Raw genomic sequence first — 43,416 nt, 5'->3', positions numbered from 1 at the left:
TGGATCATGATGAGTAAAAACGACAGGTTTATGACAAAGCTTTGCAAATGGCAGCGCGATATCTTCCTCGTTGGTGTAGATGTGTACAATATCGAGTTCATCACGGTTTGCCATGTCATATGCAAGTGCAATAATCTCCGACTGTACTTGCCTTGCTAGGCTGATAAAGGTAAACGGATGCTTTTTTAGAAGCTCTATGTAAGTATCACCGCGCCCACTGAGCTCCTGCTCAAATGGCCTAAGGTCAGCGGTCACGTTTCGAACATGAGTATCAGCCTTGCCAGGAGTGAATAACGTCACTTCAATGTCATATTCTGACAAGGTATTTGCAAGATTAAGAGCTAGTTTTCCAGGAGAAAATATCACCTCTGGCAATATGTCACGGTGAATAAAAATATGTGGGACAACAAGTCCTACTCTAATTTTTTGTTTCGTTGTCATCGAGAAAGCTTAAATCAAGCTCGCCGTTGTTTACTTCAGGCTCATCATAATAGCCGTCTGCTTGTGTATCGGTCATAGTGTTCTCCCTTTATATAGGTATTGTAACAGATGCAGCAAGTTGTGCAAAAATAGTTGTATTTTATACGAAAAAGAGTATATTACTATGTGACCCTATACTGCATTACTAACTACCCCTGGGGGATGTTATGCATGAAGTGTGTGATGCGAGCACAAACAGGAAGTTCTGTGAACTATTCACGGCTCTTCGTGGAGGAGATCAGGACCGCGCCGTTTTGCTCTGTCGTGAAATGCTCAACACGGTAAGTCGGACGGTTCTTCGGAACAGGCTCTTCAATATGGGCATCGAGTGCACAGCACTAAATGTCTTCTTCGAAGAAGTCAACATCAGTACTGGGCAACTGGTACAGGTGGCTTCCTGATCGCCTTCATGGTAGCAGGTGGTGTGGCATGTCGTCACCCACCTGCTACCATGGCAATCTCGTAGGGTCATATCCAAGCATATAAAAATACCATCCTTATCCTAGGATGGTATTTTGTTATTTAAATGAGGAGAGATGAGTTGGTCGTGTGATCGGATTAATGACGGATCCACCCTGCGCACGATTAATAATAGCGCTACTTCCCCAGTCACTCTCTGTTTGCGGATTAATGCCATACATCTGGCCATCTGCGCTATCGGGTATAACAATTGGCTCTAAACCTCGGCTTATCGCTTCTGACTCGGTTTCTTTATGCTCACCGTAAATAACAAGACCATCAAGAACTCCTTGATCCTTTAAATGCTCTGCAAGATGAAGAGATGATTCGAACGGCGTATCCGTGTGGTTAGAATCACCTTCAACTGTTGCGATATCAATAACTGGTCGATGAGTTCCTGTCTGTGTTTGAAACGTGTAGCCGAGTATTCGTTCCGCACGTGCAATCCATGGATAAATTGGACGAGGAACGCCACCTTTTGTGGGATTATTACTTTTCTTCCATGCAATCTTACTATCAGCATCGACTGTCGTGACAATAGTAATTGTCTCATCTGCAATCACTCTACGAACGTTATCTATAGAAATTGCTTGATTTTTAGCAAGAAGAAATGCGGCGCCAGCTAGAGCGCGGACGTGACGCAAGTAACCTTCATGGGAAGGATGAGGGACATCAAATGCGCCGTCCACAAGAACGACGTAGCCGTCAAGTGCTTTCATGGCCATGATTTGCTTAACTAGCCCAGCAGGGTCGCCATGCTCTGGATATTGTAGTCTATCTTCGTCATGAAGAGTTGGGCCACCATAAATATCACCTACCCACGACTTGTCTGTCAATTCTGTACCGATAACTGTCACGTAATATGTCCCTCTCTAAACTATTTGTATATCATAACATGAGGTTTGCGTAAATAAAATATGCTATTCTTTCGTTTATTGTCAAGTTTGATAAAGTGAGTATGATGATGGGGCACTGATTTTGTGATACTATTTGGAGTCCTTGTGTACAGTGAGTAGCCTGAGTCCTCATACCTTGATATATATTTCATATATTCAGATAGTTCAGGTTTATTAAACTCTGAGAGTGCATGGACATGTCGTTTCGGAACAAGCATGAGATGTTCAAGTACTTCACAGCCCTCCCATAGGTCATAGCCGAATATATTTTTTACAACCCAAAAATAGGACGTTTCCTCAATAAATTGTTCATGATCACGACTAAATAGACAAAATTCACAAACAGTCTTATCAGACATAATTTTATGTTTTGCATATTTTTTTTCTGATTTTCGAGTGCGCGTGACTGGACCAGATAACACTATATATACCTCAACTTATATTCTACGTTACCTTTAGTATATCACTTCAATAAAATGGGCCTGCTCGTAAGGAGCAGGCCCATCAAGTTTTATCAACGTATTAATTAACGACGTTTTCAACTTTCATACCAGGACCTTGTGTCGTCGAGATAGATGTTGTTTTAACGTAGCTACCTTTTAGACTGCTTGGTTTTTGTGACTGTAGACTATCAAAGAATGCTTTAGCATTCTCGGTTAGTTTTGCTGCACCAAATGACACTTTACCAATTGAAAGGTGAACAATTGATTGTTTATCGACACGGTACTCAACTTTACCAGCTTTTGCCTCTGTTACAGCCTTAGCGACATCTGTCGCGACTGTACCAGATTTAGGGTTAGGCATAAGTCCTCGAGGGCCAAGAAGACGAGCAAATTTACCAAGTTTTGGCATATACTGTGGTGTTGCAACAAGAATGTCAAAGTTAAGCTCTTCTTTTTCCATCTGTTTGATGAATGTTTCATCACCAACAACATCTGCACCAGCTTTTTTAGCAGCTTCATGTTCTGATTCTGGAGCAAAAACAGCAACACGAACTTTTTTACCCGAACCATTTGGCAAACTAACCGTTGCACGAATGTTTTGGTCAGCTTGGCGTGGGTCTACACCAAGACGCACATGAACCTCAACGCTTGCATCAAATTTTGATGGATTTGTTTTAGTTGCAAGTTCAAGTGCCTCGGCAAGACTGTATACTTTCGCTGCATCAACTTGCTTTGCAAGTTCTCGGTAGCTTTTTCCACGACGTTCAGCATGAGGTCGAGTGACAGGCTTAGGGCCTTTTTTGCTATTTTGTTCAGCTTCTTCAGACTGAGGGGTTGTGTCACCGGCTTCTTTACGGGCTTCTTTTTCAAGTTTTTCTTCAGTTTCCTTGATTGCTTTCTCACTGCGCTTACCTGCTTTAGCAAGAGGTTTATCAGCTTTTGGAGCATCTTCAGTCTCTCCGACTTCAGGAGTCGAACCTGCAATCGCAGCCTCGATTTCAGCAATAGTATTTTTATCTGTTACTTCAAGCTTCAGTTTTTTTGCTTCAGCTAGTAATTCGGCTTTTTTAGCCATAGGTGTAAACCCTTTCTGTGGTGATAACGGCCCAAGATAAACTTGATGGCCTCCCAGCATTGATTAATTGTTCTTCTAATATAGCATTTTTACAGTGAAAGTGCAATGAGCACCCTGCTAGTTGACCTATTGTACTATGATGGTATTATTGCTTGAAGGATTTCTACTCGTAGCTTTACATATCAAGAAAGAGGTGAGCCCGGTGAACACGATCACTGAGGTTGCAGTGCGTGTGAAGGCATCGAAATCTGCGATGGCAGTTCTGATGCTTGCGGTCGTATTGCCCGTGGTGGGATTGTCTGCTATCGGGACAGCAGTTCTGATCGTGGCGCTGATGATCGGTGTCTTGATTGAGGTAGTCCAGGCCAGGAAGAAGGCCAAGAGCTTCAAGGCTAGGCTGTATCTGAAGCTACTGTTATTTCAGATGATTATCGGACTCTTGTCCATGTATTACATTCGGAGAATTCCAGACGGTTTTCAGATCCTAGTGGTCGTGGCGGCGTCTGTATTTATCAATGACTGGTTGGCGCAGGCGACCGGTCAGGCACTGAAAAATCGAGGAGTCACCACCCACCAGTTGGTTCCAAAGATTTCTCCAGCCAAGACAGTGGAGGGCTTGATCGGCGGTCTGCTTTTCGGCTGGGCTGGTGGGTATATTGCGCTCATTTCCCTGTCGGGGACTATGACCATCTCTCACCCTCTGCTGTGGCTCGTTGTATTGTTTGGTCCACCACTTGCAGTCATTGGTGATCTTGCAGAGAGTGCAACAAAGCGCTCTTTGCAGATCAAAGATGTTGGAACAGTTCTTGGTAAGCACGGCGGCCTGATGGATCGAATCGATGCCGTCACAGCTGCCATGATCGGTACGCTTTTGATCCTTTATCTGGGTAAGGTGTACGTGTAGGAATCCTCCGGAGTGCGCAGAGTATGCGCACTCCGGCCTACAAAATTTATTAATAAAATACCGCGATTGGTTCGCGGTATTTTATGTGTATATTTATTGTTCCCAGCTAAATTCAGGATGACCGAAGTGACCATACTGGGCCGTTTTTTCGTAGATCGGCCGCTTAAGATTGAGTGATTTAATGATTCCTTGAGGTGATAAATCATATCCTTCAACTTTTTCCTGAGCACCATCAATTGTGACACTAGCTTCAAGCGGTTGAGCATATCCAATCGCATATGCTAAATGGACAAAAACTTCCTTAGCGTTACGATGTTTAAGATAATCAACTGCGATTTTTCGAGCCATATATGCCGCTGAACGATCAACTTTACTTGGGTCTTTACCACTAAAACAGCCACCGCCAATTGGAATGCTAGGACCGTAATTATCAACAACTAATTTTCGCCCGGTAAGGCCAGCGTCTGCATCAAATCCACCCTGAACCCAATCACCGGCTGGATTAATATGAAAATCAATGTCCTTATCGAAACTTGCTAATTCTTCTTGGCGAAGCCAGTGCTTTACTCTTGCAAGTAGTTCTTCTTTAGGCGCATGCTGAAAGCTAGCAACGACAGATATAATTTTATTGTCTTTTAAGGTAACCTGAGTTTTACCATCATACGGCCATTTTTCGAACAAGTATTGGTTCAGTTTACGCGAGAGAACTACTTCAAGGGGCAAAAGTTCTGGTGTTTCATCTGTTGCATAACCCACCATTATGCCTTGGTCACCTGCTCCTCCTGTGTCGACTCCATTTGCAATCTCGAAGCTTTGCTTTGCTATATGTATCTCTAACGAAATGTCTCCAGCGATACGTTTAACAATTGGCTTGATATCAACATCTTTGCGAGATGTTAGCTCGCCCGTGATAAAAACTCTACCGTGTCCACCAACAGTTTCGACAGCAACACGTGCATCTGGATCAACCTCAAGATACGCATCAAGTACTGCATCTGATATTTGATCACACAATTTATCGGGGTGTTTTGGGCTGACACTTTCAGCAGTTTTATAGTTAGTTTTTGACATAAAATGACTCCTTATGCATATCTGCTTTCGCAACCAGGGCGATAGAATCATAAAGATATCATACATCTGCCCTACTAGGTACGTAGGCTAGAAGTAGCACCCTCTTTATTTGTAGTCTATACTAAAGATCATACTAATAACGGGTTGCCGGCAGGTCACGGAGCTAGTTCTCTCGCTGCACTCTTGATATGCGATTTGTTAATGTAATACCATTCTATCATACAAGATAAAAACACGCCGTATCGGCGTGTTTTTATCTTGTATTTGAAGTTCTAGTATTTAGCCTTCTACTTCTACGCCCATAGATCGGGCTGTACCTGCAATAACCTTGACACGAGCATCCATGTCATTTGCGTTCAGTTGATCTTTTTTTGCTTCAGCGATAGTTTCAAGTTGCGCACGGGTAATTTTTCCAACTTTTTCAGAGTGTGGTTTACCTGAGCCTTTTTTGATACCAACTGCTTCACGGATCATATCATCAACAGGCTGTCCAAGTGACTTCCATGTAAATGTTCGGTCTTCAAACACCTGAAGGTGAACGATAACATCCTTACCCATATCAGCTTTAGTTCCTTCGTTGAAAGGATTAATAAAGTCCATCATGTTAAGACCCCATTGACCAAGAGTTGAACCAACAGGAGGGCCTGCTGTCGCGCGTCCAGCTGGGATGCGTAGTTTTAGATTACCAATAATCTTTTTAGCCATAATAAATTCCTTTTAAACTAGTATTTGCACGTTAAGTGAAGCTTATGTGCGTAACTGTGTAATTATACTATCTCCATCCATATTTTACAAGGGTGGAGATAGCTGAGATTAAACTTTTGTTACTTGTAATGCGTCAAGCTCGACTGGTGTATCGCGACCAAACATACTGACCATAACTTTAACTTTACCTTTTTGAGTATCAATTTCACTAATTGATCCATCAAATCCTTTGAAAGGACCATCGGTAATGTTGACTACTTCGCCAACTGTAAAATCGATGTGGTGCTTTGGGTCATCGACACCCATACGTTTTTTGATTTTGCTAATTTCACTGTCAAACACTGGTGTTGGCTCAGTGCCACTACCAACAAAACCGGTGACACCTGGCGTATTGCGTACAATGTACCATGTTTCATCAGTTAGTTTCATTTCAACAAGTGCGTAGCCTTGGAAAATTTTTGCTTCAATAACTTTACGTTTACCATTTTTAATTTGAATCTGTTTTTCTTTTGGTACCATGACATCGAAGATTTTGTCAGCCATATCGACTGCATTAATTCGCTGACGAATACTGTCAGCTACTTTTTCTTCATATCCACTGTAAGTGTGAATTGCGTACCATTGTCGAGTTGAGTCGTATCGATTTTGTGCCATGAGCTACTTTCCTAAAATTACGTCGAATAAATATTTAAAACCAGCGTCCAGAAGTAAGATGAGAACAACAAAGAAAAGTGAGAATGCAAGTACTGCACCCGTTAGCCCCCATGTTGCTCGTCTCGTTGGCCAACGAACTTGACCAAGCTCGTACCATGCGCCCTTGAAATACCGCCCTGTTGCGATAAAAGGAGTACCGATACGCCCTAGGGGGTTTCCGCCTGCTTGTTTTTTTACTACTGTAGTAGCTACCTGTTTTTTGGCTGGACTTTTTACTACGGCCGCATCGACCGCTTTAATTCGAGTAACAGTAGTCTTACTAGCTGTTTTACTCGTGTTTTTAGCTGATGATGTTTGCTTCTTTGTTGCCAAAGTGGTCTCTCCCAAATTAAATAGCCTGCTACTGCAGACTGTCAATACTTATAGTAGCGCGCTAGCCTGCTCCCGTCAAGCATGCTACCATAGAATTAAAGTGATAATCCTAACGGTAATATTGGTTATAACGAGCCTCGTCCCAGTTTGGGGATCCTTGCGATTACGTTACATAGCAAATAAGTACCGATTACGCTCCACACAAAGTAACATTAAGGAATTACCGAGCGTCAGTGTCTGTATCCCTGCTCGTAATGAAATACACGCTCTTGCGGAGTGCCTCGAAGGTGTACTTGCAAGCGATTATTCGAAATTAGAAGTACTCGTACTCGATGATAATTCTGCTGACGACACTTCGCTCATCATTCGTTCATTTGCGCATGCAGGTGTTCGTTTTATTGCTGGTGAGCCGCTGCCCGCTGGATGGCTAGGCAAAAATTTCTCCCTTCAAACGCTCAGTGTCCAGGCGAGCGGTACATTCATTCTATATATGGATGTTGATACAAAATTAGCAACCACATCTATCTCACGTATGGTTGACGCTGCGCTTGCCAGTAACGCAGCCATGATATCAGTTATACCCGATCGCTACGACACAAAGAGAGCGGGAGTGTATGTCGGAAGTTTACGATATTTTTGGGAACTGCTGCTATCAACTCGAAAATCATTTCCTGCGTCAAGTTCCGCCTGGATGGTTAAACGCGATGTTCTGCTTGATACGATTGGAGGATTCGAAAAGATCAGGACATCTGTTCGCCCCGAAGTCAGCATAGCAACTGATGTAGCAAATAACTCAATATACATTCCTATAGTCCACTCTGCCTATATGGGTATTGGGTATGAAAAAAAATGGTCATCACAGATCGAAACTAGTCGGCGCATTCTTTATCAATTAGTGGGCGGTACTCGAGTTAAAGGCGTCCTAGCTATACTAGGACTCTTGCTATTAAATCTTCCAACAATAACCATGCTCAGTGTGATTATTGCGCCGTGGCAGTTTATTCATACATTAGCTGCTGTATCGCTCTTACTATGCATTTGTATGTATGGTACGTACCTACACTATACTTGGCAAGATCGATGGTGGCTTGGAATGATCATGTGGCCGTACGTTATCGCTCAGGAGCTCGTATTATTTGTTATGAGTATGATTGGTTATTTAACACATACAATCACCTGGAAGGGCCGACGTATTGAAGATGTTTCGGATAAGTCTATAGGTTCGACTACTTCTTAAGCGGTAAGGTGAAACGAAATGTTGAGCCGTGGTTTAGTCTACTCGTTAAATCAATTTCACAACCTAGTTTTTTTGCAAGCTTCATTGCCACATAAAGACCGAGGCCCGTGCCGCCTGTCTCGCGTGTACGATAATCTTCTGATCGATAAAATTTATTAAATACTTTTGCTTGGTCACTTTTACTAATACCAATCCCTGTATCTTTGACTGCAAATTTAATTGAGTCAGCATGCTTCGTAACAATAAGGGTTACACTGCCCTCTTTTGTATATTTTATTGCATTTGTAATGAAGTTTTGAAGCAGCTCTTGAATGTATAACTTACTTGCCGTTATTGTGCCAAGGCTTGGCGATGCATCGAGATTGAAGTGGAGATTTTTTGCTTTTGCTTGGGGCGAATATTCATTGTAAAGATCATCAACCAAAATACGCACATTAATGTCTTCAGCAACATCAGCAACGCCACGCTCAGCTCTAGATAATGTTGACAGGTCGTTTACCATTTTAGCGAGAAAAACAACTTGGTCATGTGCCATTGCGAGACTTTCTTTAAGTTTTGATTGTGGTATATCCGGCCTTTCCATCATTAATTGGACATTACTCACCGTGCCTTCTACTACGGTGATCGGTGTACGAAGTTCGTGGCTAATGACACTAATGAATTCATCACGCTCTTCTTCAAGACTTTTTGATTTTGTAATGTCACGTAAAATGATAATGTATCCATCTTCATTCTCTTCACCGTGCGAACGAGTATATGTACCCCGGATTGGCGAGTATGTCACCTCCAAGCGAACGGTTTCGTCATCAAATGTTAGTGTCGTATCATCACGTACAACGACACCTTGTGATTTTTTAAGATCATCTGCAATATTAACTTCAACACCAGTAATATCTTTTAATGGTAGTATTTCGCTAATATGTCTCCCGTTGAGGCTACTGTTGGTGTCAAGTAAATTTAGACTCGCTGCATTGTATACCTGTATGATGCCATGTTCATCTGTGCTAAGTACCGCGTCTGCAAGATTATTAATAAGGGTTAATATTCGATCACGCTCGAGTGCTTCAAGCGCTTTTGAACGATCAAGTGCTCCACTTTGGGTTTCTTGAATACGGCTTATACCAATAGCCGCAATACCAACAAGAAGTACTGTCATCATTGCGGTTATGTTTGATGTTAGTAAGCCGCCCTCTTCTACGTGCATTGCACTATCGAAGATAACAACGATCACAAGACTCATAATGCTAAAACGTAGACCATTGTCTCCAAAATAAGCGTAAGTTGCAAAAAATAGTAATGCCCATGTTGCCACGAAAGGTATGGCAAAGCCAGATATAAACAGCAAATAACTTGCTGCAAGGGCATGATACAGTGCTAAGCGTAGGGCTGATGCTTCTAGCGACTTACTAGGTATCAGTAGTTGGTAGATCGAAATAATGATCCACGGAACCATGACAATATAAAATACAGTGTCACTAACATATGCTTCACTTACGACAATACCGTTTTGAATGAGAAAACCATACAGCAACAAGCCAAAAGGCACAATAAATCCGACAAATCGAATAATCATTGCTGTTTTTTTATCTACCTTAGTCCCACCTATAGCCATCGTTACAGTTAGTATACAGGCAAGCGCTAGCTTTTTAAATAGACGGCGTCTCTTTTTTCAAATCTCTTCGGTGTATTCTATATGCGGGATCGCCGCTTGATACTAATTCCCAAAATTCTTCAGAATGATTCATGTGGACCGTATGTGAAAGTTCATGAACAAGCACGTAGTCAATAAGCTCGAACGGGAGCTTCATGAGCGCTATATTCAAGCTTATTGTTCCATTGCTGCTGCAGCTACCCCATCGCCCGCTTGCATGCGAAAACCGGACTGAATCGTAGCTAAAGTTACCGTTTTTTGCCAAGTAACTTAGGCGTTTTGGAAGATAACTTTTAGCTTCAAGGCGCAGTGCACTGATGATTACCGGGCGAAGTACTGAAGCTACTTCGTTATCATTTAGAGTGTTTTCAGTAGGCAGTGTTAAGACAATTTGCTGACCATGGCGCTTCACGGACAAGCTCGTCGCATCATTTCTGACTATGAGACTATGACTTTTACCAATCTGCATCCCAGCCTCGTAGTGCGTTTCCCCGTGATGTTCAAGAAGCATTTGCTGAAGCTCTTTGCGGGAATTTTTTATGAGTCTCTTAACGACAAACAACGGAGCGTATAGCGGTAGAGACGCACGAAGTGTACCGTTTGGTGCAACACGTATACGTACGTGAGAAGCCTTAGCGCTTCGACGAACGGTGATGTTACCAAATTCCGCATCTTCTATAATTGGCACAAGTTATCCTAGCGAATTGTTATGTTACGACGAGCTGGTGTAGTTTGCTTAATAACCTCGCGTGAAGGTACAGTCTGTATCTTGGCATTTTCTGCACGTGGGCCAGATAGCTTCTTAAGGACAACCTTTGCCTGTGTTGCATAGGTGTGTCTTCCGCTGACAACAACAGTATTTTCTGTCGATGTCGGCGGCATGAAGCGCTTTAGATGACGCTCATATTGATCTTTATTCATGACGCGACTCGTCGCTTGTTTACTCGGCTTGACGACCCTGTCAATAGCGGTCACTTGATCCGTCTGAACCCAGATAATAAGTGTTTCATAGTTATTTTTACGGGCTTTTGTGGCGAGTAGCGCGCGATCGGAAGTGGTGTCACTGTCGATATCAAGAATAATAGTACGGCCAGTTTTTAATAGCTCGTTTAACTGAAGATCTGTGAGTTTCTTAAGAAGATGGTCTGATTCAGAGCTATGTAGCCCGAAATCTGCAAGATGTCGACCAAGTTGATTATCACTGATAAGTGGTGCCTGAAATGTATCGGCAAACTTTTCGGCAAAAAAACTCTTACCGGAACCAGCAATGCCCACCATGATTAACATGTGAGGCTTAGACAACTGTAATAACTTCATACTGTGAGTATAGCAAATATGTAGCCAAGCTGACTAGTTTAGGATATAACTTATTCCGAGTCGCACCCGATTTCAAGCAGTGTCTCAATCAACTCCTCTCTCGAGAGATCTTTTGTATCAATTGAGTTGTGCTGTGCAATTATATATCCTTGTATTATATGCTTTAATTTTTCAGCATCTTTTCGCCATAAGTAATTAACTTCAAAATGGTCTGTCGAGTTCATGACACGGCTTGATATAGTCAGTGAGCCAAAAAGTGGACCTGTGCTAATACCAACATTTAAAACGTCTTCGATACGTATACCGATGACACTAGCCGACCAGAAAAATGTTCGTTTAGTAATTGTTATTTTTGTCCTATCAACCACAATTGTATCTGGGAACATGTTCACTGGTAGCATGACGGTACTTGAGCTTGCAAGAATTTCATGTGATATTTTTACAAGTTTTTTCAGATTCGATAAACGATCATAAAATGCACTTGCCTTTTTGGTGATAGCTGGAGATATCAGCTTAGTAGGGCGACGAAAGCTTACGTCACGGCTAAGGACATCTCGGACACTTGCGAATCCTTTAAGGGCTGTTCGTCCAAGATGTTTATTTGTATGAAATATAAGACTGTAATGATGCTGGGGGTCGGGCACATTTCTCACCCAATTATTGCGTTCAATGAAATGCTCTTCATTCATACAATCACCTCCAGTTAGTATCTTAATTATACGCCCTATAAATTTAAACCGCTAGTGTTTTATTTATGAATAATACGCTATATATGACGTTCCAACTAGTAAATATTCAAAATATTTACTTTATTGTGATTAAATTAGGCTTATATCATCTGCTATGAATGTATATAAAAGAACAATGCCTTGCCGAAGATACTTCGGAAAGGCCTGCTCGTACATCATCTACATCCGTGCGGCTGTACAGGGTGTGCATCCCACTGAGGGCAGAATGCAGTCTTCTGGATGTTGGCATGAATGCCTACCATTTGAAGACGTATCGTCTACCTTCTGATTGCTTTTCAGCGACCCGATGTCCCTGGATTTGTGGTGAAGCTCTTGCGCGAGTCTGTCAGGATTGAATGCTGTCAGTCTTCGTGAAGGCATTTTACTTCCTCTCAGATTGTACAAACAGTATATATAATATAACAATATAAACAGCTACTATTCAATAATAGTTAAGTTTTACTATTTTTGATAATGTATATGCGAGTATGGATATTCAGATTAGCCGACAGTTAATATTCTGCTACTTGGACGCCATGAGTCTATCTGATACAATATGGTTTGTTATAGGGGCGTAGTACAACGGTTAGTATATGGGTCTCCAAAACCTAGGATCGTGGTTCGATTCCACGCGCCCCTGCCAAGACAAATCACCGAGTCATCGGTGATTTTTCGTTTGGTTCGAACCATTATTTAAAGCGGAGGTTAAGTGTTTCGGGAACGGCACATTATTAATCCCTTAGCTAACATCACCGGTAAGAAAATCATCGTGAACGGGGACTATCAGAACGAATACCATTGATATTAAAGCTTGATTCTGCCGAGTAGGCTTTCCTCAACCTGTTTGATGCCCAATGGTGATATAGTGACTGTTTTCGCCGATTTGTTGTATTCCCATAGGCGTGCTTTATGGCCCACAACTAATACGTCCCTACGAAAGATTGCGGAGTTAGAATGTTCTGACCAATCAACAAGCTGCTTCTCAGTCAGGCTTGATGCCTCGGAGTAAAGTAGTAACAGTACCTTCTCTTTCATAGTGAGTTTGGTCTGCAATATTCTCTTTATGTCACCCACCTTCCAAACGACGGGTAATTCACGCTCAATCAACGCCTCAACAATATCACTGGCAACAACGGTATCTACATTATGGAATATTCTCACAAGCTCCGCCATAATCCACTTTGCGGAGTAGAAGACTAGTGTTGCGTCCATCTGATTCGGATCAACTTCACCACCTACGTGACCAACGCCACGATTATTGCGAATTTCATAAAGCGTGATCAGAAGGCGAGGAATTTGTATGCGTACCGATCGAGAAAAGGACGTGGATTCCTGTTCTAACAGGCGACATGCAGTTAGCATATCAGCTGGCTTTGTAGCGCGCGCCGGGAATAAACCATCAATATAACCTCTCAATATGCTGTAGACGACCTCAGCCATCTTTCCACCATCAAGTTCAGACGGACTCCACCTACCTTCACGAAAATTGGTCACTATTTCATTAAAGCTGGTTAACAGCTCCTGCTTTAGTCCTGCCGGTAGTTGCCCTAATGCGATTGATGGCTTCACAGAAGACCTACTTGCTTTCTTCAGGTAAAGGAGAGCTAATTCGATCATCAATCAGCTTAATGCCTGCACTGGTTAGCTTGTACGTCTTACGAGCCTGGCGTGTTTTGCCACTTTTCACGATCTGGCGAACAAGAGCAGGTTTTCGTGCCTGGAGACGTTCGAAAACATGAGATATACCCGTGAGACCATTTCCGGTGTCCTTCAGTATTGAATTCACACCCTGTGCTTGCCATGAAGCCTCTGATTTAACTACCTGGAACCAATATGCGCCCGTTAATGCCTTCTCGGCTTGATCTGACGGATCGACATGGTCGTATAGATCAACGAATTCAGAGAAAGTAGTCTCTCGATTTTTATCAGTAATTCCATTACCGGAAGCGTGCGCTACGGGGCGGCTAGCGCCACTATACTTATCAGCTACCCAGTTGACGACTCGCGATTTCGTTTGCTCGTCTAACTTCTCGAGAATTGTCGAGACAGCACTCATGGCTTCAAGTTCAGGATTTAAACCACTCATTCTGCCAACTCCTTAAAGTCATTTTCAGCGAGCGTTTCACCAGTAGAAGTGAGCACCCATGACTTCTTTCCACCCTTCTTTTCTCTGTGCTCCATGAATAAGCCTTTTTTAATATTCTTATTTACCATATCACCGATATTTGTTGGGACTTTTTCCTTCGCTGAACGGAACGCCGATTCGATGTCATCAACGTTGAAAGGGCCAACCTGGCTAACTGTTTCGACAAAATAACCAAGAGCCGCCGTCTTCTCGACCGCAGTCCCTAGCTTAAGGCCAATTAAAAATTCTTTTGCGGATTGAGGCTTGGCCGATTTAAGGTTAGTACCGGTCCTAGTAGAGTCGGCGCGAGCACTCTCGAGCGCAGCCACACGACTCTCCAAGCTAGTGAGGCGGGTTTCAATATCTGTAGACATATTACTTCTTCCCATTCGATGCGCGATTCATAGCATCAGTTACACTGTAGTTTGGCATGTAGTATCGACCTTGTGCGTCTTTTTTGATCTTACGGCTGTCAGTCAACCTCTTAAGAGAGGACTTCACGCTTCCCATTGGCATAACATCAAGTGAGATTATCTGACCCGGTGGCATACCATCAGGCTCGTCGAAGAGCAGAGACTTGGCCTTCGCTGCAAGAAGAATGACTTCAATCTTAGCGTCGTTTGATATAATTGATTCAAACCCAACAAGGAAGTGCATGTCCTTGGTAAGTTTTTCAAAGCGTACATATGGACTCAAAAAAGTCGCTAATCGATTCCTGTCGAGACTCTGTACGTCTTCCCCTAAAAGTTGATTTAATGGATCTTCTGTGGTTTCCATAGATATTTTCCCTCGCTTTCTTTCTACATCTATGGTCTCAAAATAATCAACCTATTGCAATAGGTTTTTTTGATTTTATTTCATTCACCCCTATTAATATTATTTGTGACGATTTCCGGTGAGAAGTCGAGCGCGGACGTCGGTAGGTTCACGGCGGGAACGCTACCCAAGATATCTTGTGTAAATGGTACTTTTAAGGTGTTAGCTGGAAAACTAGATATTTACTGGTACTCCAGGGCAAGAACTTATGTTACGTATGATGAAACTTTCATTCCATAGTTCTATGCCATTACACCTTAATATGTTAATTTCCGAGAAGTTTCTGCGATACACAGTATGGTTTATAGTTTTCATTTGTACGTACGATGTACGAAAGAGTAAGTTATTTAACAATATAATTTTGTCTTGAATACTTCTGACGGACGTGGTTAGTGCTTTCCGAGATACGTAATGGCATTCCACAGGTAAAACTTTATTCCACGCATATAAACTAATCGTCCTTCACTAGACTTACCGTGCTCATTCGAGTATTGTTGTCTGTGATGGACCTTAAATACGCTCTCTACGCACGCAAATCCACCGAGTCGGACGAACGACAGGTGGCGACAAATTGAGGAGAAATAAAACGATCATCATTGCTGCAGTTCTTGTTATTAGAAATACTTACTACACCACAATAGGTTCTATAATCATCCTGGAGCCCCTGCAAAGCATAAACTTGGACGACGACAACCTCCATTACAAATGTTTTTTGATATAATTAACTCATGAATAAAAGTAATTCAAAAAGAACTATGAAACTCGCCGTAGGTTTATTGGTAATGCCTGGCCTGCTTGTGGTTACTTCTTTTATAATCCTATTGGTTGTTAATCTCATTTTCAATCCAACATTCTGGATGACTCCAGATGGTGAACCGGTGACACCTACGCCGTTTTATATCAATGCTTTGAATGGGTTATTTGTGGCTATTGGCGGAATAGGCTTGATTAGCTTGTTGCCCAGTTTAGTTGCTGGTATATGTATATTTGCTAATAAAAAACGATCAATGATTAAAAACATTACTTCCTGAAACTTCTAGCAGTGTCTTCTATGGAAGACTAAAAATATGTACGACGGTGAAAGTCTCCAATTCGGAGACTTTTTGTAATGATATGACGTTTAGTAATGTTTGGTATGATAATAGAAATGCCAGTATTAAATTTGATTGTACAAGTAGTTGCTTATAGTGTATTGCCCCTGATTGGAGTTTTGTTCCTTGGTTGGGACTGGAGACAGATACTCATTCTTTACTGGTTTGAAAATATTACGATAGGCATTAAAGCTGTAATTGGAATGGCTCGCTCAAAGAGCACTTTAAGCGATATTATTCCGTCTAGCCCGGGTGTTGAATTAGGCACTACTGGCCAAGTTATAAAAATTGGTATGATTGCGTTCTTCATTTTTCATTACGGAACGTTCACTGCTGTACATGGCATTTTTGTGTTTTTATTAACATCTGGTGCATTCTCAATTTCAAGCTCTCTCAATCATGAAGTGACGCTCAATATTTTTGGCTTGTTTATTCTTTGGGCAGTCTCAAGTATTGTGCAGCTATTAAGGGAACTGTCACAGCCCCCTCTGGCCTTAAGTATGAAAAAACAATTCACCGAGCCGTATAAACGTATTATTCCACTACACATTGCCATCATTCTCGGAGCATTTGCAATGTCAATACTTAATCTACCGTCGGGTTCAGTTATTGTGTTAATTGCGCTAAAGCTATTTTTTGATATAAAAAGCTTTAAACCGAGATTAGGCGTAAATACACATACTAGCTCAGACAATGTTATTGATCTATAGACTCGTAGCCTCTTATTGCACTTATCTCTCACCTACAGACAACTTATACTGTATTATAAAGATAAGTTAAATATGATTTAAAAGTTGGAAATTCCATGACTACAAACCTATCAGCTCAACATCATGCGAGTAAATTTACGTCGCGTCAACGTACCATTGCACTTGTAATTGTCGCATTTGCATTTGTGATGGACTTACTCGACTCGACTATTGTTAATGTTGCAATACCTTCAATTCAAACTAATCTAGGAGCAACTTTCTCTCAGATTCAATGGATTACGGCAGGATACGCACTGGCATTTGCTACGTTACTTATCACTGGAGGTAGGCTCGGTGATGTTATTGGCTACAAGAAGCTATTTATTACTGGTATTTCTATGTTTACACTTACATCACTTCTCTGTGGTGTTGCGCCAAATATTGAGGTTTTAGTGGCAGGCCGCCTTCTCCAAGGTGCTGCTGCAGCACTCATGGTTCCTCAGGTTATGAGCTTAATGCAGGTGATGTATAAGCCTAAAGAACGTGGTGCAGTCATGGGACTATTTGGTGCTTTAGGTGGGCTATCTGCATCACTTGGTCCAGTTATCGGTGGCTTTTTGATTCACTGGAACATTGCCGGACTCGATTGGCGACCAATTTTTCTTATCAATATACCAGTAGGGATTTTCGCGCTTATTGCAGGAATTAAGTATTTGCCTGGTGGCAAGTCGCCTCATCCGTTAAAACTAGATGTACTCGGCACGTTTCTTATTATGTCAGCACTCGGACTACTCATATTCCCACTTATTCAAGGTCGTGAGTATGGATGGCCAGCTTGGACGTTTGTGATGCTCTTTGCTGCGATCCCGATGTTTGTTATATTTTGGCTTTGGCAAAAAAGAAAATTTATTATTGATCAATCGCCTCTCATCATCCCATCGCTTTTTAAGACGTATTCATTTTCTATTGGTATACTTGCAAACCTCGTATTCCAACTTGTCATGATCGGTTTTTTCTTCACGTTTACATTGACTCTACAAATTGGATTAGGGTTTGAAGTAATTCAAGCAGCCCTAACAGGACTACCAATAGCAATTGGCATTGGAATTAGTATTGGGGTCATTGCTCCAAAACTGACTGCACTAATTGGTCGATATACAATGACTGTCGGTAGCGTTGTTATGGCCGTAGGCTTATTAATGACAAAATCAGTAATAGTATCTGAAGGTATTAACACAAATCCATGGCATTTAACACCTTGGCTTCTTGTTATTGGTGTCGGAATGGGTATGGTCATGGGGCTCATATTCTCAATCGCACTTAAGGATGTTGACACAAAACACGCTGGATCTGCTAGTGGTACACTTAATGCCGTGCAGCAAGTCGGTGGAGCGATAGGAATAGCAATTATTGGTGTAATATTCTTCGGTGCTTTGAACCATAATGCTGCAACAAGCTTTGTATCGGCCGAACCTGGTATCCGTAGCTATCTCACAACACAAAAGCTACCAGTACAGGAACAAGATACTATTCTTACTGCTGTAGGAAATTGTTATATTGATCGCACAAAAGAAACCGACAATACAGTTGTACCAGAAAGTTGTAAGAGCCTTGAGAGTGCTCCAGTAAATAATACACAGCCTCAGCTCGCCAATTTATCTGTTGTCGTACAGGCCCAGACTAAAAAAGCAATTGCACAGAATTTTGCAGATGCATTCAATATGACCATGTACTACGCAATAGGGGTTGTCGGAGTAACATTTATCATTAGTTTTCTACTGCCCCGTAAAATTGAATACTCAATGGAAAGCTAGAATAAGAGTAGCTACGCTAGGATAAACATGCGAACATTGAATCAAGAAGAATTTAATAACGTTTTGAAAAATATTGATATCAAAACTCGATTGAAGAGTGAGCTTAAATTTGTCAGTAGTACGTCACAACTTAACTCTGATTGGTCTAACTATGAGTTAGTTGCTATTACTGACCGAACTGGGAATAAAGGTTTGCTTCTATTAGAGCCTGATCATGAACTCTACGTCACTACGTATGAACTATCACCAAGAATAGTAGATGCAAGTACTGGACGTGACCGCGCAATTATATGTGATTTTTGCTACACATGGCAGCCAGGATCAAATGCTGCTGGTATTACGTTTACAGGTGGTCGTATAAAGCAAAGTGTGAGCTTCCTGTGCTGCGGAGATCTTTCGTGTAGTTTGCACTGTAGAACCGTCACAAAAGCCTCTCTTACATCAAGAGCACAACTGAGAGAATCTAACTGACGAAGATCGTGTCGCAAGACTCAAGGCTAATTTAAAAAAGAAAATTGATCAATTAGAGCTTAAAGCTGTCATAATTTCCTAAAGCATTTCCTGTAGATATTTTAAATGAGCCTGCACGGACATACTAATGCTTGTAGATTAAAGTATTTCACTTATACTAAAATATATCCTAGCAAGAAGAGAAGTACTCTGTCTGAGAGGAAGAACAGTGGGTCATCAAAATGCTCGAAACTGTGGCGCGACCGCTAAAGGAAAAGGCGCGCTAAAGAAGAGGCGCAGGCATCGTGCTTGGCGCCGAGAGGAAACAAAAGAAATTCGTGAAGCGATCAATGTACGCATGCGTGCAGAAGGCCATCCTGGATGGCGTAGGTCGTGACGTATTCCCCTGTCGGTTCGACACGGGGCAAAGATTAGTTCCGATCAAATCGTGAACGCTTTGCTCCGTGTTGGACCTATTTAATTTTTAAGTTCTAAATTAGTAAAGTATGACAAGTGTAATACTTATTTTTCAGGTCTGTACTTACCAAGTACGACTTCATCAAGAATACTTACACTTATGAATGCAATTCCCATGGCATCACTAAATAAACTACATATAGTCAAAGCTGAAATAGTATAGATCAAAAATTTTATCGTAAAGTAGTACCTTGTACTAAACTTACTTTGAGCACGAGGCGCCATGTATTTGCTCCAAAAAATAACAAGTCCTGTAAAGAGAAAAATTGAGATTACCCACTGATATACCGGCAAAACCGAGAAGCAAAAAGGACTAGATGAAAAAGTTACAAATGCGATTAACTCGAGTATAAACGCTAATATCAGAAATACTACTATCACGTCATTATTGTATCAATCATAATGTTGTATTTTTTTCGAATATTGTTGACAGTAATTGTTCCAATTATTATAGTAGTTAGTGGAAGATCAAGTGATACAGCACAAGATCATTATATGTAACCGATCAAGTTAAAAAGTTCAGTTAAGCTCAGTTATTTAGTTAGTAGGTTACATCTGTTGGTGCAAATCTTCCAGTAAGGGATACGAAAGTATCCCTTACTTTATTTTATGTACATATTGAACGAATTGATTAGATATTTATTAAAGTATAGTAATTTCTTTACATCTACCTTTATATGATGTTTCATTATGAAATACTCGCGTTTAGACAGGAGTATTTCATTTTTATGATTTTTGATTTATCCGGAAGCTGAACTTGCGATAGCTGCTTCTCAATTGAGTTTACAAATGTATTACTCGGATTTAAAGATTCGATGTTGATTAAATTTACGAGATAAGCCGTATCCAACAGTAAAAACAACAATTACCCAGAGCAAGCTAACACTCCAGCCTGCTATAACATCTGTAGGGTAATGGACACCAAGATATAGTCTGGAGAGACCAATCGAAAATATTATAAGCATTCCAATAATTGCAGCTGTCCATCTCCAGCGTGTATTCCAGAGTATCAGAATAATACTCAGAATAAGTGCGCTGCTTAGCATTGCATGGCCACTTGGAAATGAATAGCCAGTCTCAGTTACAAGAGAATGCCAAAATGTAGGGCGATCTCTTTGGAAAAGCTTTTTTAGAATAAAGTCAGCAACTCCTGCCCCGCCAAAGCTAAATAATATGATGAGTGCATTTAGCCGATATTTTTTATAGAAAAGATATGCAACGATAATAAGCGTAATTGGAGTTATGATTGCGACATTACCAACAGTAGTGATAGCTAAAAAGATGTTATCAAGTAGTGGTGTTGCATGCGAATGTATCCAAGTCAATATAGATGTATCGAGAGAAATCGGTTCTTTTTCGAGCACTTCACCAGCTATTTTTGAAAATAGTATTGCCGGTAGCCAGAAGGCGACAAATGCGAGGCTAAGTGCGAGTGTTCTCTTTTTAGCGGTTGCCGCTGATATAGTGTCTGTAGTTTTTTGCATGATACTCATTATACGTGATAGCTAGATAGGATCGCTACTTTTCTTATGCTTAAGAAATTTCGTAATAAGAAATACTGCAATCGCAATGAAAACTACAATCGTAAAATAGAGCTGATAGCGGAGGAATACGTCGATATGACCTCCCCCATAGTACCCGATTGATCCCCAGACCCCCACCCAAAGAGCTGCTCCAATAACATTGAATGTTATAAATTTTGGCCATCTCATGTCACTTAGACCAGCCATTATCCCATTCACTTGACGAAGCCCTTCAACAAAACGAGCAACGACGACTACCTTTGTCCCGTATTTTTTAAAAAATATGCCAAGTTTATCAAGCCGTGCTGGAGTTATAAATACATATTTGCCAAATCGTTCAACAAGAGATCTTCCGCCATACCTCCCGATCGCATAACCTACATTATCTCCAAGTACCGCACCCAGAAAACCAATTATCATAACGAGTATGATATTAAGATGACCAAGACCAGCAAAAAAAGCCGCAGTAATGAGAACTGTCTCACCGGGTGCTGGGATACCAAAATCTTCAACAAATATTAATGTACCGACTGCTATATATCCGTAAGAATCAATAATAGGGGCAAGTGACTGAATGATAGCTGGTATTTGCTGTGCAGATTGACTCATACTTGTATTGTGTCAGGCTTTTACCTATCGCGTCAAGCAAACTATTATTGTGTGGTATGTACAGATTAAAAATTGGTGCTTTTAGCTGTTGTCAAAACATAAGCGCCAATCTATAATGAAGACAAATAACAAACCGCAAAGGAGCGCGCGAGTTTCGATTCGCAAACAAGCAGCATGAACATACTAATGCTCGGGTGGGAGCTGCCTCCGCATAATAGCGGCGGACTTGGTGTAGCCTGTTATCACATGTCAAAAGCATTAGCGCTTCAAGGTGCTACGATTGATTTTGTTGTACCTTATGTCGCATATCATCCCGAATCTGAATTCATGACGATTCATGCGGCCACCCCGCTTACGCCCCTGCAGCGATATGGGCTCGGTGCTTATGATAGTGATGGAGAATTTGAACGTACTCTCGAAGGTGCAGACATGAATGATCTTACAGATATTCGTGGTGTTCAAAAGAGGTATGTGAAATTTATAGAGCAAATGGTCGTCGATAAAAAACCCGACGCTATTCACGCGCATGACTGGCTAACGATGGAAGCTGGGATGCGTGCGAAAGAGTTAACGGATGCACCTCTTATTGTTCATGTCCATGCTACAGAGTTTGATCGATCTGGTGAAAAATTTGGTAATCCAGTAGTTCACGAAATTGAGTATCAAGGTCTTATGATGGCTGATCGTATCATTGCTGTAAGTAATATCACAAAAAATATTATTATTCAAAAATATGGTATACCTGCCGACAAGATTGAAGTCGTTCACAATGCCATAGATGTCGCATCACTTGGTAACTATGACTATGATCGTCAAACGTATAGTTATCTTGAGTCACTCAAAGATGAAGGATACACAATCATAGCAACTGTTACCAGGTTTACAATTCAAAAAGGCTTAACTCACTTTATCCGTGCAGCAGCTCGTGCGTCTGAGAAACATGATAAACTTATATTTCTTTTAGCTGGTGACGGTGAGCAGCGTGATGAACTACTACAGCTTAGTGCTGATCTCGGTATTTCGGATAAAGTTTTCTTTACAGGGTTTGTTCGTGGAAAGCAGTGGAGAGATGCATATAACGTTGCAGACATATTCGTCATGAGCTCAGTTAGTGAGCCATTTGGTCTTACTGCACTTGAAGCTGCGCACCACAACTCTGCAGTTATCGTTACTCGTCAATCAGGAGTTGGTGAAGTGTTAAGTAATATATTCCGCTATGATTTTTGGGATATTGATGTCCTAGCTGATCAGATAGTTGGTATTGCGACCTCCCCTTCGCTCGCGATGGAATTAAAACAAAACGTGAAACATGAATATGCACAGATTTCGTGGAATGACGTAGCAAGCAAATGTCTTGCGCTTTATGGCACCGCTGTTCGTCAGGGTGCGTTAGTATGAGTAAGCGAGGAATTGTTCTCTATCTTCATGTCCATCAACCGTGGCGAATTCGTCAGTACAGCATTTTTGATACAGCAAAAAAGCATGATTACTTTGATGAGCAGGATACTGAAACTGATCGCAACAATGAGCGCATACTACGAAAAGTCGCTGATAAATCCTACCGTCCGATGAACGCACTGCTCGAAAAGTTACTACATGAGCACCCGGAGTTCAAGGTATCACTTAGCATCACAGGCACATTCATTGAACAGGCTGAGCGTTGGGCGCCAGATGTGATTGAAAGTTTCCAGCGCCTTGTCGCAACTGGCCAAGTTGAGATTGTGGCTGAAACGTACTATCACTCACTTGCATTTTTCTACAGTCGAGATGAGTTTGTACGGCAAGTTGAAATTCACCGCCAAAAAATTCGTCAATTGTTTGGTGTTGAGACGAAGGTATTTCGAAATACGGAACTATCCTACAATGACGAACTCGCTCAGTGGGCAGATAGCTATGGATTTAAGGGTATACTAGCTGAAGGCTGGGACCCTGTACTTGAATGGCGTAGTCCTAATCATGTATACCGACCACACGGTACAGAAAATATTAGTCTGTTACTCAAAAATTACCACCTCAGTGATGATCTTGCTTTCCGTTTCAGTAATCAAGCGTGGGGGCAGTTCCCTCTTACGGTTGATAAATATAACGATTGGACTTCGGCATCAATTGCAGATAGTCAACTCGTCAATTTATTTATGGATTATGAAACTTTTGGCGAGCACCAATGGGAAGAAACTGGTATATTTAATTTCTTTGATAGCTTTGTTGGTAGATGGCTCGAAAATCCCGACAATACATTCTACACAGTTTCAGAAGCAATTGATGCACATGAGCCAGTCGGAACTATTAGTATGCCCAATACAGTGACCTGGGCAGACGCTGAAAGAGATTTAACTGCATGGCTTGGAAATACTATGCAGCAAGAAGCAATGCGTCATCTATACGCACTTGAAGAAGATATTCTTCGCAGTAACGATATCGCACTTATTGCTGATTGGCGGCGACTTCAAACTTCCGACCATACATATTACATGTGCACGAAATGGTTCACAGACGGTGATGTCCATGCCTACTTCAGCCCCTATGAATCACCATATGATGCATTTTTATACTTTATGAATGCACTTCGTGACGTTAGATATCGCCTTATGGAATTTCATAGGCATAGAGGTCTCAATGGCTAGACCAATCGTCCTTTCTAATGGTGAGCTTCATGTTGGCATTAATAAGTTTGGCCTCGTGCACGACTTTTATTTTCCTTACGTCGGATTTGAGAATCATGCGGCCGGCCAATATCTTCGGCATAGGGTTGGTGTATGGATCGATGGCACGATTAGCTGGCTTGATGATGGCAATTGGACATTCACATTTAGCTATCCTCTCCACGCGCTAATCGGACATACTATTGCAAAAAACGAAGGTCTTAATGTTCTTCTAGAATTTGATGATGCTGTTGATGCGCATATAAGCGCATTTATGCGTAACGTCCATGTAGTCAATCTTGCCGAGAACACAAGAGAAATTCGTCTATTTATGCACCAAGCTTTTGTCATCGGTGATTCACGTAGCAACACCGACACGGTTCAGTATCTACCTGATAGCAATGCCATACTTCACTACCGCGGAAGGCGTGCATTTATTGTTTCCGGTCGAAAAGCCGATGATAATACACCATTTGATCAGTATACAGTCGGATTATTCGGTATTGAAGGTCATGAAGGAACATACCGCGATGCAGATGACGGAGAGTTGAGTTTTTGTAATGTCGAGCATGGTCGTGTTGATTCAACACTACGATTCGCACTGACTATTCCGGCCCATAGCTCTGCGCGGGTTCATTATTGGATTGCAGCTGGGACTTCCAGCCGTGATGCACTATATATAGACAAGCAACTTAAAGATGATGGTATGGAAACCCGTCTGCATACGACTGCGGACTGGTGGCAGTCATGGCTAGCTCCGGCCCTAAAAGTTGCTGAAAAAATAAGACCAGACCATCAAGACGAATTTATTAAAAGTGTCATGATCATAAAATCACAAATTGATAATCATGGAGCGGTTATCGCGAGTACAGACACGACGATGCTAAATTATTCGCGTGATGCATATGCATACTGCTGGCCTCGTGATGGAGCATATGTTCTATGGCCACTGATTCGTATGGGCTATATTGATGAACCGCGGCGCTTCTTTGCATTTTGTCGCCAAGGACTCCATCCTGGAGGGTACCTATCACATAAATATCGTGCTGATGGTGCGCTAGGATCTAGTTGGCATCCATACATGCACGATGGTGCAGTTGCCCCTCCTATTCAAGAAGATGAAACTGCACTTGTTCTGTTTGTATTTGCTCAGTTTTACCAAATGCACCCCGACCACCGTTTATTACATGATTTTTATGAAACAATGGTGCGGCCAATGGCGGACTTCCTTAGTGGATATATTGATGAAACAACTGGTTTGCCAAAAGCTAGCTATGACTTGTGGGAGGAAGTCTTCATGACAACCACATACACAACTAGTGTTGTGTATGCAGCCCTTCTTGCGGCTGCAGACTTGGCCGAGATTGCTAGTGATGGAAACAGTGCAGTGAAATGGAGATCTGCTGCTGATGACATATCTACGGCAGCCCACAAGCATCTATACAATAGTGATACAAAAGTATTTTATAAAGGTCTCAATGTAAAAGACGGCGAAATTATAAAGGATGGAGCGTGCGACTTATCAAGTGTGTTTGGTAGCTTCATGTTTGGTCTCTTTCCCGTTGGTAGTGATCAGTTACAGGCATCGGTTGAGACTATGCTTCAAAAATTTGGTGCAAATGATGGCGCAATTGGACTACCACGTTACGAAAATGATTACTACTCTCGTGTAAGCGACACAGTTACGGGTAACTATTGGCCTATTGCATCACTTTGGCTCGCTCAGTATTATATTGAGACTGATAATATGGCAAAAGCAATCACTATACTTGACTGGGTAAAATCTCATGCAACATCTACCGGCGTTTTGTCAGAGCAAATTAGTCCAATCGATGATTCAATGATATCGGTTGCTCCACTTACGTGGAGCCATGCCGAGTATCTCGCGACACTTCTCGATACAGTCGCAGAGGCTTCATAGTGATACATCGCAGCATTAAAGACGCCGCAAGTAGAAGTAGGCGTATTGTTAACTCTATGCTTCCCGCAGGAGTGATTCAATCAAAACTTCATAAGCGTATATATATGCAATTTGCAGACAAGATCGGACTCGTTTATTTTGGATATGTTGACCAGCGCGTGGACGAGCATCGGCTAGTACGCGGGCTAACTGTTTCTGCAACGCACAAAGACAACAACTACTGTATTGGTTCATATGGAGGATATGATATAGTTCTTCTTGAGCGTCAGGACACACTTCATTTTCCCGGTAAGCCAACACGACATCATACCTGGATCATTATGGAGTTTGATCTTCATACAGCTATTGATATACCACATATATTCTTTGGTCTTCATACCCATACGGATACCTTTTACGCTCAGCTGTTCACCAAGTTTTCTACACTTGTCCAAAGCCCATTAGGAACATTAGGCACATACGACCGTAGTTTTACAGATCGCTATTCTCTTTATACGACATCGGCACAAGCATTAGATGTTGAACGCCTTTTTGATCCCGAGACGGCTAAAGAAATGGCAGCTCATTTTGGTTCACTTACCGTTGAGATTGCTGACGGGTGTTTATATGTGTATGCTGAGCATCAGCGCCTCACGCCAAGCCTTCTTGACGTCATGTTACGAAATGGTAAGTGGCTTGCAGCGCATATCGATGAGCGTGCAAAAGTACTTCATATATCCTGACTGCAACCTTGCTCAGAGCAGAGCCAACTGCTATAATTTAGGCCGGTATGCCGCGATAGCTCAGTTGGTAGAGCGCTTCCATGGTAAGGAAGAGGTCTCGGGTTCGACTCCCGATCGTGGCTCCATGCATAAATATCGGCTGTTAGCGCCAGTACCCCTAGCGCGAGTGATAATTTTGTGCTAGAATTAGTAAGATTGTAATAGAAAAGTAAACGAGTAAACTATGGCAAAGAAGAACACAAAGCGTAAATTAGTTGGTCTAGTCAGTGATCTTAGCGGTCACCGTACGTACTATACCCCTAAAAACGTGCAAAACACTACTGAAAAACTAGTCCTCAAGAAATATGATCCAGTTGCTCGTAAACATGCGACGTACACTGAGACAAAAAAGAACCTTGGTCGTAACGAAATTAAACCACGTAAGGGATAATTCTGATCTACACAAAATAACCTCGCATCACAGCGAGGTTATTTTATTATCCATATACTATTTTTTCTTTGAAACTGGTTTTTTTGATTTAAGCCGTTCGACAACAACAGATTGCAAAAGTGCCCATGCGATACCGTTAAATAAGAACATAGTTGCACTAACAATAGCGGCAGTCAGTAAATACTGACCAATCCTATAGTTAACAAGACCGAATACTCCTGCGACAATAACTAGCACAATAGCAGCTACTGCGTATGTATGCTGTAATTTTACGCGGCTATCTGTTGTTTCGTTCCAACGAACGAGTGATGCGATGAATGATTCAAACATAAATTACCTCTTTATATAATTTATTATAGCACATATATTAACTATAATCAATAGCACGATGAATTATAACACTTTTAAAACATTTTGGAATGTGAGCCCATCAACATCGGTATATGGCAACCCGTCCATCTCAAATCCAAGTGAACTATTGAGCTTAATAACAATATCATTACTTGAAAGATGTCGTGAATATATAGTTGTAGCTTGTAGGTTATTTTTAGCAACGTCAATCATTGCATTCATCGATGCCTTACCAATACCCTGTCCTCTATACTGTATGTCTCCAATCATGATATGGACCGCTGGTGAACGCAAATATTCAGTCTCATATAGTTCGATCCATACGGCACCCACTGTTTTATTATCTATCCTCATCATCCAGGTTAACTGTTTACCTGACTTTTCAAGATCAATAAATTCTTCGAGTGTTGCAACTTCTTTTTCTAGAGTTGCTGTAGTAATATGCTTTTGAGCATTACCCATTTTTAGTAGCGTATCTCGTCCATGGTCTGAGTTGAACCAGCTATAGGCAAACGACGCGTCACGGTCAGGATTAGGCTTAACGAGCATAAGCCCCGCTAGGCTGGTTTGAATATCTTTCATCACATTATCGTAACATATTTATGTAAAACAGGTCGAAGCTCTCAAGAGCTGGTATCATGTTGTATTACAGCGTGAAATGGGGTAAAATTATTCAGTACGCCGCTTTAGCTCAGTTGGTTAGAGCAGCTGTTTTGTAAACAGCAGGTCTTCGGTTCGAGTCCGAAAAGCGGCTCCATGATAAGGTAACGATTTCTCGCTGCTTTATGTATGGATTGTATGCTGGAGTCGTGTAGTGGCAATCACAGGAGACTGTAAATCTCCCGCCGTAAGGCTCCGTAGGTTCGAGTCCTACCTCCAGCACCAAGTAATAAACCCCTGCCTCGCCGCAGGGGTTTATTACTTGGTACGAACGATGTATGTAGGTTACATTATGACGCGACGAGGTTGCTTGATTCGTTTTGGTTGACCTTGTGGAATGATCATTTTCGCTGATTTTTCTCGAAGGCTGAGAGCGAGTTCTTCTTGACCATTATGTTCATATGCATCTGCAAGAATATTAAGAGTCTGAGGGATTGGATCGAGCTCTACGGCACGTTCTAGTGATTCAATCATTCTCTTATTCTTTCCTAGTTTCTCCTGAACCTTAGCATAGGCAATGTGACGTGCCGCAAGATCATTTTCCATAGAAAGTGCCTGCTCAAATGCAAGTGCTGCTTTTTCATAATACTTTGTTTCGTAGTAGATAAGCCCAACGTTATGAAGACTACTCGCACTTGGCTCCAGACTCTGTGCAATTTCAAAACACTCAATAGCATCTTTAAATGCTTGTTGTTTTGCATATAAAATTCCAAGACGATTATACGCAGTCGCGTTACGCTCATCAACGCGAAGGATCGTTAATAAGGCTTTTTCAGCACGAAGATATTTTTTATCTCGTAATGATTCCTGTGCAACTTCCCATAACCGATCAAGCTTATCGGAAAGTTTTAAAGGCAAATCAGCGACAACTTCATCGACTGTTTGACGGTGCATAACAGCAAAAAAGCCGAATACCGCAATAACAAAGATTCCTAGCATATTGATTTATTATAGCACAATTCGTGTAAGCTGAAGCCGGATGTTTTGGTTCGACTGTACACGTTCGTAAGCACTTATAAAGAGGTCAAGTTGTTTTATCAGAGATGGCTCAGGTCTTATGCTCAGTATTCGACGAGCTATGGTCATAGCTGACTCAAGTAGTGCGAGAGTATCATTACGATTATCACGGTATCTATTAATAATTAGTATTTTGTTATATGTATCTGCCGACAAGAACTCACGTGCATCTTTCATGATAGACGCACGCTTATCAAAATATTCAGCATCCTTCACTAAGCGCACTATCTCCGCAGGTAACCCATCGGCAATGAACAGTAGCTTTTCGATTTTATCTTTATCTACTATCCCAAGCTTTTCAATAAGATCGATTGACTGCGCAGTGCTAACCGGCTGAAGACTTACATGCTGCGTTCTTGAGCGAACCGTTACCAAAAGGTCGTTTGGGCGATGAGTTGCAAGAATGAAGTACGTCGAACGACTAGGTTCTTCTAGTAGCTTTAAAAAAGCATTTTGGCTAGCTGGTGACATTCGCTCGGCGAGGTCAATAATAATGACCTGAGACTGTGAGCGTTTCGTTCTTGTTTGTTGGTATAGATCACGGATGCTTGCAACTCGTATACTCCCCTTTTCTATATCGATGCCGTTATCTTTATTTGTCGGCAAAACGACCGACACAACTGCATTCATCTCACGCCCAATGGCCTGCGCGGTAGCTAATAGTCCTACTCCATCTGGTCCTGTGAGTAATAGCGCCTGTGGAAGATCATGTTGAAGAGTTCTAATGGTTTCAAATGACTGATCATTAATTATGAGGTCATTCATTAACATTAATTCCCGGAAAAGATGCTAAAAAGCTATCCGGAAGAGGAGCACTGAATATTTGACGGTCACCACTAGGAATTGTGATTTCTAGATCTTTTGCGTGGAGGTATAGTCGATCAGACTGTTTCCCGTAAACACGATCACCTTTTATTGGCGTGCCAAGGTATGCCATATGAACACGTAGCTGGTGCGTACGACCGGTTCGAGGCTGTAGCTTAATAAGTGCGCTATCTTCATTCATGGCGAGTACTTTATACGTTGTTGTGGCATTTTTACCTTTTGGATCAACTCGGAATGTACTCGGTGCTGATGGGTTACGACCGATCGGAAGGTCTATCTTTGCTTCATCCTGTTTTGGAATACCATCAGTAATTGCGATATATGTTTTCTTAGTTCGACGGTCGGCGAATTGCTTCTGTAAAAGTGTTGCAGTTTGTTCATTTCGTGCACCGATCATAATGCCGCTAGTATCTCTGTCGAGGCGGTGAACGATACCAGGTCGATTTGTATCTTTATTGTAATCGCAGTATCGTGAGAAGAATGTTGCAACACTAAATTCATCGTTAAGTGCACCCTTCGAGTGAGTAAGAACGCCGATTGGTTTATTGATGACAATGACATTGTCATCAATAAAAACTATTGGTAGTACTTCATCGCTGAAGTCTTCCGCATCTGGAATACTAAGTGCAATATTTTCAGTCGGTAAAACATCTCGTTTTGAAGATAATTCAGTTTCACCGTTGACGCTCACATGGCCTGCTTTAATATGTTTTTGCCACGTACTACGTGAAATGTCTGGAAAGCGTTCAGCAAGTTCGAGGTCTAATCGCTGCTTGCCCGAGTTTGCCTCGAATAAGTATACTTCTTTACCTTTAAATGGAAGTGCATAAGTAGTAATATGATCATTTGGATTCTGAAGAACAGTTCCCGTGACACTATGCCCGACAGTCTGAATTTGATTTACAACATAGTCAGTATCATCTTCAGCAGTATCATCGAATAGAATATAGAACTGGCGCTTATTAAAACGAAAAGCTATGAGCGTGTTTGCAGCACTCGGGTTTGAGAATGTCACCATTTCAATATGGCGAGGGACATTCTCATCTCCGGCAAGATCATAGCGCCGTAAAATTGCTAGAATATCTGACGATGAGACTTTAACCATGATGAGCTCCTGACTCTGAATATATATCTGAATTTTCTGAAACCTTAAATAAAAACACTGAATCGTATCCTGATGTTACGGCGAAGTTCTGTAGGAAATCACTATACTCTGGATCGTCGTGCGTGCTAGCTATAACGGCGAGCTCTTCGTCAATCGGCTTATTCGGCACAACTTTGATAAACTCACCACCGATCATTCCTTTGGCATCTTCAATTTTCTCGCGAACACTGTCGAGACTTTCGACATAATCTTCAGCATAGAGAATGTAGATATCATCATCAGCAGTAAGCTGCCAAATATATGAGTCTGGCGTTAATTGTTCGTAGCTATCAACAGTCACGATCGTATCAAGTGTGAACGATGAAAAATCAGCTAAAATTTTAGCCATTTCGAGTGACGGTGACATATAATCTTCACGTAACATTATTTTCTCAGTCCAACAGCCTTCTGCGCGCGAAGAAGAGTTTCATCTGCGATGATTCTCATTCGTGCTTCTGATTGCTCTAGCTTTGATATTACAGCATCATCGTCGATAGATTTTAGTTGTGTTTGAAAGTCTCTTAGAAATCGTTCAGTCTCATCAGCCACGATTTGCTTGAAGTCTCCATAGCGTGTTTGACCTTCAAACTCACCGATCGTTTGCTGTAAGTCTCCACCGCGAAGAAGCGTCAAGATATCAATAAGATTGCTAATACCTGGCTGGTTAGCTTTATCGTAGTGAATCTCTGCAATATTGTCAGTTGTTGCAGACATAATCTTATTAGCTGCAATAGCCGGATCATCACCAAGAAATATAACTCCCTTGCCACTATCATCAGACTTACTCATCTTCTTAGTTGGATCGATAAGATCCTTAATGCGAAGTCCTTGGTCTTTACCGAAAAATTCGTGTTGAGCAACAACTGGTGCAGGAACAGTAAAGATATCACCGAACTTATTATTAACTCGTTCTGCAATGTCACGAGAAAATTCAATATGCTGTGACTGATCTTCGCCAACAGGAACATACAGTGCGTTGTAAAGAAGAATGTCTGCTGCCATAAGGACGGGATAGTTAAAAAGCCCTACTGTTGTCCTGTCATTTCCTAAAGAACTTGTCTTATCTTTAAACTGAGTCATGCGGCTCATTTCACCAAAACCAGTAAAGCAATCAAGAATCCACGTTAACTCACTGTGCGCTGATATGTAACTTTGTCGGTAAAGGTGAATATTGTCATTATCGAGTGGTAAACCAGCAGCTACGAATAGCCGTGCATTATGAATAATTTGGTCGTATAGCTCACTATGGTTGATTGGTGTTGTAAAACTATGGAGATCGGGAATAAACATATTTATCTGATAGCCATCAGAATGTTTTTTTGCCATATCAATGATTGGTAAAATTGCACCAAAATAATTACCGATCGTAAGGTCGTTGTTAGCACGGATGCCGGTCAAGATTACAGGTTTTGTCATACTCCCTCTATTATAGCCTAATAGTTGTTTCTTTGCTGGCTTTGCGGCATGGATAATAATGATTCTCGAGAGATTAGTTCTAGTGTTATTGGAAATGTTTTGTATCTATATAAATAAATAGATCACGAGCACGTGATCTAAGAATAATGTTTGATAGCAGCCTAGAAGTATAGAACGTATAGTGGTGAGCGCGGAGTGTATCCACGCTCACCACTATGTGGTCGCTCGTCCATTTGGGTATGAACGATGAGTACTATGTGCGGGGACGATCCGCTAGTGCTCGTCCACAGACAACGATAACCACCCAGTATGCGAGCATTTGACTGCTCGGACTTGGCATGATCAGTATCAGCCCTGCGCCTACATGTGCAGCAGGATGATTGCCATAGTAGTGTCTGAAGCCACTATGACGGAGTTGAATACGGATGAAGCTTCGGACCTCCGAGGGAATCTGCCCCTCGCGCGGGACGGCGGGTGTCTAATCCACCTACATCGCTCTTTCGCTAAATTTCCTGATTGCCAGCTTCGAGTTGGGGGCTCAGGAAAGCTTCAGCGAAATTCTATGCTGTGATTCAGCGCCAAGTGACAGTGGTTCCGATGGGCTCGAGCGAGACCATTGTCACGGCGATAAACTGTGCTTGCCACTGTAACGGACTTATCATCCGGATGATCAGTGGATGTGCGTCAATCGCACGCTCGCCCTCTCAGGTGTGCGCCATCGCGCCGTTGTGTGCAGTACTTATGTTTCCTGCCGAGCTAGCAGTACTTAATGTATAAATACTCGTAGCTCGGCAGGAATTACTTCTAGGCTGTAAATGAACGCAAGGAGTAATAAAACTGCAAACTTGCTTGTTATTTATATTATCACACACCACTACTGTTACAAACAAAAACTCCTCGTAAAACGAGGAGAGATTGCGTGAATGTGGCCAAAACTTAACGTTTTGAGTATTGTTCACGTTTACGAGCAGAACGAAGACCATATTTCTTACGTTCTTTTTCACGAGGATCGCGACTTAGTAGATCAGCTTTTTTAAGCGTTGTACGAAGATCTGCGAATTGAACCGTGATAGCTTTAGCGATAGCAAGTTTAATCGCATCAACCTGACCTGAAAGACCACCACCAGATACTTTGATAGTAACATCAAAATCTTTTTGTTTACCAACAAGGGCAAGTGGATCAGTGACTTCAGCAAGAAGTGTCTTGTTTTCGGACAAGTAGGCACTAGCTGTCTTGTCATTTATGGTGATGTTACCTTTACCAGCGTACAAACGTGCACGAGCTGTTGCGGATTTACGTCGACCAAGGCCATATAAATATTTACCTTCAGGCATATTATTTAATCTCTACTTTCTCTGGAGTTTGTGCGGTGTGAGTATGTTCACTACCTGGAAAAACACGAAGACGTTTTAGTCGTTCAGCAAGTAGTTTGTTACGGGGTAACATACCTTTGACAGATGCAACGATTAATCGTTCTGGATATTTTACACGAACTTCAGCAACTGATTCATCACTAATTCCACCAGGGAATCCACTGTGACGATAGTACTTCTTGTCCGTTTCCTTTGCACCAGTAACTACAGCCTGTGCTGCATTGATGACGACGACATAGTCACCTGCATCAATATGAGCAGTATAGGTAGGTTTGTATTTACCGATGAGGTATTTAGCAATTTGAGTTGCTACTCGACCAAGTGGTGCTTCGGCTGCATCGATAAGGATCCAGCGACGAGTTACCTCTGATGGTTTTTGTGAGTAGGTTTTTGATTTGATGTCAGTCATTATGCTTTCACCTCCTCTTTCTTTTCAGCGACTGGTGTAGATGTTAGCTCATCGACAAAGCCGATAGTTGCCAACTGTGCACCATCGCCAACTCGCAAACGAGTACGTTCTACACGGACATGTCCGCTAGTACGACCCTTGAGCTGAGGAGCGATCTCGTCCACTAGTTTGAATGCTGCTGCCTGAGTAGACAATGCTGCAATCACTTGGCGGCGGTTATGAAGATCACCTTTTTTAGCTTTGGTAATTATTTTCTCGATAAAACGCACAAGTTCCTTGGCTTTTGGCAAAGTTGTTTCAATTTTGCCATGCTCGACGAGGCTAGTCGCGAGACCTTTTAGGAGTGCGCGGCGCTGGTCGCGTTCGCGACTGAATTTACGCCCTTTATATCCGTGTCTATGCATGATTAAAGTTCCAATTCCGCCAATTTATCTTTGACTTCATCAAGCGCTTTACTGCCGAATCCTTTTAGTTCACGGAGATCTTGTTCGCTAAGCGTTACAAGATCATGAACAGTACGGATGTCGTTATTAACAAGGGCATTAGCTGTGCGAGCAGTCAAATTTAATTCTTCGATAGAAGTATTAAGTTCGTTTGTCTCATCGTCAGCTGTTTGTCCAAGTGCAGGTGCAGCTTCAACAATTGTTGAGCCGGCAAGAGCCGTGTACTGATTTACTAAGATGGCAGATGCTTGCTCGAATGCATCACGTGGGCTAAGAGAGCCGTCGGTTTCAACAGTAATGAGTAGTTTATCTAGGTTAGTTTCTTGACCAACGCGAGTACTCTCTACTTTGTAGCGAACACGTAACACAGGGCTGAAGACAGCATCAAGTGCGATCATGTCGCTGTGAAGACGAGATACGCTCGATTGTTCAATAGTCCGGTAACCGCGACCAGCTTCAACAACAAGATCGAATAGAACTGATTTTTTAGGATCATCGATTGTTGCGATAACTTGCTCTGGGTTAACGACTTCAACATCAGCTGATGTTTTAATGTCAGCTGCAGTAACAACTCCTGCGCCTTTCTTCTCAAGACGAAGCTCGATAGGCTGATCAGAATGTACTTTTAGACGAACATTTTTAAGGTTTAGCATGATGTCGACGACATCTTCTTTCACACCTGGAATAGTTGTGAATTCGTGTGATGCTCCTTCAACGCGGAAAGCAACGATAGCTGCCCCTTCAATACTTGAAAGAAGTACGCGGCGTAGGCTGTTACCAAGAGTATTACCGTAACCTGCGTGAAGCGGTTCGATAACAAACTCTGCAGACGTAGCGTTAAGCTCGTTGACGGCGGCAAGTGCTGGGTTGTGAATAACTTGTGACATAAATGTAGGCTCCTTACCCTTTAACGTGAGTAGTACTCAACAATTAGTTGCTCGTTAATATCGGCTTCAGCTTCTTCGCGCTTTGGAAGACCAGTAATGCTGACGGTAAATTTCTTGGGGTTGCTCTTCATCCAACTAAGTGGACCTTGTACTGAATTTTTGATGACATCATCAAGTTCAGTGAAGTAACCAGACTTAGTACTCTTTGGGCGGACTTCAATCTCATCACCAGCTTTAAGGCGGATTGATGGGATATCAACACGACGTCCATTCAAAATGAAGTGCCCGTGTCCAACTAATTGACGTGCAGCACGACGTGAAGTCGCAAAGCCTGCGCGGTAAATAGCGTTGTCCATTCGAAGTTCTAGCATTTGTAGCAAGTTCTCACCTGCAAGGCCGTCACGACGACTTGCCTCATCCATAAGTCTAGCAAACTGTTTTTCTAGCAAACCGTAGGTTCGTCTAACTTTTTGCTTTTCACGTAGTTGTGTCGAGTAAAGACTTGCTTTACCTTGACGACCACCGCCGTGCTGACCTGGAATACCAGATTTTTTAGCCATAATTTTGTGCGCCTTAGGATGTAGTGCATATCCTTCGCGGCGGCTCTGTTTGACGATTGGGCTTCGATCTCGTGCCATTACGCCCTCCTTGCCTTACGTGGACGAACGCCACCGTGAGGTACGCCAGTCACATCTTTGATACTATCAACAGAAATTTCAAATGAACTCATTGCGCGGATAGCGGCATCACGACCAAGACCAACACCTTTGACGAAAACGTCAACGGCTGACATATTATGAAGTGATTTCACATTTTCCGCAGCTTTTTCAGCTGCGACCTGTGAAGCGTAGGCTGTGCCTTTTTTGCTTCCACGGAATCCACATGCACCAGCACTACTGCTGGCAAGTACATTACCTTTTTTATCAGTAAACGTCACAATAGTATTATTGAACGTTGCCTGAATGTGCAGCTGACCAGAAGGAACTGATCGGCGCTGCTTTTTACGAGTTGTCGTTTTAGTTGCTTCAGCCATATATCGATTCCTTTCTACGTCTTAGACGCTGCTTTCTTTTGTGTGCCGCCGACTGCGATAGCTTTACCCTTACGAGTTCGTGCATTCGTTCGAGTACGCTGTCCGTGTACTGGAAGTCCGCTTTTATGGCGGAGTCCCCGGTACGAGCCAACATCTTTAAGGCGCTTGATATTATTTGTTACCTGACGCTGTAAGTCGCCTTCCACGGTATAATCTGCATCGATTATTTCGCGAAGTCGTTGTTCTTCAGCCTCGGTGAGATCTTTCACCCGAGTGGTCGGCTCAACTTTTGCCGCCGCAAGGATGGTCGATGCGAAGTGTGGACCGATACCGTAGACATATGTCAACGCGATCTGCACTTGCTTTTCTGAAGGGATTACTACCCCTGCAATTCGAGCCATGCTTAACCCTGCCTTTGCTTATTCTTAGGTTTTTTCTTATTGATGATGCGGAGGACACCTTTACGGCGAACTAACTGATCATCGGGACTGATTTTTTTTACACTTGCACGAACTTTCATAAGCGTTCAAAAACTCCCTATTACGTTAATTAATCTCTCATGCGAAAGCTGATTCTGCCCTTAGTAAGATCGTAAGGGGTCAACTCAACTTCCACCTTATCGCCGGGAACAAGTCGGATATAATGCTTTCGCATTTTACCTGAAATATGGGCAATAATACTATGACCATTCTCTAGTTCGACTTTAAATTGAGTATTAGGCAGTGCTTCCACCACCTTACCTTGCAATTTAATTACTTCCTTTTGATTAGCCATAAGTTACAGTAGTAGATTATACAGTAAAACGCAGCGTGCGTAAAGACAATTTTGAAATACCGTCGCGCCGTTATGCAGCGAAGATGTATTTGATATTTTTATTGTAACGCATATTACTCATGCGTCAACGCTTTTTGTAACTCATCTCTATTACGTGAAGAAATTTTCACGGCATGGAGATGAGGACAGAGAAGGAATGAACCGACTCGCCTCATCCTATAACTAGTTTTGAAATGAGGTTGACACTCAGAAGAGTACTCCGCAGCCATCTAGCCGCAGTTTGAGGCTCAGCTCTTGATCACGCATATCGACGAGCACTATGTTGATCCTCTGATTGACCACAGTGAATTCTGCCCTTAGGGGCGGCATGTACTCGTTAGTTCCCATTTCCCCTGTTACGGCCTTCTCCAGCCAGCCAATGCCGTTACCTTCGCCCAAGTTGAATACTTGGACAAGGAGCTCGCTGATTGCATTTTGTTCGAGACAGTCAGTGAGTTTGGTGCCGACGATGAACAGCTCGAACTCACGGAGTCGGGCTGCGTGCCCATGCAGTAGAGCTACGACGTACGTAACCATAGCCTGCCGAGCATTGTTATATACGGTTGTCATGGTGCTCTGCCACGCATCCAGCTGTTTATCGCTCTTCCCGCGATTAGCAGGACGGCAGACTGGCATAGTGCTCCTTACGGCCTCTAGTACATCGAGTGCACCTTTGTACTCAGCCAGACCTTCATCGATATCAAACATGATTATCCTTCTCTGTCAAAAAACGCCGTTCACCTGGATGGCAAAACGGTCGTTTTACTGCTTCCAAACTACTAGGTCAGTACTAGTTATACTAACCTAGCAGCCATTACACAATCATGAGCAGCATGTCTCTATTTGTAATCGTCGTATGTGACCATGAGGGCGCGTGAATTGATCTGACGTAGTGATTCAAGACCAACTGATACAACGATGAGAAGTCCAGTACCACCAATAGCAAGGTTACTCGCATTGATACCTAGCTGCGCAAAGATGTATTCAGCACCAAACGGCATGACAGCAATAATACCTAGCATGATTGAACCGAAAAGAACAAGTCGATTTACGGTTTGTGAAAGATACTTCTCGGTTTGTATGCCTGGACGCACTCCTTCAACAAATCCACCTTGTTTCTGAAGGTTCTCTGCAATCTCGTTTGCGTTAAATACAATACCTGTATAGAAGTAGGTAAACAATATAACGAGAACGAAGTAACTTGCTGGATAGATAAGTGCGCTGAGAGTGTCTCCTGTAAATGCACCTGGCTGTGGCGCTTGGAACCAAGTGATAAGATTATTTGCAAGTCCAAGGTAGTTTGCGTTACCTGTCGCTTTTATCACTTGCCCTGCGAATGCTGGAAGCGATAAGAATGCAACTGCAAAGATAACTGGAATAACACCCGCAGCAATAAGTTTTACTGGTAGGATGCTCTTAACGCCACCGTAACTACTATTGCCTTGAACACGTTTTGCGTAATTGATAGTTATAATGCGCTGTGCTTCATTTATTTTGACGAGTATATACAGAACCATTAATGACACCAGAGCCACTCCCAGGGTCACATAAAAGGCCAATGGATTGACTGGTACAGTAAACCATCCAAATACGCTCAGCCCGCCGCTACTTGTGTCAAAGAGTGAAGTGATAATAGTTGATAGAGTCGTTGGGAGTTGACTAATAATACCGGCAAAGATTACAAGACTGATACCGTTACCAATTCCCTGTTCAGTAATGAGCTCACCGAGCCACATAAGAAGGACAGATCCTGCTGTCATCGCACCGACGGCAACAATCCACTCAATAGCAGTTGGGTCACCTAGGGCTGTCGTATTCCCCGCAAGCGTCGTCTGACGAAGAATATATATAAAAGCAATTGACTGTACGATAGCGAGCGGAACACTTATCATACGTGTCCATTGGTTAATCTTACGGCGACCAGATTCACCATCTTTATGAAGCTCTTCAAGTTTTGGAATTGCTTTTGTAAGAAGCTGCGTAATAATTGAAGCTGTAATAAAAGGACTCATACCAACAAGTACTATAGAGAAACTTGCGAGTGCTCCACCTGAAAGAAGGTTCAAGAAACCACCAAAATCACTACCACTTACGACACTATCGATAACAGCTTTTAGTTTCGTCGGTTCTGCAAGTGGCACAGGAATGTGCGCTAAGAAGCGATAGGCTATAATGATTCCAATGACAATAACAAGACGTTTTTGCATGTCTTTATTCTTGAATGATCGAAAGATGGTTTTCCAGTTCACGGTCGAGTTTTACCCTCTCTAAATGTTAGTTCTTACTACTCCTCGTAGTATTCTTTTATTAAGTATACTACGAGAAATGTAACAACAATGGTTATTTGTCTTCTTTTTCTGCTTCTTTCGTACTTTTCTTGAGTGGTGTCGCAGTTTTTACATACGTACCACCTGCTTTTACGATAGCAGCTTGAACGGTTTTACTTGCGCCACTAACGTGTAATGTCACCTTTTCGGTAAGTTCACCGCGAACGATGACCTTCACTGCTTGGAAAGGTGTCGCAATCAAACCTTCAGCAAATAGCAGCGCATTGTCGACAGTTTTGCCTTTGAACGCGTTTAGGTGATCAAGATAGACAACCTGAGCCGGGGTTCGTTTACTTTTAAAGCCACGAGCTTTTGGCACCGCCTGGACAAGTGGTCGCTGACCACCCTGGAACATAGTCGGCAATTTCTTACCTGTACGTGCACCTTGACCCTTAGTACCACGACCGGCAGTTTTACCCTGACCAGCCGCAATACCACGACCAACGCGCTTCTTGTTTTTAATTGGAGTAATTTGTAGTTCGTGATATTTCATTACTTTTTCTCCTCGGCAGCTGCTTCATCTGAAGTATCTGCGGCAGCTTTTTTAGCAACAACTTTTTTCTTAGGTGCATTTAGCCACTCATCACGTGGGACAAGTGATTTTAGTGCATCAATTGTTGCATAAGCAATGTTCACTTTATTCGTTGAACCAAGTGATTTACTTAGCATGTTTCGGATACCGGTTACACCGATAATCGAACGAACGACACCACCAGCGATAATACCAGTACCTGGTGCAGCTGGCTTTAGTAGCACCTGTGCACCACTGAATCGTATTTCAACATCGTGTGGAATAGTTTCATTTTTAATTGGAACGGTAATGAGGTGTTTTTTAGCAACATCAGTTGCTTTTGCGATAGCTGATTGAACATCAGCACCCTTAGCAACACCAACACCAACTTTGTTTTTGCGGTCACCCACAACGACAAGTGCTTTAAAGCGGAAACGACGTCCACCTTTTACAACACGTGCTACACGATCAATATTAATAACTAGTTCTTCAAACTGCTTAGGTTCTGCAGGCGTCTGATCTCGGCGGTTATCTCGGCGAGGAGGACGTGGTGCACGAGCTGGAGCAGCAGTAGTTTGTTGTTCAGCCATAATTAAAATTCCAGACCTTCCTTACGAGCCGCATCAGCGAGCGCATGTAGGCGACCAGCGTACTGGCGGCCATTGCGATCAAAGACGACTGTCGTAATCTTAGCTTTTTTAGCTTTTTTAGCGATATCAGTACCAACAAATGATGCTTGCTCACTTAGTGAACCTGTTTGCTTTGTACCTACAGTTGTACTAGCTGCAAGTGTTTGCTGTGCAACATCATCGATAAGCTGTGCACTGACGTGTTTTGTACTAATAGTGACAGTTAGACGAGGACGCTCTGCAGTACCGTTCACTTTAGCGCGAACACGGTTTTTACGAAGCGATTTATTCAGCAGTTTTTTAGCGAGTTGATTCATAACTACTTACCTGTCTTTCCTGCTTTTCGAAGTACAACTTCGTCAGCATATTTAATACCTTTACCTTTGTATGGTTCAGGTTTCTTTAGTGAACGGATTTCTGCTGCGACTTGGCCTACTGCTTGTTTGTCGATACCTGATACAGTGATGCTCATTTTTTCGACAGTAAGTAGAATACCTGTAGGCGCAGTGTATTTAACTGGGTGTGAAAATCCAAGTGTCATTTCAATTGCTTGGCCACCACCGTTAATACGGAAACCGACACCGTTTACTTCAAGTTTTTTCTCAAAGCCTTTTGTAACACCATCTACTGCATTGTTTAGTAATGCACGCTGTAGACCATGTTGAGCTTTAGCAATACGCTCGTCATCTTTACGAGTAACGGTCGCTTGTGTACCATCTAGGGTAACCGTCACGTCGCTCAGATGTGGAACAGTCAATTCGCCTTTAGGGCCTTTGACTGAAATAACATCTGAGTCAACCGTGATTGTCACACCGGCTGGTACGTCAATGGGTAGTTTTCCGATTCGACTCATATTATTCTCCTTAATTTACTTTCTAGTATACCTTTAGTAGTAATTCACCACCAAGACGCAATTTGCGCGCTTCGTGACCAGTGATTACGCCTTTGCTTGTGCTAATGAGGACAAGTCCACGACCACTTTTTACACGTGGGATATCATCAGCAGCAACATATACACGGCGACCTGGTTTGCTAAGTCGTGTGATTTCATTGATTGTTGAGTTCTCGCCAGTTTTATTGATAGTAATAACTATAGTGTCTCGTGGTTTTCCTGCTTCGACTTTAACGTCTGTCAGGTACTTATTCTTTTTAAGCTGCGTCGCAACAACAAGCTTTAACTTACTTGCTGGAACACGTACTTCATTTTTACCAACCATGACTGCATTACGAATGCGAGTCAGTAGGTCAGCGATGGGGTCAGTTGATTGTAATGACATATATCGTTCCTTTCCTACCAACTACTCTTAGTAATACCCGGAATTTCGCCCTTTGAGGCTTTTTCACGGAAGTTTATACGATTCAGACCAAAACGACGCATGTAGCCACGTGGTCGACCGTGAAGAATATCACGGTTCTTCCAGCGACTTGGACTGCTGTTGAGTGGTAATTTCTGAAGACCTTCTAGGTCACCTAGTTCTTTGAGTTCAGCACGCTTAGCTGCAAACTTCAAAATCATTTTCTTGCGTTTTTCGTCTCGTGCGACGGCAGATTTCTTAGCCATTAGCGTTTGCCTCCTTCTTTCTCAAATGGTAGACCGAATTTTTCAAGTAATGCACGGGAATGGGTTGCGTCTTCGTTTTTAATTGCGAAAGTAACCTGTAGGCCGTGAAGTACTTGTGTTTCCTCGAATGTTAATTCAGGGAAAATCGATTGTTCAATAAGACCAAGGTTGTAGTTTCCACCTTTATCAAATTTCGTTGATACACCATGGAAGTCACGAACACGAGGAAGTGCGATATTAACAAGACGATCAAGGAACTCGTACATACGAGCACCACGAAGCGTTACACTAATCCCAACACGGTTAAGACCAGCACGAATTTTAAATGTCGCGATAGATTTTTTGGCCATGCGATCAACTGGCTGTTGGCCAGTGATCTTTTTTAGTGTGTTACTCACGGTTTCGTAATGACGCTTGTCATCTTTATTCTTGCCGATACCAACGCTGACTACAATTTTCTCGAGCTTTGGCACCTGATGAATATTCTTTAGGTTCAGTTCGGCTTGTAGTTCTTTGACATAAGTTTCCTTATATAAAGCTTTCAGGCGAGGAGCAACAGTAGTAGTAGCTTTAGCCATTACTTGATCTCCTTGTTCTTAAGTTGACGTGCAAGGCGAACCTTGTTGCCGTCAGCATTTTTAATATACCCAACTCGGCTGGTTGCGTTAGATTTTTCATCAACAACAAGCGCTACTTTATGTAGTGGAGTTGGTAC

General features: G+C 42.3%; 55 protein-coding genes, 4 tRNA genes, 1 pseudogene and 1 riboswitch (1 of these 61 running past the window's edge). Of the genes and pseudogenes, 16 read left to right on the top strand and 44 right to left on the bottom strand.

Annotated elements, in window-relative coordinates; translation table 11 throughout:
* The 3 genes and pseudogenes from ABIS22_02120 to rplA all read right to left on the bottom strand — a co-directional run.
* On the bottom strand, positions 1–441 hold a 441-nt coding region (locus ABIS22_02120; protein ID MEO7740689.1), incomplete at its 3' end, for a hypothetical protein.
* A 557-nt stretch (positions 442–998) separates the two neighbouring features.
* Entirely contained in the window at positions 999–1,796 is a 798-nt protein-coding gene (locus ABIS22_02115) for a hypothetical protein (GenBank protein ID MEO7740688.1), read from the bottom strand.
* A gap of 561 nt (positions 1,797–2,357) precedes the next feature.
* Positions 2,358–3,041: pseudogene (gene rplA, locus ABIS22_02110) on the bottom strand (50S ribosomal protein L1).
* Positions 3,042–3,489: 448 nt separating this feature from the next.
* On the opposite strand from rplA, the gene ABIS22_02105 reads away from it, so the two are divergent.
* Positions 3,490–4,257 carry a phosphatidate cytidylyltransferase gene (locus tag ABIS22_02105; protein ID MEO7740687.1) on the top strand — a complete coding sequence of 256 codons (768 nt, stop codon included), beginning with the start codon at positions 3,490–3,492 and terminating at the stop codon, positions 4,255–4,257.
* Between the two features lie 93 nt (positions 4,258–4,350).
* Here the strand turns inward: ABIS22_02105 and ABIS22_02100 are convergent, their stop codons facing one another.
* From ABIS22_02100 to secE, 4 genes are all read right to left on the bottom strand, one after another.
* Positions 4,351–5,328: a methionine adenosyltransferase domain-containing protein gene (locus ABIS22_02100; protein MEO7740686.1), complete on the bottom strand. Its 978-nt coding sequence runs from the start codon at positions 5,326–5,328 to the stop codon at positions 4,351–4,353.
* Between the two features lie 59 nt (positions 5,329–5,387).
* Positions 5,388–5,521, bottom strand: a riboswitch (SAM riboswitch).
* Positions 5,522–5,607: 86 nt separating this feature from the next.
* Positions 5,608–6,033, bottom strand: a complete 426-nt coding sequence (gene rplK, locus ABIS22_02095; protein MEO7740685.1) for a 50S ribosomal protein L11 — start codon at positions 6,031–6,033, stop codon at positions 5,608–5,610.
* Positions 6,034–6,141: 108 nt separating this feature from the next.
* On the bottom strand, positions 6,142–6,687 hold the full coding sequence (nusG, locus tag ABIS22_02090) for a transcription termination/antitermination protein NusG (protein MEO7740684.1): 546 nt from the start codon (positions 6,685–6,687) through the stop codon (positions 6,142–6,144).
* Positions 6,688–6,690: 3 nt separating this feature from the next.
* Positions 6,691–7,059: a preprotein translocase subunit SecE gene (gene secE, locus ABIS22_02085; protein ID MEO7740683.1), complete on the bottom strand. Its 369-nt coding sequence runs from the start codon at positions 7,057–7,059 to the stop codon at positions 6,691–6,693.
* 157 nt (positions 7,060–7,216) lie between these two features.
* Between secE and ABIS22_02080 the strand changes: the two genes are divergently transcribed.
* Positions 7,217–8,296 (top strand): glycosyltransferase family 2 protein, encoded by a 1,080-nt coding sequence (locus ABIS22_02080; GenBank protein ID MEO7740682.1) that lies wholly within the window; start codon positions 7,217–7,219, stop codon positions 8,294–8,296.
* Here the strand turns inward: ABIS22_02080 and ABIS22_02075 are convergent.
* The 4 genes from ABIS22_02075 to ABIS22_02060 are packed head-to-tail and all read right to left on the bottom strand — an operon-like array spanning position 8,286 to position 11,953.
* Positions 8,286–9,908, bottom strand: coding sequence for an ATP-binding protein (locus tag ABIS22_02075; GenBank protein MEO7740681.1), 1,623 nt, complete (start codon positions 9,906–9,908; stop codon positions 8,286–8,288). The genes ABIS22_02080 and ABIS22_02075 overlap by 11 nt on opposite strands.
* A gap of 34 nt (positions 9,909–9,942) precedes the next feature.
* Complete coding sequence (locus tag ABIS22_02070; GenBank protein MEO7740680.1) at positions 9,943–10,635, bottom strand: SprT family zinc-dependent metalloprotease; 693 nt, start codon at positions 10,633–10,635, stop codon at positions 9,943–9,945.
* An 8-nt stretch (positions 10,636–10,643) separates the two neighbouring features.
* On the bottom strand, positions 10,644–11,264 hold the full coding sequence (locus ABIS22_02065) for an AAA family ATPase (GenBank protein ID MEO7740679.1): 621 nt from the start codon (positions 11,262–11,264) through the stop codon (positions 10,644–10,646).
* A gap of 50 nt (positions 11,265–11,314) precedes the next feature.
* A complete protein-coding gene (locus ABIS22_02060; GenBank protein MEO7740678.1) occupies positions 11,315–11,953 on the bottom strand; it encodes a hypothetical protein in 639 nt (212 codons plus the stop codon).
* Between the two features lie 607 nt (positions 11,954–12,560).
* On the opposite strand from ABIS22_02060, the gene ABIS22_02055 reads away from it, so the two are divergent.
* Positions 12,561–12,635, top strand: a tRNA-Trp gene (locus tag ABIS22_02055).
* A 161-nt stretch (positions 12,636–12,796) separates the two neighbouring features.
* Here ABIS22_02055 and ABIS22_02050 read toward each other — a convergent pair.
* The 4 genes from ABIS22_02050 to ABIS22_02035 are packed head-to-tail and all read right to left on the bottom strand — an operon-like array spanning position 12,797 to position 14,894.
* Positions 12,797–13,561: a hypothetical protein gene (locus tag ABIS22_02050; protein MEO7740677.1), complete on the bottom strand. Its 765-nt coding sequence runs from the start codon at positions 13,559–13,561 to the stop codon at positions 12,797–12,799.
* A gap of 7 nt (positions 13,562–13,568) precedes the next feature.
* Positions 13,569–14,078, bottom strand: a complete 510-nt coding sequence (locus tag ABIS22_02045; GenBank protein MEO7740676.1) for a hypothetical protein — start codon at positions 14,076–14,078, stop codon at positions 13,569–13,571.
* On the bottom strand, positions 14,075–14,491 hold the full coding sequence (locus ABIS22_02040) for a hypothetical protein (GenBank protein ID MEO7740675.1): 417 nt from the start codon (positions 14,489–14,491) through the stop codon (positions 14,075–14,077). Before ABIS22_02040 ends, ABIS22_02045 begins: the two co-directional genes overlap by 4 nt.
* 1 nt (position 14,492) lies before the next feature.
* Positions 14,493–14,894: a hypothetical protein gene (locus ABIS22_02035; GenBank protein ID MEO7740674.1), complete on the bottom strand. Its 402-nt coding sequence runs from the start codon at positions 14,892–14,894 to the stop codon at positions 14,493–14,495.
* Positions 14,895–15,661: 767 nt separating this feature from the next.
* On the opposite strand from ABIS22_02035, the gene ABIS22_02030 reads away from it, so the two are divergent.
* The 5 genes from ABIS22_02030 (at position 15,662) to ABIS22_02010 (ending at position 19,374) form a co-directional block, all read left to right on the top strand.
* Positions 15,662–15,964 (top strand): hypothetical protein, encoded by a 303-nt coding sequence (locus tag ABIS22_02030; protein MEO7740673.1) that lies wholly within the window; start codon positions 15,662–15,664, stop codon positions 15,962–15,964.
* 116 nt (positions 15,965–16,080) lie between these two features.
* Positions 16,081–16,734, top strand: a complete 654-nt coding sequence (locus ABIS22_02025) for a DUF6498-containing protein (GenBank protein MEO7740672.1) — start codon at positions 16,081–16,083, stop codon at positions 16,732–16,734.
* A gap of 95 nt (positions 16,735–16,829) precedes the next feature.
* Entirely contained in the window at positions 16,830–18,527 is a 1,698-nt protein-coding gene (locus ABIS22_02020) for an MFS transporter (protein MEO7740671.1), read from the top strand.
* 27 nt (positions 18,528–18,554) lie between these two features.
* Positions 18,555–18,998 (top strand): FBP domain-containing protein, encoded by a 444-nt coding sequence (locus ABIS22_02015; GenBank protein MEO7740670.1) that lies wholly within the window; start codon positions 18,555–18,557, stop codon positions 18,996–18,998.
* A gap of 208 nt (positions 18,999–19,206) precedes the next feature.
* On the top strand, positions 19,207–19,374 hold the full coding sequence (locus ABIS22_02010) for a hypothetical protein (protein MEO7740669.1): 168 nt from the start codon (positions 19,207–19,209) through the stop codon (positions 19,372–19,374).
* A 125-nt stretch (positions 19,375–19,499) separates the two neighbouring features.
* Here ABIS22_02010 and ABIS22_02005 read toward each other — a convergent pair whose 3' ends face one another.
* From ABIS22_02005 to ABIS22_01995, 3 genes are all read right to left on the bottom strand, one after another.
* Positions 19,500–19,835: a YrdB family protein gene (locus tag ABIS22_02005; GenBank protein MEO7740668.1), complete on the bottom strand. Its 336-nt coding sequence runs from the start codon at positions 19,833–19,835 to the stop codon at positions 19,500–19,502.
* A 413-nt stretch (positions 19,836–20,248) separates the two neighbouring features.
* A complete protein-coding gene (locus tag ABIS22_02000; protein MEO7740667.1) occupies positions 20,249–20,938 on the bottom strand; it encodes a phosphatase PAP2 family protein in 690 nt (229 codons plus the stop codon).
* A gap of 21 nt (positions 20,939–20,959) precedes the next feature.
* Positions 20,960–21,586 (bottom strand): DedA family protein, encoded by a 627-nt coding sequence (locus ABIS22_01995; GenBank protein ID MEO7740666.1) that lies wholly within the window; start codon positions 21,584–21,586, stop codon positions 20,960–20,962.
* 174 nt (positions 21,587–21,760) lie between these two features.
* Between ABIS22_01995 and ABIS22_01990 the strand changes: the two genes are divergently transcribed.
* The 6 genes from ABIS22_01990 (at position 21,761) to rpmG (ending at position 27,301) form a co-directional block, all read left to right on the top strand.
* Entirely contained in the window at positions 21,761–22,984 is a 1,224-nt protein-coding gene (locus ABIS22_01990; GenBank protein ID MEO7740665.1) for a glycosyltransferase family 4 protein, read from the top strand.
* A complete protein-coding gene (locus tag ABIS22_01985) occupies positions 22,981–24,210 on the top strand; it encodes a glycoside hydrolase family 57 protein (GenBank protein MEO7740664.1) in 1,230 nt (409 codons plus the stop codon). The genes ABIS22_01990 and ABIS22_01985 overlap by 4 nt, the downstream gene beginning before the upstream one ends.
* Complete coding sequence (locus ABIS22_01980; protein MEO7740663.1) at positions 24,203–26,149, top strand: glycoside hydrolase family 15 protein; 1,947 nt, start codon at positions 24,203–24,205, stop codon at positions 26,147–26,149. Before ABIS22_01985 ends, ABIS22_01980 begins: the two co-directional genes overlap by 8 nt.
* A gap of 71 nt (positions 26,150–26,220) precedes the next feature.
* Positions 26,221–26,871: a hypothetical protein gene (locus tag ABIS22_01975; protein MEO7740662.1), complete on the top strand. Its 651-nt coding sequence runs from the start codon at positions 26,221–26,223 to the stop codon at positions 26,869–26,871.
* A gap of 49 nt (positions 26,872–26,920) precedes the next feature.
* Positions 26,921–26,996: transfer RNA gene (locus ABIS22_01970), tRNA-Thr, on the top strand.
* Between the two features lie 98 nt (positions 26,997–27,094).
* Positions 27,095–27,301 (top strand): 50S ribosomal protein L33, encoded by a 207-nt coding sequence (rpmG, locus tag ABIS22_01965; GenBank protein ID MEO7740661.1) that lies wholly within the window; start codon positions 27,095–27,097, stop codon positions 27,299–27,301.
* A gap of 57 nt (positions 27,302–27,358) precedes the next feature.
* Here the strand turns inward: rpmG and ABIS22_01960 are convergent, their stop codons facing one another.
* Positions 27,359–27,631 (bottom strand): hypothetical protein, encoded by a 273-nt coding sequence (locus ABIS22_01960; protein ID MEO7740660.1) that lies wholly within the window; start codon positions 27,629–27,631, stop codon positions 27,359–27,361.
* A gap of 63 nt (positions 27,632–27,694) precedes the next feature.
* The gene (locus ABIS22_01955; GenBank protein ID MEO7740659.1) at positions 27,695–28,234 is read right to left on the bottom strand and encodes a GNAT family N-acetyltransferase; all 540 of its coding nucleotides are present in this window, start codon (positions 28,232–28,234) and stop codon (positions 27,695–27,697) included.
* Between the two features lie 98 nt (positions 28,235–28,332).
* Between ABIS22_01955 and ABIS22_01950 the strand changes: the two genes are divergently transcribed.
* A tRNA-Thr gene (locus ABIS22_01950) sits at positions 28,333–28,409 on the top strand.
* Between the two features lie 43 nt (positions 28,410–28,452).
* Positions 28,453–28,537, top strand: a tRNA-Tyr gene (locus ABIS22_01945).
* A gap of 60 nt (positions 28,538–28,597) precedes the next feature.
* Here the strand turns inward: ABIS22_01945 and ABIS22_01940 are convergent.
* The 24 genes from ABIS22_01940 to rplX all read right to left on the bottom strand — a co-directional run.
* The gene (locus tag ABIS22_01940) at positions 28,598–29,251 is read right to left on the bottom strand and encodes a tetratricopeptide repeat protein (protein ID MEO7740658.1); all 654 of its coding nucleotides are present in this window, start codon (positions 29,249–29,251) and stop codon (positions 28,598–28,600) included.
* A 9-nt stretch (positions 29,252–29,260) separates the two neighbouring features.
* Positions 29,261–30,094, bottom strand: a complete 834-nt coding sequence (locus ABIS22_01935) for an AAA family ATPase (protein MEO7740657.1) — start codon at positions 30,092–30,094, stop codon at positions 29,261–29,263.
* Positions 30,087–31,259, bottom strand: a complete 1,173-nt coding sequence (locus tag ABIS22_01930; protein ID MEO7740656.1) for an RluA family pseudouridine synthase — start codon at positions 31,257–31,259, stop codon at positions 30,087–30,089. The genes ABIS22_01935 and ABIS22_01930 overlap by 8 nt, the downstream gene beginning before the upstream one ends.
* Positions 31,252–31,647, bottom strand: coding sequence for a hypothetical protein (locus tag ABIS22_01925; protein MEO7740655.1), 396 nt, complete (start codon positions 31,645–31,647; stop codon positions 31,252–31,254). The genes ABIS22_01930 and ABIS22_01925 overlap by 8 nt, the downstream gene beginning before the upstream one ends.
* A 35-nt stretch (positions 31,648–31,682) precedes the next feature.
* Positions 31,683–32,714 (bottom strand): tryptophan--tRNA ligase, encoded by a 1,032-nt coding sequence (gene trpS, locus ABIS22_01920; protein ID MEO7740654.1) that lies wholly within the window; start codon positions 32,712–32,714, stop codon positions 31,683–31,685.
* 936 nt (positions 32,715–33,650) lie between these two features.
* Complete coding sequence (rpsI, locus tag ABIS22_01915) at positions 33,651–34,049, bottom strand: 30S ribosomal protein S9 (GenBank protein ID MEO7740653.1); 399 nt, start codon at positions 34,047–34,049, stop codon at positions 33,651–33,653.
* A gap of 1 nt (position 34,050) precedes the next feature.
* Positions 34,051–34,497: a 50S ribosomal protein L13 gene (rplM, locus tag ABIS22_01910; GenBank protein MEO7740652.1), complete on the bottom strand. Its 447-nt coding sequence runs from the start codon at positions 34,495–34,497 to the stop codon at positions 34,051–34,053.
* Positions 34,497–34,901 (bottom strand): 50S ribosomal protein L17, encoded by a 405-nt coding sequence (gene rplQ, locus ABIS22_01905; GenBank protein ID MEO7740651.1) that lies wholly within the window; start codon positions 34,899–34,901, stop codon positions 34,497–34,499. The genes rplM and rplQ overlap by 1 nt, the downstream gene beginning before the upstream one ends.
* A 2-nt stretch (positions 34,902–34,903) precedes the next feature.
* The gene (locus ABIS22_01900; protein MEO7740650.1) at positions 34,904–35,827 is read right to left on the bottom strand and encodes a DNA-directed RNA polymerase subunit alpha; all 924 of its coding nucleotides are present in this window, start codon (positions 35,825–35,827) and stop codon (positions 34,904–34,906) included.
* 20 nt (positions 35,828–35,847) lie between these two features.
* Positions 35,848–36,465 (bottom strand): 30S ribosomal protein S4, encoded by a 618-nt coding sequence (rpsD, locus tag ABIS22_01895; protein MEO7740649.1) that lies wholly within the window; start codon positions 36,463–36,465, stop codon positions 35,848–35,850.
* On the bottom strand, positions 36,465–36,860 hold the full coding sequence (rpsK, locus tag ABIS22_01890) for a 30S ribosomal protein S11 (GenBank protein MEO7740648.1): 396 nt from the start codon (positions 36,858–36,860) through the stop codon (positions 36,465–36,467). Before rpsK ends, rpsD begins: the two co-directional genes overlap by 1 nt.
* Before the next feature lie 14 nt (positions 36,861–36,874).
* The gene (rpsM, locus tag ABIS22_01885) at positions 36,875–37,261 is read right to left on the bottom strand and encodes a 30S ribosomal protein S13 (protein ID MEO7740647.1); all 387 of its coding nucleotides are present in this window, start codon (positions 37,259–37,261) and stop codon (positions 36,875–36,877) included.
* 2 nt (positions 37,262–37,263) lie between these two features.
* Entirely contained in the window at positions 37,264–37,380 is a 117-nt protein-coding gene (rpmJ, locus tag ABIS22_01880) for a 50S ribosomal protein L36 (GenBank protein MEO7740646.1), read from the bottom strand.
* A 29-nt stretch (positions 37,381–37,409) separates the two neighbouring features.
* Positions 37,410–37,634, bottom strand: a complete 225-nt coding sequence (gene infA / locus ABIS22_01875; protein MEO7740645.1) for a translation initiation factor IF-1 — start codon at positions 37,632–37,634, stop codon at positions 37,410–37,412.
* Positions 37,635–37,880: 246 nt separating this feature from the next.
* Entirely contained in the window at positions 37,881–38,381 is a 501-nt protein-coding gene (locus tag ABIS22_01870; GenBank protein ID MEO7740644.1) for a hypothetical protein, read from the bottom strand.
* A 131-nt stretch (positions 38,382–38,512) separates the two neighbouring features.
* Positions 38,513–39,922, bottom strand: a complete 1,410-nt coding sequence (secY, locus tag ABIS22_01865) for a preprotein translocase subunit SecY (protein MEO7740643.1) — start codon at positions 39,920–39,922, stop codon at positions 38,513–38,515.
* Positions 39,923–40,013: 91 nt separating this feature from the next.
* The gene (rplO, locus tag ABIS22_01860) at positions 40,014–40,493 is read right to left on the bottom strand and encodes a 50S ribosomal protein L15 (protein MEO7740642.1); all 480 of its coding nucleotides are present in this window, start codon (positions 40,491–40,493) and stop codon (positions 40,014–40,016) included.
* On the bottom strand, positions 40,493–41,101 hold the full coding sequence (gene rpsE / locus ABIS22_01855; protein MEO7740641.1) for a 30S ribosomal protein S5: 609 nt from the start codon (positions 41,099–41,101) through the stop codon (positions 40,493–40,495). The genes rplO and rpsE overlap by 1 nt, the downstream gene beginning before the upstream one ends.
* A gap of 2 nt (positions 41,102–41,103) precedes the next feature.
* The gene (gene rplR, locus ABIS22_01850; protein ID MEO7740640.1) at positions 41,104–41,457 is read right to left on the bottom strand and encodes a 50S ribosomal protein L18; all 354 of its coding nucleotides are present in this window, start codon (positions 41,455–41,457) and stop codon (positions 41,104–41,106) included.
* A gap of 2 nt (positions 41,458–41,459) precedes the next feature.
* Positions 41,460–41,993: a 50S ribosomal protein L6 gene (gene rplF / locus ABIS22_01845; protein MEO7740639.1), complete on the bottom strand. Its 534-nt coding sequence runs from the start codon at positions 41,991–41,993 to the stop codon at positions 41,460–41,462.
* 22 nt (positions 41,994–42,015) lie between these two features.
* Entirely contained in the window at positions 42,016–42,417 is a 402-nt protein-coding gene (rpsH, locus tag ABIS22_01840; protein ID MEO7740638.1) for a 30S ribosomal protein S8, read from the bottom strand.
* Between the two features lie 14 nt (positions 42,418–42,431).
* Positions 42,432–42,701 (bottom strand): 30S ribosomal protein S14, encoded by a 270-nt coding sequence (rpsN, locus tag ABIS22_01835; GenBank protein MEO7740637.1) that lies wholly within the window; start codon positions 42,699–42,701, stop codon positions 42,432–42,434.
* A complete protein-coding gene (gene rplE, locus ABIS22_01830; protein ID MEO7740636.1) occupies positions 42,701–43,279 on the bottom strand; it encodes a 50S ribosomal protein L5 in 579 nt (192 codons plus the stop codon). Before rplE ends, rpsN begins: the two co-directional genes overlap by 1 nt.
* On the bottom strand, positions 43,279–43,416 hold the end of the coding sequence (rplX, locus tag ABIS22_01825) for a 50S ribosomal protein L24 (GenBank protein MEO7740635.1). 186 nt of this gene lie beyond the right edge of the window; the window shows 138 of its 324 coding nt (coding positions 187–324); its start codon lies beyond the right edge, outside the window; the stop codon is at positions 43,279–43,281. The genes rplE and rplX overlap by 1 nt, the downstream gene beginning before the upstream one ends.

It is taken from the genome of Candidatus Saccharimonadales bacterium (assembly GCA_039928925.1).
In the GTDB taxonomy this organism is placed as follows: Bacteria; Patescibacteriota; Saccharimonadia; order Saccharimonadales; family Saccharimonadaceae; genus UBA6022.
The sequence above is the reverse complement of the archived record's forward strand: the minus strand, read 5'-3'. Positions and strand labels throughout refer to the sequence as shown.

Bases quoted from the DNA above. Each gene is read 5' to 3' on its own strand.
- ABIS22_02105 (MEO7740687.1), top strand. From the start codon at position 3,490: ATGATGGTATTATTGCTTGAAGGATTTCTACTCGTAGCTTTACATATC.
- ABIS22_02100 (MEO7740686.1), bottom strand. From the start codon at position 5,328: ATGTCAAAAACTAACTATAAAACTGCTGAAAGTGTCAGCCCAAAACAC.
- rplK (MEO7740685.1), bottom strand. From the start codon at position 6,033: ATGGCTAAAAAGATTATTGGTAATCTAAAACTACGCATCCCAGCTGGA.
- nusG (MEO7740684.1), bottom strand. From the start codon at position 6,687: ATGGCACAAAATCGATACGACTCAACTCGACAATGGTACGCAATTCAC.
- ABIS22_02075 (MEO7740681.1), bottom strand. From the start codon at position 9,908: ATGGCTATAGGTGGGACTAAGGTAGATAAAAAAACAGCAATGATTATT.
- ABIS22_02065 (MEO7740679.1), bottom strand. From the start codon at position 11,264: ATGAAGTTATTACAGTTGTCTAAGCCTCACATGTTAATCATGGTGGGC.
- ABIS22_02060 (MEO7740678.1), bottom strand. From the start codon at position 11,953: ATGAATGAAGAGCATTTCATTGAACGCAATAATTGGGTGAGAAATGTG.
- ABIS22_02045 (MEO7740676.1), bottom strand. From the start codon at position 14,078: ATGAGTGGTTTAAATCCTGAACTTGAAGCCATGAGTGCTGTCTCGACA.
- ABIS22_02040 (MEO7740675.1), bottom strand. From the start codon at position 14,491: ATGTCTACAGATATTGAAACCCGCCTCACTAGCTTGGAGAGTCGTGTG.
- ABIS22_02035 (MEO7740674.1), bottom strand. From the start codon at position 14,894: ATGGAAACCACAGAAGATCCATTAAATCAACTTTTAGGGGAAGACGTA.
- ABIS22_02030 (MEO7740673.1), top strand. From the start codon at position 15,662: ATGAATAAAAGTAATTCAAAAAGAACTATGAAACTCGCCGTAGGTTTA.
- ABIS22_02025 (MEO7740672.1), top strand. From the start codon at position 16,081: ATGCCAGTATTAAATTTGATTGTACAAGTAGTTGCTTATAGTGTATTG.
- ABIS22_02020 (MEO7740671.1), top strand. From the start codon at position 16,830: ATGACTACAAACCTATCAGCTCAACATCATGCGAGTAAATTTACGTCG.
- ABIS22_02015 (MEO7740670.1), top strand. From the start codon at position 18,555: ATGCGAACATTGAATCAAGAAGAATTTAATAACGTTTTGAAAAATATT.
- ABIS22_02000 (MEO7740667.1), bottom strand. From the start codon at position 20,938: ATGCAAAAAACTACAGACACTATATCAGCGGCAACCGCTAAAAAGAGA.
- ABIS22_01995 (MEO7740666.1), bottom strand. From the start codon at position 21,586: ATGAGTCAATCTGCACAGCAAATACCAGCTATCATTCAGTCACTTGCC.
- ABIS22_01990 (MEO7740665.1), top strand. From the start codon at position 21,761: ATGAACATACTAATGCTCGGGTGGGAGCTGCCTCCGCATAATAGCGGC.
- ABIS22_01985 (MEO7740664.1), top strand. From the start codon at position 22,981: ATGAGTAAGCGAGGAATTGTTCTCTATCTTCATGTCCATCAACCGTGG.
- ABIS22_01980 (MEO7740663.1), top strand. From the start codon at position 24,203: ATGGCTAGACCAATCGTCCTTTCTAATGGTGAGCTTCATGTTGGCATT.
- rpmG (MEO7740661.1), top strand. From the start codon at position 27,095: ATGGCAAAGAAGAACACAAAGCGTAAATTAGTTGGTCTAGTCAGTGAT.
- ABIS22_01960 (MEO7740660.1), bottom strand. From the start codon at position 27,631: ATGTTTGAATCATTCATCGCATCACTCGTTCGTTGGAACGAAACAACA.
- ABIS22_01955 (MEO7740659.1), bottom strand. From the start codon at position 28,234: ATGAAAGATATTCAAACCAGCCTAGCGGGGCTTATGCTCGTTAAGCCT.
- ABIS22_01940 (MEO7740658.1), bottom strand. From the start codon at position 29,251: ATGCTAGGAATCTTTGTTATTGCGGTATTCGGCTTTTTTGCTGTTATG.
- ABIS22_01935 (MEO7740657.1), bottom strand. From the start codon at position 30,094: ATGAATGACCTCATAATTAATGATCAGTCATTTGAAACCATTAGAACT.
- ABIS22_01930 (MEO7740656.1), bottom strand. From the start codon at position 31,259: ATGGTTAAAGTCTCATCGTCAGATATTCTAGCAATTTTACGGCGCTAT.
- ABIS22_01925 (MEO7740655.1), bottom strand. From the start codon at position 31,647: ATGGCTAAAATTTTAGCTGATTTTTCATCGTTCACACTTGATACGATC.
- trpS (MEO7740654.1), bottom strand. From the start codon at position 32,714: ATGACAAAACCTGTAATCTTGACCGGCATCCGTGCTAACAACGACCTT.
- rpsI (MEO7740653.1), bottom strand. From the start codon at position 34,049: ATGCCTGAAGGTAAATATTTATATGGCCTTGGTCGACGTAAATCCGCA.
- rplM (MEO7740652.1), bottom strand. From the start codon at position 34,497: ATGACTGACATCAAATCAAAAACCTACTCACAAAAACCATCAGAGGTA.
- rplQ (MEO7740651.1), bottom strand. From the start codon at position 34,901: ATGCATAGACACGGATATAAAGGGCGTAAATTCAGTCGCGAACGCGAC.
- ABIS22_01900 (MEO7740650.1), bottom strand. From the start codon at position 35,827: ATGTCACAAGTTATTCACAACCCAGCACTTGCCGCCGTCAACGAGCTT.
- rpsD (MEO7740649.1), bottom strand. From the start codon at position 36,465: ATGGCACGAGATCGAAGCCCAATCGTCAAACAGAGCCGCCGCGAAGGA.
- rpsK (MEO7740648.1), bottom strand. From the start codon at position 36,860: ATGGCTGAAGCAACTAAAACGACAACTCGTAAAAAGCAGCGCCGATCA.
- rpsM (MEO7740647.1), bottom strand. From the start codon at position 37,261: ATGGCTCGAATTGCAGGGGTAGTAATCCCTTCAGAAAAGCAAGTGCAG.
- rpmJ (MEO7740646.1), bottom strand. From the start codon at position 37,380: ATGAAAGTTCGTGCAAGTGTAAAAAAAATCAGTCCCGATGATCAGTTA.
- infA (MEO7740645.1), bottom strand. From the start codon at position 37,634: ATGGCTAATCAAAAGGAAGTAATTAAATTGCAAGGTAAGGTGGTGGAA.
- ABIS22_01870 (MEO7740644.1), bottom strand. From the start codon at position 38,381: ATGTTTGATATCGATGAAGGTCTGGCTGAGTACAAAGGTGCACTCGAT.
- rplO (MEO7740642.1), bottom strand. From the start codon at position 40,493: ATGAAATATCACGAACTACAAATTACTCCAATTAAAAACAAGAAGCGC.
- rpsE (MEO7740641.1), bottom strand. From the start codon at position 41,101: ATGGCTGAACAACAAACTACTGCTGCTCCAGCTCGTGCACCACGTCCT.
- rplR (MEO7740640.1), bottom strand. From the start codon at position 41,457: ATGAATCAACTCGCTAAAAAACTGCTGAATAAATCGCTTCGTAAAAAC.
- rplF (MEO7740639.1), bottom strand. From the start codon at position 41,993: ATGAGTCGAATCGGAAAACTACCCATTGACGTACCAGCCGGTGTGACA.
- rpsH (MEO7740638.1), bottom strand. From the start codon at position 42,417: ATGTCATTACAATCAACTGACCCCATCGCTGACCTACTGACTCGCATT.
- rpsN (MEO7740637.1), bottom strand. From the start codon at position 42,701: ATGGCTAAGAAATCTGCCGTCGCACGAGACGAAAAACGCAAGAAAATG.
- rplE (MEO7740636.1), bottom strand. From the start codon at position 43,279: ATGGCTAAAGCTACTACTACTGTTGCTCCTCGCCTGAAAGCTTTATAT.